Source organism: Methylosinus sp. R-45379 (assembly GCF_001644125.1).
GTDB lineage: Bacteria > Pseudomonadota > Alphaproteobacteria > Rhizobiales > Beijerinckiaceae > Methylosinus.
In genome coordinates this window covers 1-53,567 of sequence record NZ_LUUM01000224.1, presented here as the reverse complement: position 1 = coordinate 53,567, position 53,567 = coordinate 1, and the positions used below count along the sequence as shown (strand labels likewise).

The window sequence follows — 53,567 nt, the reverse complement described above, 5'->3', positions numbered from 1 at the left end:
GCGCCGTCCTTGCCGACGCGCACCACCTGTCCCAGCGCGCCGTCCGGCGGCGCGCCGATGCGCACGCATTCGCCGAGCTCGACGAAATCGGAGAGGCCGCTGACGCGGCAATGTGACGGCGTCACCTCGGTCACGAGGCCGAAGACGCGAATGTGATCGGCGCGGCGCTGGTCGCGCTCGACCGCGGCGCGCAGGCGCTGTAGCGAGGTCATGAGCCCCCGAGCGTGCGAATGGCCTCACGCTGCGAGCTGTCGAGCATGTCGTTCATCGAGCTCACGCTGTCGAAAGCGCGCGATGTGGCGATCAGCTTGGCCATCTCGTGAATCGGATTGACGTTGGAGCCCTCGATAAAACCCTGCTGCACGCCATTGCGGACGAAATCGAGCACCGCTGTCGCTGGCTTGGAGGGAATGAGGCTGGCGTTGGGGCCGCGGGTCAAATCCGCGGACTCGTCGAGGGTGAAGAGGCCGACGGCGCCCACCTGGCGACCGCTCTGCGTGATCATGCCGTCGCGCGAGATCATCGGCGGGCCGCCATTGGGATCGAGCACGACGGCGGAATTGCCCGCGTCGAGAATCGGAAAGCCAGAGACTGTCTGCAGATCGCCGGTCTCCGTCATGCGCATGCGGCCGTCGCGCGTGTAGGCGGTCCCGTTCGGCGTCCGTATGGCGAAATAGCCATTGCCCACTATGCCGATATCATAAGGATCGCCGGTCTTGGTGAGCTCGCCGACGGCGCGCGAGACGAAATCCTTGCCGGCCGACACATAGGCGGTCTTGCTCGTGTCCGTTTGGGAGACGACCTGCTGAAAGCTCACGCCATCGGCGCGATAGCCCGGCGTCGCTGCGTTGGCGATATTATTGGCGAGTGTCTCCAGCCGCTTGTCGACGGAGACTTGCGCCGAAAGCGACACGTAAAAGGCCGATTGCATGTTGTCGAGGTCCGTGCCTGCGCTGCGGCCGCATCGCGCCGCTCCGTCATGAAGCTGCCCGGTTTTGCTTGCGTGAAGCTGAAAGAAAATGTCAGCCTCGCGCAAGGGAGGGTGACTAATTCGTTAATACGAATTTCCATCGGGAGACTGGCGTCATGGGCTTTCTCGTCGGGCTGATCATCACGATGGGCTGCATGTTCGGAGGCTTCGCCGCGCTGGGCGGCCATTTGATCGTCCTATGGCAGCCATGGGAGTTCGTGATCATCATGGGCTCCTCGCTCGGCACTTTCGTCGTCGCCAATCCGACCAAGGTGATCATGGACACGGGCAAGGCGCTCGGCCAGGCGGTCATGGACAAAGGCCCCAAGCATCGCGACTTTCTCGACATACTCGGCCTGCTGCACGCTCTGATGCGCGAATTGCGCAGCAAGCCGCGCAACGAGGTCGAGGCGCATGTCGACAATCCGGCGGAATCGAAGATATTCACGGCGTTTCCGAAGGTGCTCGCCAATAAGGAAATGACCACCTTCATCTGCGATTACTGCCGTCTCTTCATCATTGGCAATGTCCGCACCTTCGAGATCGAGGCGCTGATGGACGAGGAGATCGCCGCCATTCGCTACGATCGGCTGAAGCCGTATCATGCGCTGACCTCGGTCGGCGACGGCCTGCCGGCGCTGGGTATCGTGGCGGCCGTGCTCGGCGTCATCAAGGCGATGGGCGCGCTGGATCAATCGCCGGAGCTGCTCGGCGGCCTCATCGGCGCCGCCATGGTCGGCACATTCGCCGGCATCTTCGTTTCCTACGGCATCGTCACGCCGCTCGCCTTCAAGGTGAAGGTCGCGCGCAGCAAGGAATGCCACCTCTATGTCATCGTCAAGCAGACGCTGCTCGCCTTCATGAATGGCGCGATGCCGCAGGTGGCGGTCGAGCACGGACGCAAATCCATTCCCGCCTATGAGCGTCCCTCGATCGACGAGGTCGAGAATGAGACGCTCTCCGGCGGCGCCGCCGCCGAGGCGGCGTGATCGATATGAGCATGGACGGCGTCGTCGAATTCGCCTCGCAGGGAGTGAGGGAGCGTCTGCTCTCGGGCGGTGGCCCCTCGCTCGATCGCATGCCGCTGTTGCGCGCGGTGTTCGACGCCATGGCGTCGCAGATGCAAGATTCGATGCGTGGTCTCGCCGAAGGCGCGATGCAATTCGTCATCGAGACAATGACGGTCGCGCGGTCCGGCGAGATAGCGCTCGAGACGGAGCGCGCCGCGCTCGCCGCATCCTATGTCGCGGGCGCCGATCCAGAAGCCAAGACGACCATCGCCGCCGACCGGCGCTTCGTGTTCACGCTGCTCGAGGGATTGTTCGGCTCCGACGGTTCAGAGCCGCCTTATGACGCGGAGCGCGAGCTCACGGCGATCGAGACGCGCGTCGGCATGCTGGCCTTCTCGCGCATCACCAATTCATTGCAGGCGGCTTTCGCCGCGCTCGTCGGAGCGCGCTTCACGCTCGAGCCGGCGGAGGCTCGGGCCGAACCCGCAGGAGCCGCGCGCAAGAGCAGCGGCTTCAGCGTCGTTTGCCGGTGCCGGCTGCGCGCCTTCGGAACCGAGGGCGCGCTGCTCATCGCCATTCCGCAGGCGACGCTCGATCCGATGCGCGACGCCTTGTCGCAAGAAGCGCCGACTTCGGCGCCGGCGACGGATCCGCAATGGGCGAAGCGGATGAAAGAGCGTGTGACCGAGACCGAGGTGACGCTGAGCGCAGTGATGGAGAAGGCCGATCTCACGCTCGCCGATGTCGCGCGCTTCGAGGTCGGCCAGGTCATCGAGCTGCCGGTGTCGCCGACAGGCCTCGTCGCGCTGATGTGCGAAGGCCAGTCGCTGTTCTGGTGTGAGATCGGCCAGAAAGACGGCTCCTACACGATACGCATCGACGATTTCGTCGATCAGCAGCAGGAATTCATCGACGACGTGCTGCGCGGATGAGCGCTGGCGCGATTGCGGCGTCGACAATGGAGAGATCGACATGGGTGAGTTCGATTTGGAGAGCTCCAAGAGCGAGGAGCTCGAGAGGCTGATCGGCGGCTCGCGCGCGATCGGCGAAGATCTGATGATGGAAGAGCGTGTGCGCGAGCCCGAGATCGACGCGCGCAAGTTCGAATCGATTCTGCGCATTCCGGTCGTCATGCAGGTGGTGATCGGCTCCGTGACCATGCCGGTCTCCAATCTGCTGAAGCTCGGGCGCGGCGCCATCGTGCCGCTGGACCAGAAGATCGGCGAGCCGGTCGATGTCGTCGTCAACGGGCGTCTCATCGCGCGCGGCGAGGTGGTCGTGGTCGAGGACGACAATACGCGCTTCGGGGTCTCGCTCACCGAGATCATCGAGCCCGGGAGCGGCGCGCGGCGCATGTGACGGAGGCGGGAGCCCGCGATGACCAATCTGATTGCGGCCGATGCAGGCCGCACGCTCAACGGCCCGGAAAAAGTCGCGGCGCTGCTGTTGTCGGTCGACAAGGATGTGGCGCAGCGCGTCCTCAAGCATTTCGATCGGAACGAGCTGCGGCAGATCACCAAATTCGCGGCCGGCCTCGGCGCGGTCCCGGCGAGCACGATCGAGCCGCTCATCGAAGATTTCATGTCGCAGCTCGAGAGCGGGGGCTCTGATCTGCGTGGCACGGCGGGCGAGGCGGAAAAGCTGCTGGCCGGCGTGATACCGCCCGATCAGATCGCCGAGATCATGTCAGATGTGCTCGGCAGCTCCAACAGCGCCGTGTGGGATCGTGTCGGCGCCGCGCCGGAGGCGACCTTCATCGAATATCTGGCCATGGAGCATCCGCAAACGGCTGCGTTGACGCTGTCGCGGATCGATCCGACGCGCGCCGCCAAGACGCTGTCCGTGCTGCCTCCCGATTTCCGCGACGATGTGATGCGCCGCATGCTGTCGTCCAAGCCCGTCACCGATGAGGCGCTCCGGCTGGTGGAGACGACATTGCAGGAAGATCTCCTGCAGAATTCGGCGGCCACCGCCTCGGCCGCGAAGAACGCCAAGCTCGCGGCGATCATCAACAAGATGGAGCGCGAGCATGCCGAAGGCGTGCTGCGCAGCCTCTCCGAACGCCGCCCGCGCGACGCCGAAGCGCTGAAGGGCATGCTGTTCAACTTCGAGGACATCACCAAGCTCAATGTCCGCGCCCGCATGATTCTGTTCGACGCCATTCCCGCCGATCGCGTCATTCTGGCGCTGCGCGGCGCAGAGGTGGACGTTCGCGACTTCGTGCTCGCGGCGCTCTCCGCGCGCACGCGGCGCATGGTGGAGGCCGAGCTCTCCAGCGGCGCGTCGCCGTCGCGTCGCGATATCATGGAGGCGCGCCGCGTCATCGCCGACACGGTTCTGCGGCTCGCAGAGCAGGGCAAGATCGATTTGTCCAACGCCGCTCCGGAGGAGGCCGCCGAATGACGGCCTCTGATCGATGAGCGATACGGAAGACGACGAATCACGAACAGAAGAGGCGTCAGAGAAGAAGATTCTCGACGCGCTCGAGCAAGGCAAGACTCCCGTATCGCGCGATCTGTCGGTCGCCACGCTCTTTCTCACCTTTCTGCTCTGTTCCGTCTTCGTCGTTCAGACGGTCGGCCCGCAGCTCGCCAGCGCGCTGGGGCTGATGCTCGGCAATGTCGGCCAATTCGCGGTCGCCAATGGCGCCGACGCGTATATGCAATCGCGGGTGGTGGTGCTGGAGACCGCGCGATTTCTGACGCCGATTCTCGGGATGTTCATCGTCTCGGCGCTTGTCGCAGCTTTCATTCAGGGCTCGCCGCGCCTCGTCTTCCAGCGTATCGAGCCCGATCTCTCGCGCATCTCGCCGCGTGAGGGGCTGAAGCGCATCTTCAGCGTCACGGGCCTCGTCGAGCTCGCCAAATCGGTGGCGAAAATCATCATCATCGCAGGCGCGGTCATCTTTTCGCTCAATGTCGACCGCGGGCTCATCACCGATGCGATGCGCGTCGAGCCCGGCCAGGTGCCCGGCCTGCTGCTCAAGCTCGTCATTCGCCTCACCAGTGTCGTTTGCATTCCGGTCGTCCTGCTGGCCATGGCGGATTTCGCCTGGAGCCGCATGAAGTGGCGTCGCGACATGCGCATGAGCCGCCAGGAGCTCAAGGAGGAGCATCGGCAATCGGAAGGCGATCCGATGATGAAGGCGCGCCTGCGTTCCATCGCGCTGGATCGCTCGCGCAAGCGCATGATGGCGGCGGTTCCGCGCGCGACCTTCGTCATCGCCAATCCGACCCATTACGCGATCGCTCTGCGCTATGTGCGCGAGGAGGGCGGCGCGCCGCTCGTCGTCGCCAAGGGAACCGATCTCGTCGCGCTCAAGATCAGAGAGATCGCCGAGGCGAACGGCGTTCCCGTGCTCGAGCGGCAGGCGCTCACGCGCGCGATGTACGATCATGTCGATGTCGATAAGATGATCCCGTCGGAATTCTATCGTCCGATCGCGGAGCTCATTCATTTTCTGCACAACAGTGGCCAGGCGTCGCGTCCTGCGTCTCGCTGATTGCTGGCGAAAGTCCAGCTTGACGCAAGACCGAACGGCTAATTTTCCGTTACCAAATCTGCGCGAGGCATCATGGTCGAGCCTGTTTATCTCTTCGATCTCGTCGAAAAGCAGCGGAGCTGGCTTTCTGCGCGTCAATCGGTGGTCGCTCAGAACATCGCCAACGCGAACACGCCCGGCTACAAGGCGGTCGATGTCGCGCCTTTCTCCAAAGTTCTGGATCATAGCGCATTGGAGCTCGCGGGCACCAATGGTCTGCATATTCAGACAGCGGCTTTCGATCCACGCGCGTCCTCGCCGAAGGAAGGCGCGAATTGGGAGACGAGCCTCTCCGGCAATTCGGTCAGCCTCGAGCAGGAAATGATGAAGGCGGGCCAGATTCGTGGCGCCTTCTCGCTCAGCACCAGCATCATGAAGTCGTTCCACGGAATGTGGATGGCGACGTTGAAGGGATAATGCGAGATGGATGCTCTCGAAGCCTCCATGAAAATCTCCGGCGCGGGTCTCGAGGCGCAATCCTCTCGCCTGCGCATCGTCGCGGAGAATATGGCCAATGCGCGCTCCACGGGCCAGACCGCGGGCGCTAATCCTTACGTGCGCAAGACTGTCACCTTCGCCAATGAGCTGGATCGCGCGAGCGGCGCCGAGCTTGTTCATGTCGGCGCGGTCGGCATCGATCGCACGCCGTTTCGCGTCGAGCATGATCCGGGCAATCCGGCTGCGGACAAGGACGGCAATGTGAAGTTTCCGAATGTGAACATTCTCACCGAAGTGGCCGATATGCGCGAGGCCAATCGCGCCTATGAGGCCAATCTCCAAGTCATGAAGCAGACGCGCGATCTGCTCTCCATGACGGTCGATCTGCTGAAGGGAAGCCAATGATCGGACTCGTCCCCGGAATCGTCGCCTCCGTCGCTTCCAACGCCGGCGTCTCGGCGCTGAGCGGCGCGACGAAGAGCGCAGCCGCTTCGTCTGTCGACGGAGCGTCCTTCTCGCAAGTGCTCGATCAGCTCACGACGGATGTCGTCGACAAGGTGAAGTCGAGCGAGGCGACCTCCATCGCCAGCGTGCAGGGCAAAGCCTCTGTGCAGCAGGTCGTGGATGAGATCATGTCCGCCGAGCGGGCCTTGCAGACGGCGATCGCGGTGCGCGACAAGGCGGTCGGCGCCTATCAGGAAATCAGCCGGATGACGATTTGAACAAGGATCGGTAGAACCATGCGAGCGCTCGCCATCGCGGCCACGGGCATGAACGCCCAGCAGCAGAATATCGAAGTTCTCTCCAACAATATCGCCAATATCAACACGACCGCGTTCAAGCGCTCCCGCGCGGAATTCACCGATCTGCTCTATCAGGCGGACCGGCTTCAAGGCGTGTCCAACCGCGGCCGTGACGCGACGATTCCGGAAGGCTCGCAGACCGGCCTCGGCGTGCGCCTCGCGGCGATCCGCAGCCTGCAGACGCAAGGCTCGCTGTCGCAGACGGGCAATCAGCTCGATCTCGCGCTGCAAGGCCGCGGCTGGTTCCAGATCGTCGGCGCCGACAGCGAGACTGTGTATACCCGCGCCGGCTCGTTCAGCACCAACGCCAATGGACAATTGGTGACGGGCGACGGCTATCTGGTGACGCCGACCATCGTCATTCCCAATAACGCCACCGCGATCACCGTCAATCAATCGGGCATTGTCTCGGCGACCATCGGCGGGCAGACGACTCCGCAGCAGCTCGGCCAATTGACGATCGCCAATTTCGCCAATGAATCGGGCCTCGAGGCGTTGGGCGGCAATCTCTTCCGCCAGACGGTCGCCTCCGGCGCGCCGGTCGTCGGCGTGCCGGGCGATCCTGGCTTCGGCACGATCAGCCAATATTATCTCGAGAGCTCGAATGTCGATCCGGTCAAGGAGCTCGTCAATCTCATCTCCGCGCAGCGCGCCTTCGAGCTCAGCTCCAAGGTGATCCAAGCGGTGGACGAGATGGAAGGTACTGTCTCGAAGGGAATCAGATGATGCGGCCGCCGCGGCTCGTCGTTCTCGTGCTGGCCGCGGTCGCCTGCGGCCTCTCGCCGCTCGGCGCGGAGGAGCGCATGCTCCCCGTGCCGCTGGGCGTCATCTATCCCGGCGACGTCATTCGTGAATCCATGCTCGGCGAGCGCGCCTTCGGCTTCGGCGGCGGCGCCGATGGCTCGGTCGCGGAGACCAAAGGCGCGCTCATCGGCAAGGTCGCGCGGCGCACGCTGCTGCCGGACCGTCCGGTTCCGACGATCGCCGTCGATGCGCCCAAGGTCGTCACAATAAATGCGTCGGTGAAGATCGTCTTCAATGAAGGCGGCATGGTCATCATCGCTTACGGCTCGGCTCTGCAGGCCGGCTCCGTCGGCGATCTCATCCGCGTGCGCAATCAGGACAGCGGGCTCGTCGTCACCGGCCGCGTGCAGGCGGATGGCTCCATCCGCGTGAGCGAGGGCTGATGCGCAGGCTCGTCGCGATCGCTCTGCTCGTGCTGATGAGCGCGCCGGCGCTCGCTTCGGTGCGGCTCAAGGACATCACCTTTCCGCGCGGCGTGCGGGAATATCAGCTGCTCGGCTATGGCCTCGTCGTCGGCCTGCAAGGCACGGGCGACACGCTGCGCAATGCGCCTTTCACCGAGCAATCCGTTTCCTCCATGCTGGATCGCCTCGGAGTCAATGTGCGCAACAGCTCGCTGCGCACGCGCAATCTCGCCGCGGTGATGGTGACGGCGGCGCTGCCGCCCTTCGTCGGCTGGGGCTCGACGATCGACATCACCGTTTCCGCAATGGGCGACGCGACGTCATTGATGGGCGGGACGCTGCTGCTCACCTCGCTCACCGGCATAGACGGCAATGTCTATGCGATCGCGCAAGGGCCGATCGCGGTCTCGGGCTTCGCCGTCGGCGGCCAGAACGAGACGTTGACGCATGGCGTCGCGACTGTGGGGCGCGTGCCCAATGGCGCGACGATCGAGCGTGAGGCGCCGCGTCCCTCCGGCGAGGATGGCGCGCTGATGCTGGAGCTGCGCAATCCGGATTTCCAGACGGCGGTGCAAATCGTCGATGCGATCAACCGCTACTCGCAGGCGAAATATCATCAGCGCATCGCGCGCGAGCGCGACAATCGCACCATCGCGCTGACGACGACGCGCGGCGGCGCGACGCGCCTGCTTGCCGAGATCGGCGAATTGCGCGTCGAGCCGAGCACGCCTGCGCGCGTCGTCATAGACGAGCGCACCGGCACTGTGGTGATCGGCCAGGATGTGAAGATCTCGCCCGTCGCATTGACGCATGGCGGCCTCACCGTGCGCATCAATGAGACGCCGGAGGTCTCGCAGCCGGCGCCTTTCTCCAATGGCAGGACGACTGTGACCACCCAGACGCGCATCACTGCGACCGAGGAGGTCGGCGGCGTCGCCACGCTGGAAGGGCCGACATTGCGCACGCTGGTGCGCGGGCTCAATCAGATCGGGCTGAAGCCGACAGGAATCATCTCGATCCTGCAGGCGATCAAGACGGCCGGCGCCTTGCAGGCGGACCTCATCATTCAATGAGACTCAGTGTGGGCGGCTCGCGCGCAAGGCGCTCTCCAACGCCATAATGACTGGGATGATGGCGCTCTTCTCACGTTGCGCCGCGGAATAGAGCTCGGCGCCATCTGTGTGCTCGATCTTCTGCAGAGCCTCTAGCTGACGCTCGAGGCTCTCGAGCAGCGTCGCTGCGTCGATGCGCTCGAGCGTGAGCGAAAGCTCGATCTGATCGCCCATATTCTCCTCCGCTATGCGATCGGCCGCCACGCCTCATTTGGGCGCGGAGCCCGTCCCGCGGTAGGGGCGTCAATGCGCATGATGATGGCCGGCTCGGAGGGCGTCAGCGGGAGGTCGCGCTCGCGCGTGTGACCGTTGTTGCGCTTTCCCGAGGCCATGGGCCTGAAATAGCCCGGCCGCGGCGGCGAGGCCGCAGCGAGCGAATGTCATGGGAGTTCCTGGTCGGGAATAGGCGAGAACGCGACAGTCGCGACGCAACGCGTTGAATCGTCGAGAGCGAATCTATCGATGCGTCGCCGCTTCGCCATTGGGGGATTTGCGCAGCGCTGCGCCTAGATAACATAATAGATTCAAGCGATTGTGCAATAATCATACGCTACCGACGTGGCGTCGCCGAGTGGCCGCCGCGTAGCTTTCGAAGGGCTCTGCGGCCGGATTGCGGATCGGCGAAACTTCAAAGATAATCGCCACGACGCTCGAGCGTGAGCGTTCGAAAGAACCGAGGGGCCTCGGATGCAGGCCCGACCGGCGAATCTGATTGAGGCCCGCAAAGGGAATTCGAGCGTTGTTTTCGCTCCCGCTCTCAGGCTCGCCCAAGCGAGTGAGAGAGCAAGAAAATGGCAAAGAATTCCCTGATCGCTCTGTTGCAGGAAAAGCTCGATTCGGCGCGCCGCGAATTGCGGGCGGCTTCGGTCGATTTCGAGGTTTCTGACGAGCAGCTGCTGGATCTGCGGGCGAGCGCGCGGCAGATCTTCCTCGAGCTCAAGGAGCAGGATCGCCAGGTCACGCAAAAAGGTCTGCTCGCCGCGTTGAAATTCTGGTGAGCGGCGAGGGGCGGCGGAAAATCCTACTGATGGGCTAGCAAGGCGCCCCCATTTGCATTTAAATGCAGGACACGATCATCGGCGGCCGCGATAAATCGATACGTTCAGTGACGATGCGCGCGCCGCCGGATCATGAGGAAACGACCATGAAGCTCAAAACCGCCGCTCTCACGCTCGCTTTCGGCGGCGCGCTTTTCGCCTCGACAATGGCCCGCGCCGATGACCGGCTCGACCGGGCGTCCACCCACGTCGAGGAAGCGATCACTCAGATCAAGCTGAAGGATACCGGGCTTCTCGCCTATCATGCCGATCTCGCGCTGGAGAAGGCCGAGTCGCTGCAGAAGTTCAAGCCCGACGCGCATCTCGCCGCTGCGATCGACCATCTGAAGGCCACCATCGACGAGGCCCGCCAGAACCATCTCGCTCAGGCCGCCGAGCATGTGAAGGCCGCCGATGCGGAGCTCAAGCAGGTCGCGAAGTAATTTCTCGCCCCTGGTCGGCGCGCCCCCTCCTCGGGGGCGCGCTGCTGATTTTTCATGCCTTTCCGCCCCGATAGAGCACCAGCTCCGGCCGTCCCGACGCGGCGGGACGCACCACGCGGCGACCGACCGGCTCCGACAGACGAAAATGCGCCTCGCTCGGCGCGATCACGCGAAAAGACGTCAGCCGCAGCGGATTGGCGGGCGCGACGCCGAGCCAGCGCGGACGGCGCGCGGGCGCGATGGCGCCGAGAACGCGGGAATGCGTCTTGCCGAAATGACGCAACGGCAGCAGCAGCAGCTCGAGCTCCAAGACGTCGCCCTCGTCGCCGGCGCGTCCCTCGACTCCAGCGACAACCGGAGCCACGCCGTCGATGACGGTCAGCATGACCGAGGCGAGCGTGCGGCGGTCCTCGGGAGACCACAGATCGAGAAAGGACTTCCCCTTCTGCTCGTCGAGCCAGAGCGCGTTCAGCCGTGTGCCGCAGAGGCGGATCGGAAAGCGGCCCGCTTCGTCGATCTCGATGATGAAGGAATCGGGCAGCGCCTCGCGAATTTCCGCCGGGTCGATCTCGGACCGCTCGGGCGCCGATCGCGCCCCTTTCAAGCGGCTCCAATAGGCGTAGAGTTGCTGGTTGACCTTGTGTCTCATTTTGTTTCCAAAACGGCGTATCGTGAAGGACTTTGCGTCGAATCGGCGCGCCCTGCCGCCCGCCCCCGAGCGGCGAGAGCTGAAGAGCAGGCGGCATGCCAGCGGCAAGAAATCGGTAACCACGCGCAATGGCTCCGGCGAGCCGAGGACGGGCTCTGAGATGAACGATCGTTTCGAGGCGAGGCCGCAGAGGGAGAAAATCCTCAATCTGCCCGGCGAGGTCACGGCGCTGCTCGCCGTGCTGGCGGCGATTCAGTTCGCGCTCGGCGCATTGCCGGGCGCGACGGTCTCCGAGATCTTCTCCGCGCTGGCTTTCGTTCCGGGACGAATCTCGATCGTTTTGGCGCCGGACGCTTTCATGCGCTCCATAGCGGGGCAGCTCGCTCCGGGCGTCGAGGCCGGCGATATCGCCGAGGCTCTGGGCGCGGAGCGCCTGCCCTGGTGGACCTTCGTCACCTATGCGCTGCTGCACGCCAATTGGACGCATCTCGCCGTCAATGGCGTGACGCTCGCGGCCTTCGGCTCGCCGCTGGCCCGCCGTTTCGGCGCGGCGCGCTTCCTCGCCTTTCTGGCGCTGACGGCGGCGGCGGGCGCGGCGGCGCATTTTGCGATCCATCCTTTCGATCTCGGCCCGGTCGTCGGCGCCTCGGCGGCCATATCGGGAACCATGGCGGCGAGCGCGCGTTTCGCTTTCGCCCAGGATTCGCGGATCGGGGCGCCCTATGCGTCGCGGCGCGCGTCGAGCCTCGCCGAGCTCTGGTCCAACCGGCGCGCGCTCGCCTTCGTCGGTCTCTGGTTCGCGGCCAATCTGATCTTCGGTCTATTTCCCGGCGCGGCGGGGTCGACGGAGCAGATCGCCTGGGAGGCGCATGTCGGAGGCTTTGTGGCGGGGCTTCTCCTGTTCGGCGCCTTCGACCGTCGGCGCGAGGGAGGCCGTGAGTAACCGCAACAACTAGCGGCAAGTCGAGAGCGACAAGTAAACTAGCGAGAGGGGAGGGATTTCATATGAATGTCGCCCGCATACTCGCCCGCAAGGGGGCCGAGGTCGTCACCATCGCGCCTGGACGGACATTGCTGCAAGTGGCGGAAGAGCTGACCCGCCGCGGCATTGGCGCGCTCGTCGTGGTCGACGCCGATGACGAGGTCGTCGGCCTCATCACCGAGCGCGACATCGTCGGCGCCATTGCGCGCGGCGGCGTCGAGGCGCTCCGCGACGAGGTCGCGCGCTTCATGACCGCCGATCCCATGTCGATCGCCGAGGATCATTCGCTGGAAGCGACGATGGAGGCGATGACGGTGGAGCGCCGCCGTCATCTGCCGGTTCTGCGCGACGGGCGTCTCGCCGGCCTCGTCTCGATCGGCGATGTCGTCAAATGCCGTATCGACGAGATCGAGTCCGAGCGCCAGGAGCTTCGCGCCTATATCGCGACGGCCTGAGAGCCGCCGCTCCGCGAGGGTGACGCCGGAGCCGCTTGTCTGCGGCTCACGGCGTCGCGCCGACCAGCGGTATGTGGGCGAATATATTGGGCAGCGAGCGCTTGGTCGCCTCATGGCCGAGCTCGATCAATTCCTCGGCGCGGTGGAAGTCGAACATGCCGACATCCTCATGGCGGGCGTGGATGGTCGCGTCGGGCGGATCGCCGGCCATGCGCGAGCGCAATATGCGATCCTGGATGATGTTGAAGGCGTCGATCATCGAGGCCGCGACATTGGGCGCGGCGCCGGGGCGGCGTTGGAAATAGCGCGGCAGCAGATGCGCCGCGAGGCCGGGCTCCGAGGCGTCGGCGAAGGGCGCGCTTTCTTTCGCGCGGCCGCCGCCGGCATGGGCGTGATGATCGTGGATCACATGGGAGCGATACATCGTATCGGCCGTGACGTTCACCGCTATCACGAAATCGGCGCCCAGCGCCCGGCAGACGGTGATCGGAATCGGATTGACGAGCGCGCCGTCGAAGAGCCAACGGTCGCCGATGCGCACGGGCTCGAAAATGCCGGGCAGAGCGTAGGAGGCGCGCACGGCCGGCGCCAGCGCTCCGCGCTTCAGCCAGACCTCGTGTCCCGTGCCGACTTCGGTGGCGACGGCGGCGAAGCGGACCGGCAGATCCTCGATCGTGAGGTCGGTCAGCTCTTTCTCGAGCGCCGCGCGCAGCCGCTCGCCGCCGATGAGGCTCATGCCGGAGAAGGACAGGTCCATGAAGGTGAAGACGCGCCTTTTGGTCATGGAGCGCGCGAAGGCTTCCACGGCGTCCAGCTTGCCGGCGGCGTAGCAGCTGCCGACCACGGCGCCGATGGAGGTGCCGGCGACCACATCGGGCACGATCCCATGCGCCGCCAATTCGCGCAGCACGCCGATATGCGACCAGCCGCGCGCGGCGCCGGCGCCCAGCGCCAAGCCGATCTTGGGCCGCGCTATAGGCGGAGCGGGCTCGCGCGCAATGGGCGGCGCATCGACCCCGCCGCCGCCATCCGGCGCCCATCTGTCGAAGGGATTGCGAAAAAAGGCCGTCATCGCGCCTCTCCTGCCTGCCGTCTCCGCCCGTCTTGATCTTTCTTATATTGGGCGGAAGGCTGCGCGCTGAAAGTAGCGGGGCGGTTAACGGCGCCGCCGCAGCGGTGAGGGGCCGGATCGCGGCTTCGGCTCAGGCCGGCTCGGTTCCGAAGATCGACCAGCCCATGCGCCGCGCGAGCTTCTCCAGCGCGATGCGGCCGAGATGGGAATTGCCATTGGCGTCGAGGCCCGGCGACCAGACCGCGATGGACGCCTTGCCGGGCGCGACGGCCAGAATGCCGCCGCCGACGCCGCTCTTGCCGGGCAGGCCGACGCGATAGGCGAATTCGCCGGAGCCGTCATAATGGCCGCAGGTCAGCATCAGCGCGTTGATGCGGCGGGCGCGCTCGGGCGAGACCACCGACGATCCGGTCGAGGGCGATCCGGTAGAGGGAACACGGCCCGAATGGGCGAGATAGCGCCCCGCCATCGCCAGCTGCCGGCAGGTCATGGCGATCGCGCAATGGTGGAAATAGACGCCGAGCGTGAAATCCACCGGATTGGCGATCACGCCGAAGGATTTCATATAATTGGCGAGCGCGATATTGCGAAAGCCGGTGCGTTTCTCCGATTCCGCCACCGCCCGGTCGACATAGATCGTATCGTCCTGGGCCAAAAACTGCAGAAAGCGCAAAATCTCGCCCAGAGCCTCGCGCGGCTGATGGCCGGACAAGATCACATCCGTCACCGCTATGGCGCCGGCGTTGATGAAGGGATTGCGCGGCACGCCGCGCTCGCGCTCCAGCTGCACGATCGAGTTGAACGGATTGCCGGAGGGCTCGCGGCCGACGCGCCGCCAGAGCAGATCGCCCACCATGCCGAGCGCCAGCGTCAGCGTGAAGACTTTCGATATGCTCTGAATCGAGAAGGGCAGGTCGGCGTCGCCGCCAGCGGCGACGCGGCCTTCGGCGTCGATCGCCACCATGCCGAAAGCGCCGGGATCGACCCCCGCCAGCTCGGGAATATAGCTCGCGACCTCGCCGCGATCCGGCCGCGCCGCCATTTCGGCGGCGATCTCCTGCACGGCTGTTTCGAGCTCGGTCACTTAGGCCTACCAGAGTGGGGCGTCGCGGCTTTAGCTCTCGAGAACGAGGCGGGGAGCGGCGCCGCTCTCGCCCAAATTCTCGACATGGCGATAGAAGCAGGATTTGCGGCCCGTATGGCAGGCCTTGCCGTCGCCGCCGGGCTCGACGGCGAGCAGCAGCGCGTCCTGGTCGCAATCGACCTTCAGCGACACCACTTTCTGCACCTGGCCGGAGGTGTCGCCCTTGCGCCACAGGCTCTGTCGCGAGCGCGACCAATAATGCGCCACGCCCGTCTCCAGCGTCTTCTCGAGCGCCAGAGCGTTCATATAGGCGACCATCAGCACCTCATTCGTCGCCGCCTCGACGGTGACGCAGACGATGAGCCCCTGGGCGTCATAGCGCGGCGCGAGGGCGAGCCCTTCCTCGAGCGCATGAGCCTCGGCCGGCGGCAGAGCGGACATTGGATTTCCCCTGGGAAGCGGTCAGCGGGCGCCGCGGAGCAGCGTGTAGAAATGCACCTGCTCGGCCGGATCGTCGCGGAACACGCCCGAGAACTGCACCGTCACCGTGGAGGAGCCCTGCTTCATCACGCCGCGCATGGACATGCACATATGCTCCGCCTCCACCAGCACGGCGACGCCGCGCGGCGTCAGATGCTGGTTGATCGCGGTGGCGATCTGCGCCGTCATCGCTTCCTGCGTCTGCAACCTGCGGGCGTAGACGTCGACGAGCCGCGCCAGCTTGGAGAGGCCGACGACGCCGCCGGTCGGATAATAGGCGATATGCGCTTTTCCGACAAAAGGAACGACGTGATGCTCGCAATGCGAGAAAAACGGTATGTCGCGGACCAGCACGAGGTCGTCATAGCCCTCGACCTCCTCGAAGACGCGGGCCAGCTCCTCGCCGGCGTCCTCCTGATAGCCGCGGAAGAATTCCTCATAGGCCTTCACGACGCGGCGGGGCGTCTCCTTGAGACCCTCCCTTTCGGGATTGTCGCCGGCCCAGCGCAGCAGCACGCGCACTGCCGCCTCCGCTTCCTCGCGGGTCGGGCGCTCGACGGGAGTCTCGGCCGTCTCGTTACGGTCGAGCAAGGACTTAACCACGGCATCCATGTGGCGCCTCCAGATAGACGATTGGCCCGACCACTTCGGGGAAGACGGCCGCTTTCAACGCGGCCTGCGGAATTATATACTCAGTGGAAGGAATCCACGTAACCCCCCTGCTAGCAACTTATCGGCCACAATGCTCGATCAAGTCTACAACCAGCGCATACTGGAGCTCGCCGCGCAGATACCGCGCGTCGGTCGTCTCAAAGCTCCAGATGCAAGCGCCACCGCCCATTCCAAGCTGTGCGGATCGACCGTCACGATCGATCTCACCCTATCGGATGGAAAAGTGGCGGATTTCGCACATGAGGTCAAAGCCTGCGCTCTCGGCCAGGCGGCCTCCTCGATCATGGCGCGCCATATTGTCGGCTCCACGCCGCAAGAATTGCGCGCCCTGCGCGAGACCGTCCGCAAAATGTTGAAGGAGAATGGCGCTCCCCCCGATGGAAAATGGGAGGAAATCGCCATTCTGGAGCCGGTGCGCGATTTCAAATCGCGTCACGCCTCGACGCTCCTGACCTTCGACGCCGTCGTGGACGCGATCGGGCAGATCGAGAAACGACAGGGCTGAGAGGGGCGCTTCGGCGCCCCTCTCATCCGGCGATGAGGCCCTGCATGGGCGCGACGCCGGCGGAGTCGGGAAAAGCCTTCTCCGCCAGCGCTTGCGCCGTGAGGCCGAATTGCTCGGTCAAAAGGCCCTTCAGCACGGCGCGCAAATCGTGTGTCGGAGCGAGATCTCGCTCCTGATAGAGACGGCTCGTCTTCAATCCGGGCCAGTCGGCGATGACGCGCGCGCCTTTCACCGCGCCGCCGGCCAGAAATGCGACGCTCGCCGTCCCATGATCGGTTCCGCCAGTGCCATTGACGCGCGCCGTGCGGCCGAATTCGGTGATGGCGACGACGGCGGTGTCCTTCCAGGCCTCGCCGAGGCCTTTCTCGAATTCCTCCAGCGCGCCGTCGAGGCCCGTAAGGCGCGTCGCCAGCAGGCCGTTCTCATTGGCGTGCGTGTCCCAGCCGTCGAAGGCGAGGGCGGCGACGCGCGGTCCGTCCGGCGTCGCCAGCAGCCGCGCCGCGCCCATGGCGGCCTGACGCATGCCATTGGGCTGGTCCATGCCGCCGCGCGACTTGGCCATATCGCCGGTGAGCCCGCCCGAGGTCGCGATTCTATCGGCGTCCAATCCGGCCCGCAGCGCGGCGGCGAGCGTCGGATCGCTATGCGTGTAGAGATCGAGCACGCGCTGAGCGAGGTCTTCGCCAGCCGGCGGCAGCACTTGCGGCGCCCAGCCGAGCGCCGGCGCCGGCCCGCGCATCACAAGCGGCGGCGCCGCGCCGACGCCGAGCCCGCGACGCCGCGCCGGCTCCGAGGATTGCAGCGCGAAGACGGCGCGATTGAGCCAGCCGGATTCCGTGTGCCCCGGGCCGGCGAAGCCGCTCTCCAGCACATCCTGCCCGTCGAAATGCGAGCGCTCGCGATAGCTCGTCGCCACCGCATGAACGACGCTCGCTTTTCCTTCCTTATAGAGACGCGCGAAGACCGGCATTGCGGGATTGAGCGCGAAAAATCCGTCGAGCGGCAGAGCGGGCTTGTCGCCGATCGGCGAGAGAGCGAGCGACCCGCGCAGCGCCGCGTAATCGGGATCGCCGATCGGCGCGACGGCCGAGAGTCCGTCCAGCGCGCCGCGCAGCACGATGACGACGAGGCGCGGGTCGCGCGCCGCCGCGGCGCTCGCCGCTTTCGGAAAATGCGCCAATGCGAGAGAGACGCCGCCGAGCGCGAGGAGGCGGCGGCGCGAGAGAGTGGAGGAAGAGGGAATGCGCATCGTCACCTCCGTTGAAATTCGGGGGACATGAAGAGAATTGCGAGCGCCTGCGGGCGCGATTCCGCGCGCGACGCCGCTTCCCGCGTCTCGCGCGAGGCGGCGAGGCCGGCGGCGGTGTCGAGCACGCTCAGCGGATGGCCGATGTCCTTCAGCCTCTGCGCCATCTGCCACGCGACGTCGAGGCGCAGCTTCATCGCCTCGGGCGAGGCCCAAGCGTCGAGACTGTCGGGATAGCCATTGGGGCCGGGCGGCTGCCACAAGGGCATGCCCATGGCGTTCAGCATGTTGAGATATTGGCCGGGATCATTGGGCAGGACGCCCGTCGCCCGCGCCACCGCCATGAGATATTCGTCCGGCGTGCGGATTTTCGCGAGAGGCTCGCTCCAGGCGAGATCGCTCGCGATCAGCGCCTCCGCCACGGCGGAGAGATCGCCCTCCGTGTCGCGGAAGGTTTTCGCCAGCGTCTCGACGATCGGCTTCGGCGGCGCGTCGGCGATGAAATGCCGCGCGAGCTTGGTCGCTATATGCGTCGCCGTCGCCGGATGGCGGGCGATGTCGGCGAGCGCCGCCGCGCCTTGCTCGCGTCCCGTTTGCGGATAGTCCTTGCCGAGCAGAGCGGGCGCGCCCGGCTCGTGCCAATTGGCCTTGAACACGAAGCCGCCCGGCTCGCCGATCTCGCTCTCGGCTTCCGCGAAGCTCCAACCGGTGATGATGCGCGCCAGCGCTGTCACATCGGCCTGCGAATAGCCGCCGCCGACGCCGAGCGTATGCAGCTCGAGGATCTCGCGCGCGAGATTTTCATTGAGGCCCTTGCCGGCGAAGCGCCCCGCCGCCGAGCCCGGCCCGATGGAGCGCTGATTGTCGAGATAGTAGAGCATGGCCGGATGGCTCTCGACCGCCGCCAGCAGATCGGCGAAGCGGCCGAGCGCATACGGCCGGATCGCCTCGCGCTCGAAGGGGCCGGCGGCGACGCGGAGGATTTGTCCCTTGGCGACCGAAACGGCGAAATGATTGGACCAGAAAGCGACGAGACGCTCGACGAAGCCGGCCTGTGCGCTCGCCTGTTTCTCGAAACGCGCCATCGCCTCGGCGCGAAACAATTTCTGCTCGACAGGCGGCTCTTGCGGCTTGGGCTTGCCGTCGGCGCCTTGCGGCGGCGCGGCGGGGCCGGGCGCGGCCATTGCCGCTCCGGGACCGGCCATGGAGACGCGCGTCGCCTCCGTGGCCATGGCGCGCTCGCGCTCCATGCGCTTTTCCTGCTGATCGGCGAACAGCGCCTGCAGGGCGACATTGGACGGGGCGAGCGAAGCATTTTCCAGCCGGCCGGCATTGGGCCGGCGCAGCTCTTCCAAAAGAAAACCGCGTGGATCGGCGGCCGCCGCGGCGAGATCGCCGGGCTTGGCTCCGAGGCCGAATCTACAGAGAGCGATCAGCGCGCCGCGAGGATCTGGACCGATGGCCATGTTCCCCCCTCGATCGTGAGCCGCAAAATAGCGGCGCTCGCTCTATGCCCCCGCGCAGATGACCAGGGGATGAACCGCGAGCGGAGCGACCTATAATTTTCGGGAGGCGGCGTCGCCATCTCTTACGGTGTAAGAGTCGGCGCGCGATTCTCGAGGAGGAGAAGCCGAGCGTGCCGACGACCTATCTCCCGCGCGTCACTGCGGCCGATCACGAGCTTTTGCGTCACAGCGTCGATAATTATCCGGCCGACACGCACGACAAATGGCTTCGCCTCCAAGCGAAGGAAATCGCCAATTGGCGCGCGAGCGGCTGGGATGTCGTCATGATCGACGTCAGCGCCGAGGATTTCGACCGCTATTGCCGCGAAACCCGAGCGAGCCCCAATTTCCACACTTTCCGCGGAATCGCCTCCGCCAAGGCGATCGGCAAATTCGCATGAGCGCCGCGCAATCCTCGAAGGACCCGCGATGATTATTTCCTCGGCCGCCGATTATCGCGAGGCCGCAAGGCGGCGCCTGCCGCGCTTTTTGTTCGACTATATAGACGGCGGCGCCGGCGCCGAGCGCACGCTCGCCGCCAATATGGCCGACCTTCAGAGCGTGACGCTGCGCCAGCGCGTGATGCAGGGCGTCGCCGGCGTCGATCTTTCCACGCAGTGGCTCGGCGTCGCGGCGGATTTGCCTGTGCTGATCGCGCCCATCGGCATGTCCGGCATGTTCGCGCGGCGGGGCGAGGTTCAGGGCGCGCGGGCGGCGGCGAAAAAGGGCGTGCCCTTCATTCTTTCCACCCTCTCCGTCTGCCCGCTGGAGGAGGTGGTCGCGGCGAGCGCGCGGCCGATCTGGCTGCAGCTCTATATGCTGAAAGATCGCGGCTTCATGGAGAATATGCTCGCGCGGGCGCGAGCGGCGGGGATAGAGCATCTCGTCTTCACCGTCGATCTGCCGGCGCTGGGGCTGCGCTATCGCGACGCGCATTCCGGCATGGCCGGGCCATTCGCGCCGCAGCGGCGCCTGTCGCAGGCGCTGGTGAGGCCCGCCTGGGCCTATGATGTCGGCCTCATGGGTCGGCCGCATGATCTCGGCAATGTCGCGGCCTATCTCGGCGGCGCGATGAAGCAGAAGAATTATCTGCGCGACATCGCCGCCAATGTCGATCCCACGCTCGATTGGTCCACGCTGGATTGGGTGCGCGCGCGCTGGCCGGGCCGCATCATTCTGAAAGGCGTGCTGGACGAGGCCGACGCGCGCGACGCTATGCGCTGCGGCGTGGAGGCGATCATCGTCTCCAATCACGGCGGCCGCCAGCTCGACGGCGCGCCCTCCGTCGCCCGCATGCTGCCGCGCATCGCCGATGCGGTGGGCGACGATCTTCTGCTCCTCGCCGATTCCGGCGCCCGCTCCGGTCTCGACGTCCTGCGCCTGCTGGCGCTGGGCGCGAAGGGCGTGGCTTTAGGCCGCGCCTACGCCTATGCGCTGGCCGCGGCGGGGCAGGCGGGCGTGGAGAACATGCTGGATATTTTCGCGGCGGAGCTGCGGGTGGGGATGATGTTGTGTGGGGTGGGGGAGGTGAGGGGTGTGAGTTTGCACGGCGATGTCAATTTGCGCGTATGAGTCTAGAATGAAAGTCCGCCCGTGCCGATAGCGAACTAATGGCCCTTATGATCGAAGTCAGCGGAATTAACCTAAACTCTCTCGACGAAACCAATCTGTTACTTCGAGCGTTATGGGCGCGTATGCGCGGTCGGTTCGGAGGAATGGGTTGGCTTTATATGCCTCATCGGGAGGGAAATCGACAGCTTATTCGGTTTGGATGGGCGACTTTAGGTTCTCATTCACCAAGGTTAGAGGTCTCTGTGCGTTATCGACAGCGTGGAGTGCTGGAATCCATTTTATTTGATCCCGACATGGAGCTTTATCGTTTCTATCCAGACTTGGACAAATTGTTAACAGAGTGTACAAGGGAAGCCGAGAACTCGATGAGAATGCTTTCACAATTCAGCATGAAAGCAAAATTTTCTGTATTTCCTCCTATCGAATTCGGGTCATTTGGATCAAATAATTGGTCGATCGTGCCTATCGGTAAAAAGTTCGTAGAGATTCGTTTGGTGCTTGATGCGTTCGATCAGGTGGATTGTGAGTATGTGTTCGCGTTGAGAAGTAAAATTCTAATGGATTCCCTCTCAGTCTGGACAAATTGTGCATTTTACCAGACCGGCATCGAGAGTGGTGTGCCGCATGTCGATGATCTGTGTCGTAATATTTTTTTTGATCAAATAGATTGGTTGGAAGACCACCCCATCATGAGTGGAAAACTTTGTCTATCTACCGACCAACTGAGTTATGGAAATAGCATTGTAGCGGGCTCAATTGGGCAGGGGGAAAGGCTAGCGCGCGCCGCGCAGCTGTTTCATGAGGCGCGGATAATGCTGCTATCCGCTCCGCACCTGCATAACGATACCGCTGCAGCCCTTCTGATCTCCGCTCTCGAAGTGGTGAGCTTAATCGACGAGCCGCCGAAAAATTGTGCAAGTTGCGGGCAGCCAATCTATAAGATTTCGAGACGTGTTGCAGACCTGGGAGTTCGTCACCTCGGCGCGGGAGCAAAATGGATTTTTGACCGCCACTACAAACGGCGGTCTAGTTATCTGCACCGGGGCGTGCCGCACGCGGCACAGCCATATACCGGTAGCGCGATTCCCCAGCTGGACCCGCAGGGGATCGAGGGCTGCGCGTTGCCAACCCCGGTCGGCGCTCCCATGAATTTAATGGAATTCACAAGCTGCATTATTAGGGCAGAAATGCGCTCCGAGGTCGCGGCCCGATCTTTGGCTGCCCCCTGAAGGGGAGGGTAAGCGTGTCCCTTTCGGCATTCGTCCGACCGCCTGCGACGGCCGCGGCGTCTCGCGATGTTGTCCACATTCGACAGCCCCTCGATGGGTCGCCTCGGCGTGAGGTCGCCCCTTGACGCATGCGGACTAAATTCCTATCTTCGTCCTGCCTCCGCCGGTGGGGCGTCGCCTTGAAGGGTAGGCGGCGTCGGCGGGGGTGCGGTTCGCAAGGGCGGGGGCAGGCCCTCTCTCGTCTCGAGCGACGCCACGCCGCCGGCACGGCTTCTCCTTCGTGCGGAGGCATGTGGGAACACATGCGAAAGCTGCGCCGAATTTCCGAGGCTCGCGCGGGGATAGACTACCCGAAAGGGGAAAACAACCCTGAGCCCGCAGGCGGCGAACAGAAAAGGCGGCCGTGGTCCGGGATGCTTCCGGCTTCGATGCGCAATCCCTTTTACGCGACGGCCAAACGGAGCCGCCGCGTCCCGGACCTCCCATCCTCCCCGCGCCGAATTTCGGCGGCGGGCGCGAAGCCGCGCGCTTTCGTCGCTCGCGGCGCGCCGCGTCCAAAAGCTTCGCCCTCCACCCTCCCCTTTAGGGGGAGGGTCGGACCGAGGAGCGGTCCGGGGTGGGGTCAGCGCCCGAGACTCGGGGAGCACCCCCTCCCGCTCGCCTTCGGCGATCGACCTCCCCCCTCGAGGGGGAGGTGGGCGCGCGCCCGGCGCGAGAGACGCCGCTACCCCTCGCCGCCCTTTCCCCCTAACCTCCCGCCATGACGGAAGAGACGATTCGCATTCTCGGCATAGACCCGGGCCTTCGCAACACGGGCTGGGGGCTCGTCGAGGCGTCGCGCGGCTCGCGGCTCTCCTTCGTCGCTTGCGGCTCGCTGCATTCGGACGGCGACGCCTCCATGGGCGAGCGGCTCGCGCAATTGCAGCGCGGCCTCGCGCGCATCATCGAGGATTATGCGCCGCATGAGGCGGCGATCGAGGAGACTTTCGTCAATCGCGATCCGCAATCGGCGCTGAAGCTCGGCCAGGCGCGCGGCGTCGCGCTGGCGGCGCCGGCGCTCGCCGGGCTCGAGGTGGAGGAATATGCCGCCAATGTCGTCAAAAAGACCGTGGTCGGCAATGGCCACGCCGATAAGGCGCAGATCGCCATGATGGTGCGCGTGCTGCTGCCGCTGAGCCGGGCCGACAGCCCCGACGCCGCCGATGCGCTGGCCGTCGCCATCTGCCACGCCCATCATCGCGCCGGCCGCGCCGCCGCGCGCAAGCTCGCTGCGGGGGCGCGATGAGCGTCTCGCGCGGGGCGATGTGCCAGCCTGAAGGCTCGTGGTCCGGGCGCGGCTCGGCCATGGACAATCCTCCTCGCCCTCATGCTGAGGAGGTCGCGAAGCGACCGTCTCGAAGCACGAGGGCGAGCTCCATTGGGCGCCGCGTGACGCTTCCCTCGTCCTTCGAGACGCGGCCTGCGGCCGCTCCTCAGGATGAGGGAAGCGTCATCCCATCGCTCGGGGGACGCATCGGATCGGCCTTCATCGCGGGGGCGAGATGATCGGCAAGCTCAAGGGAATCGTCGATTCCTATGGCGAGGATTACGTCATTCTCGACGTGCATGGCGTCGGCTATGTGGTGAATTGCTCGGCGCGCACGCTGCAGAAGCTCGCGCCTGTGGGCGAGGCGGCGGCGCTCTCCATAGAGACGCAGGTGCGCGAGGACGCCATACGTCTGTTCGGCTTCTCGTCGGAGGCCGAGCGCGATTGGTTCCGCCTGCTGCAGAGCGTGCAGGGCGTGGGCTCGAAAGTGGCGCTCGCCATTTTGTCCATTCTCTCGCCGGGCGAGCTGGCCTCGGCCATTGCGGGGCAGGACAAGGCGATGGTGGCGCGCGCCTCCGGCGTCGGCCCCAAGCTGGCGGCGCGCATCGTCGCCGAGCTGAAGGACAAGGCCCCGGCCTTCGCCGGAATCGATCCGGTGGTGGCGCGGCTTTCCGGCGAGGAGCCGGCGTCGGCGCCACAGGCGGCGCAGGACGCCATTTCGGCGCTGGTCAATCTCGGCTATGGGCGCCCGCAGGCGGCGGCGGCCGTCGCCAAGAGCCTCGAGGCGATGGGCGAGGGGGCCGACACCGGCGCGCTCATCCGCCGCGGGCTGAAGGAGCTGGCGAGCTGACGGCCGCGCCTCTCACCGCTGCGCCGGCGCGATCTGATTGCGCGGATCGTCCTTGGGATTGACGTAATCTATGCTCCACGGCCCCATGGCGTCGATCTGGAGCACTGTCTCCGCGTCGAAGAAAGCGTAATGCGCCACGCCCGCCGGCATGATGGAGAAGGCGCCCGCGGGCAGCTCCTCGACGCTCGCCCGATCCGCCGCCTGACCGAGGCCGAGCCGCATCCGCCCGGAAACGATCGTGACGACCTCCGCCTTGGGATGCGTATGCGGCGGAATGCGATAGCCCTTGGGCGCCTTCAGCCGCATCACGAACATGCCCTCCTTGGCGGGATCGCCATAGAGGATGGCTGCCTCCGCCCCGGCGGGCAGCGACGGCGGTCCGGCCGTAAAGGGAATGTCGCCCGGCAAGAGGACCTTATGCGTCCCCACCTGATCGGCGCCCGACGGCGCCGCCGAAAGGAGCGCGGCGACCCCGGCCGCCGCAATGACTGCAAAGGCTCGTCTCATCTCCGCCTCCTCTCCAGGTCAGAAACCTCAGGACGGGCGGCGCCCGCGGCCGCTGATATAGGGCGCGGCTCCGACTGGCCGAGTGGGATGATTGAAATTGCGGCGCTTTTTTGTTTCGGCGCGAGAAACGTCGAGCAGTAACACTCGAGCAACCTCCTTGCGCCATATTTCCGCTCGTCTCGCGAAAAAGCGATTGTGTTCGCATGTGTCGTAAGTAACTTGTGCCGGAGAGTAGTGTCATGAAGTCGCGAGATGCCTTGGTTCGGCTGAAACGTTTTCACGCCGAAGAGTGCCGGCGCCGCGTGGCGCAGCTTCAGACGATGATCGCCGAATTCACCCGCATGACGGGCGATCTCGATCGCGAGATCGCTCATGAGGAGCAGCGGGCCAATATCACCGATCCCAATCACTTCGCCTATCCGACCTATGCTCAGGCCGCGCGCACCCGTCGCGACAATCTCCTGCGCTCTGTCGCCGATCTCAAGGACCAGCTGGTCGAGGCGGAGACGCATATGAAGGACGCGGCCGAGGAGCTGGGCAAGGCGCAGGGCCAGGAAGCCCGCGACCGTGGCGGCGATCGCGTCATCGATCTCGTCGCCGAACGGCGCGTCTGAGGTCTTCTGGCTCAGGCCAGAAAATAGAAGAGGCGCGAGCCGAAAAGCCGCAGCCAGACGCCGACGCTGGGACGCCTCGCCGCGCCCGGCGCAGCGCCGCATGCGAGCTGCGCCGCGATCTCGGCGACCGGATAGCGGAAGAACCGCAGCGCAAAACAATTGTGGCGCGCGCCCGCCTCGACAAAGGCCAGCTCGAAGCGCGCGAGATCGCCGATCCATTGGGGCTCGGCGCGCGCGAGGCGCGCTGCGAGCGCGGCCGCATCGGCGCGATGGCGCCCCGGCCGCGGCGGGCCGGAGATAGCGGCGAAAAGCTCGCGATCGAAACGCGCGCCCAGCGCTGTATGGGTCAGCGGCAGCGTCTTGCGCGCGTCGAGCGTCCGCTTTCCCTTCAGACAATCGGCGAAACGCGCGACGGCGGCGGGATCGATGCGGGCGAAGCTCTCCGCCTCCGCCTCGCCGAGCCCGAATTGCCGCGCGCGCTCGAGCGGCGCGCGGAAGAAGGCCTCGCGGAACGTCTCGTCCGTATAGAGAAGCGCCAGCAGCGCCTGCGTCTCCTTCAGCGGCATAGGCGGCCGATCGCGCGCGCATGCGCGACCTCCTCGACAAGGTCGCCGAAGGGCGGCATATTTTCGTCCCGCTCCAGCACCATCGCCCGCGCATTCGTGGCGCGCGGCGCGATTTTCTCGAGCAGGCTCCAGATTTCCGGCGGCGCCGGGGCGTCATGGCTGTCCATCAGCAGGCCGCGCAGCCGCCGCCCGCCGGCGATGTGGAATTGGACCACGCGCTCGAAGGGCCAGCGGTCGAGCTCGGCCTCGAGATCGACGCCCTGATTGACGGCGTTGGTGTAGAGATTGGTGACGTCGCAGAGCCAGCCGCAGCCGGTCAGCTCCAGCACGCGGGTGAGGAGACCCGCCTCGTCCATCTCACAGCCGGGGACGAGCGCGATGACGGTCGGATTTTCGAGGATCAGCGGAGTGGGTATCGCCCGGCGCACGGTCTCGACATTGCGCGCGACCGCCTCCGCCGCCTCCTGCGTGTAGGGCAGGGCGGCGAGATGGCCGATGGAGATTCCGCCCGCCCTGGTGAAGGCGAGATGCTCGCTCCACCAGGGCGGGTCGAGCCGGGCGACGAGCGCCGCCAATTTCTTCAGATAAACGGGATCGACGCCCTCCGCCGAGCCGAGCGAGAGATCGAGTCCATGCGGCACGATGGGGAAATGATCGGCGAGGAGATCGAGCTCGGCGCGCTTTTCCCGCGAGGCGTCGAGATAATGGTCGGCGATGACCTCGACGATCTCGATCTTTTCGCGATTGGCGAAGAGATCGGCGCAGAACTGCGGCCGATAGCCGAGGCCGGCGCGCAGCTCTGCGGGCGTCGCCATGCGGTTCAGTCGCCGCCGCCGCCGCAGCCGCCGCAACCACCGCCGCCGTCTCCGCCGCCGCTGCAGGACGAGCCGCAGGAGCCGGAGGAATCGCTCGCCGACTTCTTGAACAGGCTCATGAATTCCGGCTCTAGGGCGCCCTTCAGCGCCTCATAGCCGAAGACCGAGACGAGGAAGAGCGAGCCGGCGTCGAAAGCCGCAGCCCCGGTGGGGCGCGATTTCGCCTGGCCGAGCTTTTCGGAGAGGCTGCGCCCATAGGCGCGCTTGATCGCCGCGAGATAGGCTGTCCCGCGCGCGCTGGCGATGCGCTTGCGGGCCTTGGAGGTCAGCATCCAGAGGAAGATTTCGGCGGCCGCCGCCATGCCGATGAGGAAGATCACATTGTGATGGCCGGCGAGGAGCGCCGCCGCCAGCTTGCTCGCCGCAAGGCCGAGGAGGACGATCGAGCCGAGGATAAAGGCCGTGCCGGCGGTCTGGCCGACGCCGGGCGGCGCGAGCAGGTCATTCTCGACGAGGCGCCGCCGCTCTGGCGCGCAGAGTCGTTCTATATCGGCCGCCAGCGCTGGATCGGCGAAGAGCTCGCCTGGCGTCGGCCGCGCCGAAAGCGCCATCAGCACGCGCGCCGAACGCGCGTCCAGCACGCGGCCGGACTGGGCGCCGGCGGCCCGCTCCAGCCGCCCGTCGGTTATGCCCACATAGCCTTGCTGGCGCAGATCGAACAAAAGCGTGCGGATGACATTATTGACGCCGCCCGAGAGATAGGCGAGCGCGATGGCGTCGGGCTCGCTCGGCACTTTCAGCCGGGCCATGTCGCGCGTCGGATCGGCCGCGCGGATGAAGAGAAAGGACAGGCCGAGCGTCAGCGCCGCCACGCCGGCGTAGAGGCCTAAAAACTCCGGCCCCGGAAGGCCGAGGATCGAAATGCCGGCCATAGGCGCCCCCGCGCTGGCTGAAAAGAAATTGTGGAGCGCAGATTAGCAGCCCCCGCGCTGCGGACAAGCCGACGCCGGAACGACGCCGGCATTCAGGCTTGCGGTCGCGGCGTGGCCATGCCAGTGAGAACGCGCGCTCCGCACCGGGAGCGCCGAACCCGCAGCGCCCCATGAAAAAAATTTTGGAATTTGTCTGGCCTCTCGTCGGGCTGGTGGCTGTCATCGCCTCTTTCTATCTTCTCTATGGCGAATTTCGCGGGGAGTCGGTCGGCGAGGAGGTCTGGGCCGATCTTCGGGCCATTCCCGTCTCCCATTGGGTCGCAGCCGGCTTCTGCTCTCTGCTCGCCTATGCCGCGCTCGCCTGGTACGATCGGATCGCGCTGCTGCACCTCGGCGTGAAGCACATCTCCATGGTGTTCATCTCGCTGTGCTCATTCACCACTTATGCGCTCTCGCATAATATCGGCGCGTCGGTGTTCTCCGGCGCCGTGGTGCGCTACCGGGCCTATTCCACCAAGGGCCTGACGGCCGGTCAGGTGGCGGTGCTGGTGGTGCTGTGCTCCTACACTTTCGGCCTGGGCACAGTGCTGCTCACCGGCATATTGCTCACCTATCAGCCGAGCCTGCTCGGCCGCCTCTCCGGCATGTTGCCGGAAATGCTCACAAACGAGCATACGGCGCTGATCATCGGCCTCTCCTGCCTCGGCGCCGTGGCGCTCTATGTCATCGGCTCGCTGATGCACTTCAAGCCGATCGATCTGGGCAAGATCCATGTGATGTATCCGCGGCCCGAGGTGATGATCCGGCAGATGTTCGCCGCGCCTCTGGAACTGATCGGCGCCGCCGGCATCATTTATTTCGCTCTGCCGGAGGGCAGCGGCACGCCCTATATCGTCGTCCTCGGCACTTTCCTCCTGTCCTTCTCGGCGGCGCTGGTTTCCCACGCGCCCGGCGGGCTCGGCGTGTTCGAGCTCATCTTCATCAAGGCCATGCCGGATGTGCCGCGGCTCAAGGTGCTGACAGCGCTCCTGGTGTTCCGCCTGCTCTATCTCATCGTCCCGCTGCTGTTCGCGCTCGTCGTCGTGCTGGTGTTCGAGCGCGGACGTCTCGCCGAGACATTGCGCGGCCGCGCCGATAGCGAGAGCTGATGGCCGAGAGCGTTTCCAGCCGAAGTGGACACCGGTTCGGCGTTGGAAACGCGGTCAAAACAAAGGCCGAGAGTCTTTCCGTGTTTCAATGAAACCCGGAAAGACTCGAGCGGGCGAAAAAGGCCCTGAAACGACGAAGAGCCGGCCGCCTCGAAGGCGCGCCGGCTCTGCGTTTTTAAAGAGGCGCCGCGATCGGGCGCCGAAATCACATGCGATATTGCTGAAGGCGGGTCGTCCGCAATCCGGCGAGACCATGCTGGTCGATCGACATCTGCCAGCTCAGAAACTCGTCCACCGTCAGCGTGTAGCGGGTGCAAGCCTCCTCGAGGGAGAGGAGCCCGCCGCGCACCGCCGCGACCACTTCGGCCTTGCGGCGTATCACCCAACGCTTGGTCGTGGGCGGCGGCAGATCCGCGACGGTCAATGGGCTGCCATCGGGACCGATGACATATTTGACACGCGGACGATGCGTCTCGGTCATTTTGTTACTCGCATACTCTCACGATCACTCGACCCTCCTTCTATAGGCGAGGCGATTTAACATTTGCCTAAGCCAAACTCCTGTGTTTGCGGCCAATTGAGAAATCGCCGTTTACCATAGCTCACGGTCGGCGAGAGGGACGGCGTCGCTCCAGACGATCGCGCGGCGAGCGATCGGAAATCCCGAGCGATAGCGCGTCTATAGCTCGGGATTTCCCGCCGGGAACGACGGCGTCTCTGCGTGGGGCCGAAGCTACTCGCCCGCGACCCGCTCCACCTTCACACGGGCGACGCCCGCCGAACGGAAACCGAGGCTCTCCGCCGCATGGGTGGAGACGTCGATCACCCGCCCATGCACGAAGGGACCGCGATCATTGATCGTGACGACCACAGAACGGCCATTGCCGAGATTGGTCACGCGCGCTCGCGAGCCGAAGGGAAGGCTGCGATGGGCCGCCGTCAGCGCCCCCACATGGCCCCCGCTCGCCGTCCGGCCATGATAGCCGTAGTAGGAGGCCTTCCCCACCCAGGATTGGCCCGCCGCCGTCGCTGTCGAACCTGCAAAAATCGCCGCTCCGATGATCCATTGTTTCAATGCGCTATCCCCCTTGCCGTTTCTCTCCCGACAGCCGACCGAGCTCGGTCGAGACTGTCGAGTAGACCCGCGGTAAGGGTGAGTTGTGATCAAATAGTGGCGAGAGCGCCAGCGCCGGATTTTGCCTAGTTCCGCGCCAGGGCGCCAAGTATGCCGCATCAATATTTCGATGTAATCTATACTAAAGTCTCAAATAAACGTTTATGTATTTTGCAATATATTTGTCACAGAATTACTTTTCTGTGACTGAAATGACACAGGTTGCGAGAATCTGTCGCCTAGCTGTCAAGCCACCTCATGAACGGATCGATCCAGGGCGAAGCGGCCGGGGCCGGCGAGCGCGAAAAGCGCAAAGACGACGCCATAGACGAGCGCCAGCTCGCCGCCATTGTGGATCGGCAGAGCGCCGCGGGCGGCGTGGCCGACGACATAAGCGACGACCATTTCCGCCGCGAGCACGATCGCCGTCGGCCGGGTGAAGAGGCCGAGCAGAAGCAGCAGGCCGCCGAGAATTTCGATCGCGCCGGCGAGGCCGAGCAGAGAGACGAGCTTCAGCCCATCGAACATGGCCACATGCGGAAAGCCGAGGAGCTTGGCTGTTCCATGCTGAAGGAACAGCAGAGCGACGAAAATGCGCGCGAGACCGAGCAGCGCTTGCGCTCGGCCCGGCGAAACCAGCGAAACCATGGGCGTTTCCTCATTTGTCGAGGATCGCGCCTCACAGGATCGAGGCGACCTCCTCGAAGGCGAAACGCGGACCCCGCGGATAGAGTTTCGCCGGATCGCCATAGCCGATGTTGATGAGGAAATTGGATTTCACCGTCCCGCCAGGGAAGAATTCGGCATCCACCTTCGCATTGTCGAAGCCGCTCATCGGCCCGGCGTCGAGCCCGACGGCGCGCAGCGCCAGCAGGAAATAGGCGCCCTGCAGCGTGCCGTTGCGAAAAGCGGTCGTCTCGATGAGCGGGGCGTTGCCGACGAACCAGGCGCGCGCGTCGGTCGCGGGATAGAGGCGCGGCAGATGCTCGTAGAATTGCGTGTCATGGGCGACGATCGCCGTCGCCGGCGCGGCGAGCGTCTTGTCGAGATTGCCGGGGGACAGCGCCGGCGCCAGCCGCGCCTTGGCCTCCGCCGAACGTATGAAGAGGAAGCGCGCCGGCAGGCAATTGGCGCTGGTCGGCCCAAAGAGCGCGAGCCGTAGCGCCTGCTGGAGCAGGGCGTCGGGAACCTCGCGATCCGCCCAGCCGTTGTGGGTGCGCGCCTCGGTGAAGAGCTGCGCGAGCGCCTCCGCGCTCAAAGCTTCCTGCGAAATCTCGTTTTGCGCCATATCATCGCTCCTCGGCTCGCTCGCGTCACGGCTCGGCAGGGGGAACGCGCGCGCCGCTCAGATGTCGCGGCCCTCGACTTCCAATCGCAGCCGCTCCTCCGCCTTGCGCCATTCCTCGCGGCGCGGATCGAGCGCGCGGGCGCGGCGATAGGCCTCGAGCGCGCGCGCCGCGGCGCCGGCCCGCTCACGCAGCGCGCCCAATGCGCCGAGCGCATCGAAACGGCGCGGCTCCAGCCGCAGGGCGGATTCGAGATCGCGCTCCGCCCCGTCGAGATCGCCGAGCGCGATGCGGATATTGGCGCGGCCGACCAGCGCCTCCGCCCATTCCGGCTCGAGAATGACGATGCGGTCGAAGAGATCGAGCGCCAGCGAATCCGCGCCAATGCCGACCGCGACCAGCGCGCGGCGCATCAAGAGATCGACGGTGGGGGAGGCGGAGCGCGCCCATAGCCGGCCGATCGCCTGGGCGAGGGCGCTCTCCTCCTCCTCGCTCTCGGCGAGGGAGAGGCGGCGGATGAGATCGTCGAGCGAGTCGCGCGCCGTCTGCGGCGCCCGCTCGGGCGCGAGCTCTGGCTCGACCGGGGCTGTGGGCCGACGCTGCGGCGAGAACACGCGCGCGCCCGGCGGCAGTGGGATCGGCACGCGGCCTATGCCGGGAATGTCGAGATATTGCTGCTCGGTGAGCGGACGCTCCGCCCCGGCGGCGAGCGCCCCGGGAGCGGCGAGCAACGCGGCCGCGAGCATGGCGGCGAGAATGCGGGACGAAGGCGCGAGGCGCATAGGCGCGACTGTAGCAAAGGCGCCGGCCTCGAGACAAGAACGCCTCGAGAGAAGAACCATGCAAAATGCAAAAGGGTCGCCGCGGAGCGACGACCCTCTCGTTCAAAGGTTCAGATCAATGGCTCAGAGCGCCTTGAGCTGGTCCGCGGAGGACTTGCCGGTGCGGCGGTCCTGAGCGATCTCGAAGCTCACCTTCTGGCCTTCGCGCAGATCGCGCAGGCCGGCGCGCTCCACCGCGCTGATGTGGACGAACACGTCCTTGTCGTCGCCATCCGGCTGAATGAAGCCATAGCCCTTCTGGGCGTTGAACCACTTAACCGTTCCAGTCGCCATTTGTCTCTCCAGACATAGAGGAGAAGGCCCGCCTGCGCGGGGCCGGGTCGATCGATGTAGGGAGAGGTCGTCAGCGGCTCCGTCTCCGAAGCGCGCCCAAGTCGCCGGCCGAAAATCGATGCAGGGGAACATAGAGGGCCGAACCGCGCCGGGCAATGGCGGATCACGCTATAGGCCATAAGTAATTCCCGAAAAAGAAAGGATTTCCTAACCTACACAATTGGAGGGGCCGCCCGGTTCACGCCACATTCATCCAAACGGCGCGATCTTAGCGTTGGGTTTACGATCATCGCGTCGAATTGTCGCCGAATGATCGTGATCTGCGACGGCGGGGGGCGGCCCCCGCGCGCAGCGAGAAGCGGAGAGTAAAAGTGATCGACCTCGTTCGGCAAGCGATCGACGAGAATGGACGCCTGCCCGTGCCGGCCCGCGACATTGCGGCCAACGCCGACCTCTATGAGCTCGGCCTCACCTCGTTTGCGGCAGTCAGGATCATGCTCGCGCTCGAGGACGCTTTCGGCGTCCAGTTCCCGGAGCATATGCTGCGCCGTCGCAATTTCGCCTCCATCGGCGCCATCGTCTCCTGCCTGCATGCGCTGGAGCGCAAGGCGGCCTGAGCCGAAGCTCTCACAGCCGCGCGCCCGAGGGACAATAGCGCGCCTTGCGATCGGCCCCGGCCGAGAGCGCCGCCGGAAAGGCGTCCTGCCGCGGGCCGAAGGCCAGCAGCGCCGGCGTCACCGGCCGAGTCGAGGCCGCCCAGCTCTGGAAGGCGGCGGAGCGTCCCTCGCGCGTCACGCGCGCGGCCAGCTTCTCCGTCCCCGGCTCCTGCGTCAGCCCCTCGAGCCCGCATTGGGCGAAGAGCGGAATGCGATAGGCCGGCGGCGGCGCGGCGCAGGCGCGCTCCATCAGCGCCACTATCGTGAAGAAGACCAGCGCCGAGAAGGCGACGAAAAGCGCGCCGATCTGACGCGCGCCCAAATCTGCTCGTGACATTTTGGACCCCCTTGGCCGCAAAACCGGCCGAAAGGGTCAAATGGAGCGCCGTCCTCGTCCCTCCAGCGCGAGCGTGGGACATGATTAGCAGGGAGTGACCGGCGGCTCACGCCGGCTGCTCGTACAGCGCCTTCTCCTTGCGGTCCGCCCCGCCGAGACGGCGATAGACGAAAGCCGGCGCCGGCAGCAGCGACTCGTTCTGCCCGAGCGCGGCGAATTCCTCGTGATGGGCCGAGCGATGGCAGGCCGGATCGGTCGCCGCCGCGTCGCCGGTGACGGCCAGCGCCTGGCAGCGGCAGCCGCCATAATCGACCCCGCGCTTGTCGCAGCTGCGGCAGGGCTCCTGCATCCACTCCTCGCCGCGGAAGGCGTTGAAGGCCGCGCCATTGCGCCAAATGTCGCCGAGCGGGCGCTGGCGCACATTGTCGAAGGAAAGGCCCGGCAGGGTCTGCGCGGCGTGGCAGGGCAGGGCCTTGCCGGAGGGCGTCACCACCATGATGCTGCGACCCCAGCCGCCCGTGCAGGCCTTGGGGCGCGAGGCGTAATGGTCGTGGATCACGAAATCGAAATTGAGCACGCCCTGCAGGCGCTTCTTCGCCTCTTCCACGATCCCGACCGTGGCGAGGAATTTCTCGCGCGTCGGGATCAGCGCGGCGCGGTTCACTTCCGCCCAGGCGTAATATTGAATATGCGCCACCTCGAGCCGCTGCGCGCCGACCTCGACCGCGAAATCGATGATCTGCGGCAGATGGTCGATGTTCTGGCGATGTATCGGCGCATTGATGGTGAGGCCGAGGCCCAATTCCCGCGCCCAGCGCGCGACGTCGCGCTTCTTGGCGACGCCGCCCTCATAGCCGGAAATATGGTCGGAGCTTTCCGGGACCACATCCTGCACCGAGACCTGCACATGATCGAGGCCGATCTCGGCGAGATGCGCCAAACGCTCGCGCGTCAGCAGCACGGCGGATGTCACGAGATTGGTATAGAGGCCGGCGTCGACGGCGTGAGCGAGAATCTCCTCGAGATCACGGCGAATGGTCGGCTCGCCGCCGGAGAGATGCAGTTGCAGCGCGCCGATGGAGGCGGCCTGTCGGAACACGTCGCCCCATTCGCCGGAGGTGAGCTCCGTATTGGCGCGCTCGAGATCGAGCGGATTGGAGCAATAGGGGCATTGCAGCGGACAGCGATGCGTCAGCTCGGCGAGCAGGCCCGCCGGGCCGCGCTCGAAAGGCGCATAGGATTTCGCTGTCTGCGAGAGGGGAGGGGGCGAAAATGCGTCCGGCCCGTCGCGCAGCAGGCGCTTGTCGGCGAGGCCTTGCAGCAGCTTGACCACATCCGTCTGGATCACATCGACGGGCGCCGAATAGGTCTGCGCGAGACGCTGCGAAATCTCGGCGACGCTGGCGACGCCATCCACATGGCCGAGCACGGCGAGGCCGATCGGGTCGAGCTCATAGGCGCGTTCGGGCGCGAGGATCACCTTGCGCTGCCGCACGACATCCTCGTGCAGGCGCGAATAGCGCGTGAAGGCCGGCTTCGACTCCGGCGTCACAATGAAACGCGCTTCGCTCATTCTCTCGTCCTTCACTTCTCTCCCGGCGTAAACGCGCCGGGCGGGATGAGGCCGGTCACATAGGCCTGATGCAGCGCGTCGAGCTGCGCCCAGAGCACGTCGCATTTGAAGCGCACGGCGCCGACGCAGGCTTCCTGCTCCGCCCGCGTATAGGCGTGCTGGAGAATATACGACAGAGCGAAATCGCTGTCGCGCGGCGCCTGGGCGAGGCGGCGCTTGAAATAGGCCATCACGGAATCGTCGACGAAATCGTAATTCTCGAGCATTCCGGCGATGCGCTCGCGATGGATCGCCGGCGCGAACAGCTCCGTCAGCGATGACGCCACCGCTATGACGAGCGGCTGCTCGACGACGAAGCGCACATAGGCTTCCACAGCGAATTTCGTCGCCGGCAGCGCGCCCTTGCGCGAGGTGACGTAGTCGCGCGAGAGGCCGAGTCCGTCGGTCAGCACGAGCCAGCGCTCTATGCCGCCGCCTTCCTCGCCCAATCCGTCGTGATCATGGATGCGGTGAATCCATTCGCGCCGCAATTCGCGGTCGTGGACGCGGCTCATGAAGGCGGCGTCCTTGCGCGGCACCGCCTCCTGATAGCAATAGCGGTTGAGCGCCCAGGCCTGCACCTGGCCTTTGTTCAGCTTTCCGCCATGCAGCATTTTGTGGAACGGATGCTTGTCGTGATAGCGCTCCTCGCCCACGGCGCGGATCGCGGCCTCGAAGGCCTCCTTCGACAAGGGCGGCGCGTCATGCCACTCGGCCGTCGAGAAGTCGTTCATAGCGTCACCTCCATGCCGTCCGCGCCGATCTCCCATCCGGCCGCATTCACGATCGCGCGTTCCTTCGACGATGCGTCGAGAGTCGGATTGGAGTTGTTGATGTGCACATAGATCTTGCGCGCGACGGACAGATCCTCGAAGGCTTTCATCGAGCCGTCCTCGCCGCTCATATTGACATGGCCCATGCGCGAGCCGGTCTTGCCGAGCAATCCTTGCTCGATCATCTCGTTCTCATGGAACAAAGTTCCATCGAAGAAGACGAGGCTGGCGCCGCGCAGACGCTCCTTCAGCGGCTCGTCGATGTTCGCGCAGCCGGGAATGTAGAAGCAGCTCTTGCCCGTCGCCGTCTCGATGATCTCGACGCCGAGCGTGTCGCCCACTTGCGTGCCGAAACCCGCGACGCTCTTGTCCTCGAGCCAGAGCGCGATCTTGCCATGCACGGGAAACGCCTTCACCGCGAGGCCGAGATCGACGCCGGCGCCATGCAGGGGGATCGCCTCGTCGAAGGGAAATTCGACGCGCGTCACCAATTCGGGGACCAGAATGTCGAAGATGCGATTGCCGGCGAGCACATTCAAAATGCGCTCTGAGGAATAGATGGAGAATGCCTGCGCCTCGCGCAGATTGAGCAGGCCGGCGACGTGGTCCACGTCGCCATTGGTCAGCACGACGGATTTGATCGGGCTCGCGCGCAGGCCGTCATGCGGGCCGGGCGAGAGTTGCGGCGCATGCGCGATCTGCTGGCGCAAATCAGGGGAGGCGTTGAGCAGCACGAAATCGACGCCATTGGCGCTGACCGCGAGCGAGGATTGCGTGCGCGCCGAGAAGCCGGGCTTGCCCTCGCGCACGGCTCGGCAATTGGCGCAATTGCAGTTCCATTGCGGGAAGCCGCCGCCGGCGCCCGATCCGAGTATTTTGATGAACATGACGCGAACCGCGACGGCGCCGTTTTTTAAAGGCGCAGTCTCTCCTCTCGAGCCGACGTTCTAGAGCGAAACCGCCTCTCTTCGAAGCGCTGTTTCGCTCCCCTCCCGATCTTTGTTTATTTTTCCCGACGCTCGCGCGTCGGAAGGCGGCTTTTTCGGCCGCGCGCCACTATGTCCAGGCGGCGGCGGGACGGCAAGCGCCAGATGGTCGCACGCCCTGCTCTAGCCAGCGGCCCGCATCGGTGGCGCGCTCGCCCGCAGCGCGCGCGCCAGGGAGTCGTAGATGCGCGGATCGTCCGATTGCGAGACGTTGAAGCGCAGATAGTCGCGGGCCGTCTGGCCGAGGCTGAAGGCGTTGCCGGGCGCGAGCACGATTCCCTCCGCGAGGCATAGCCGCGCGATCTGCGAGGCGTCGGCCTCGCCCGGCAGGCGCGCCCAGACGAACATGCCGGCCTTGGGCTCGACGAAGGGCGTGATCCCGAGCGCTTCGAGACGGCGGATCGTCGCCGTCATGGCCCCGGTGAGCCGCGCGCGCAGCGCCTCGAGATGGCGGCGATAGCCGCCGTCCTTCAGCAGCGTCAGCGCGATCTCGGCCGAGAGGCGCGGGCTGCCGAATTGCGTGGCGAGGCCGATATCGGCGATCTGCTCGATCCAATCGGGGCGGGCGGCGATATAGCCGCAACGCGCCGCGGCGGAGAGAGTCTTGGAGAAGCTGCCGATCTGAATGACGTTGCGAAGTCCGTCGAAAGCGGCGAGGCGAGGCGTCGGCGCGGTTTCGAAATCGGCGAAAATATCGTCCTCGACGATGATGAGGCCGGCGGGCTCGGCGAGCGCCATCAGCCGATGCGCCGTCGTCGAGGAGATGGCGGCGCCGGTCGGATTGTGGACGGCGGCATTGGTGAGATAGAGGCGCGGCCGCTTTTGCGCGAGGCTTTGCGCGAAAATCTCGAGATCGGGGCCGTTCGGCGTCATCGGCACGCCGACGATGTCGGCGCGATGCGCCTGTAGCAGAGCGCGGAAGTTGAAATAGCAGGGATCGTCGATCAGCACCGTGTCGCCGGGCTCGATCAGAAAACGGCAGACGAGGTCGATCGCCTGTGTCCCCGAGCCGGTCAGCAGAATCTGATCGGGCGCGGCGGCTATGTCCCGCTCGCCGAGGCGGCGGGCGATGAAGCCGCGCAGCGGAGCGAGGCCGAGCGGTTCGGAATAATCGGCGAGGGAGGCGGCGCTCCCCCGCGCCACGGCTTTCAGCGCCCGGCGCAGCGCCGCCTCGGGCATCCATTCGGCCGGCAGCCAGCCGCAGCCGGGGCGGAGCATTCCCTCGCCGGCCTCCAGCGATTGACGCGACATCCAGAGCGGATCGACCTCGCGATCGAGGCGCGGGCCGATCTTGCCCAGCGCCAGCGGCGCGAGTGGCGCTGAGACATAGAAGCCGGAGCCGGGGCGGGACCTTATGACGCCCTCGGCGGCGAGCCGCTCATAGGCCTCGACCACTGTGGAGACGGAAACGCCCATCGACCGCGCCGCCTGCCGCACCGAGGGGAGGCGCGCGCCGGGCGTCAGCTGGCGCGCCGCGATCCGCTCGCGGATCGTCGTCATCACCAGCTCGATCCGTCTGGGTTCGATCCGTTTCGGCGCCGAGGATGTTTCGGTCAAGCGTATTGCCTCCAAAGGCAGCACAGTTCACGGATATTGTCGAAACAGTTTATGAAAATTGTATCCGTCTGTCTCTGGCCGAGCAAGAGGCTCCGTCCGATCCTTCGCCGATGAGGAAAGGATGTTTCGATATGGATAGGACGACGGAAGGCTGGCTGAACGGCGCGATCGGGGTCTTGATCTTCAGCGGATCGCTGCCGGCGACGCGCGTCGCCGTCGGGGGCTTCGATCCCTTGTTTCTGACCGGCGCGCGCGCCTCCATCGCCGGGCTGATCGCGCTCTGCCTGTTGACGCTTTTCCGCGAGAGCAGGCCGAGCCGTAGCGAGCTTCTCTCGCTCGTCGGCGTGGCTTTGGGCGTGGTGGTCGGCTTTCCGCTGCTCAGTGCGCTGGCGCTGACGCGCATGACCTCCGCGCATTCGCTGGTCTTCGTCGGGCTGCTGCCCTTGGCGACGGCGGCTTTCGGCGTGCTGCGCGGCGGCGAGCGGCCGCGGCCGGGCTTTTGGCTCTGTGCGCTCGCCGGCGGCGCGCTCGTCGCCGGCTTCGCCTGGATGCGGAGCGACGGCGCGATTTCCTCGGGCGATCTTCTGATGCTCGGCGCGATCTTCGTCGCGGGCTTCGGCTATGCCGAAGGAGGGCTGCTGTCACGCCGGCTCGGCGGCTGGCGGGTGATTTGCTGGGCGCTGGCGCTCTCGCTGCCGGCGATGCTCGTCTGGACCGCCGTCAGCGCGCCGGAGGGGCTGCTCGCCACGCCGCCGCGCGCCTGGGTCGCGCTCGCCTATGTGGCGCTGTTCAGCATGTTGATCGGCTTCGTCTTCTGGTATCGCGGGCTGGCGCTGGGCGGCATCGCCGCCGTAGGGCAGTTGCAACTGCTCCAGCCTTTGCTCGGCCTCGGTCTCGCCGCTCTGTTTCTCGGCGAGACCGTGGAGCTCCCGCTCGTTTTCGTCACTGTCGGCGTTATCGCCGCAGTGGCGGGCGCGAAGGCCTTCGCGAAATAGCCCGCTCAGGCGCCGCGCGTCTTCTCCGCCTCCTGCCGCTCCAGCTCCTTATAGCGCTTCACGCCGAAGGGGATGGCGACGAGATAGGCGAGGCTCGCCAGCACCAAGGTCTCCATCGGATAGATGGCGAGCAGCAGCGCCGTCACGCCGACGCAGAACAGCACGAGAATGACATATTCACGCGGAATGCGGCCGATGCGCTTGCCGGAGAAATGCGGAATGCGGCTCGCCATCAGAAAGGCGATTCCCAGCACATAGACGATGAACAGCGGCACCAGCGCCTTGGAGCCGGGCAGGTCGACGACCGAGAGATTGAGATAGAGCGGCAGCAGAACCGCGACCGCGCCAGCCGGCGCCGGCATGCCGACGAAGAAGTCCGAATGCCAAGCCGGGCGTCCGGGATCGTCCACGGTGACGTTGAAGCGGGCGAGGCGCAGCGCGCAGGCGATGGCGAAGACGAGCGCCGCGAACCAGCCCAATCCTTTGATCTCGTGCAGCGACCAGAGATAGAGCAGAAGCGCCGGCGCGACGCCGAAATCGACGAAATCGGCGAGCGAGTCGAGCTCTGCGCCGAAACGCGACGTGCCCTTGAGCGCGCGCGCGATGCGCCCGTCGAGACCGTCCAGCACGGCGGCGGCGATGACGGCGGTGACGGCCGTGTCGAACTTGCCTTCCGTGGCGTAGCGTATGGCGGTGAGGCCCATGGCGAGCGCCAGCAGCGTGACCAGATTGGGCAGCACCACGCGGATCGGAATGTTGCGGAAGCGCAGGCGGCGCCGTTCCGAGGGCGACAATTGCGCGTCGCGGCCCTCGGGGCCGGCGTCGAAGGACGAAGGTTCGGTCATTGGGGAGGCCTTTGTCGCGGCGACGGCTCAGCCGGCCTTGAAGCTCAGAGGGGCGGCGGTGGAGTTCACATCCGCCAGAATGGTCTCGCCGGCGATGGCGCGCGAGCCCACGGCGATGCGGGGCTTGGCCCCGGTCGGCATATAGACGTCGACGCGCGAGCCGAAACGGATGAGGCCGAAACGGTCGCCGACGCCGATCGGCTCGCCATCCTGCACGAAGCAGACGATGCGCCGGGCCACGAGGCCGGCGATCTGCACCACGCCATAGCGGCCCGAAGGCGCGTCGATGACGATGCCATTGCGCTCATTGTCCTCGCTCGCCTTGTCGAGATCGGCGTTGAGGAAGATGCCGGGCTTATAGGCGACCTTGCTGATGCGGCCGGTGATGGGCGCGCGATTCACATGCACGTCGAAAACGCTCATGAAGATGGAGACGCGCTGCATCGGCTCCGCGCCGAGGCCGAGCTCGGCCGGCGGCAGGAAGAAGCCGATGGAGCAGACGACGCCATCCGCCGGCGACACCACGAGTCCCTCGCGCAAAGGCGTGAGGCGCTGCGGATCGCGGAAGAAATAGACGCACCAGGCGGTGGCGATGAAGCCGACCCAGCCGAGCGTCGAGGAAATCCAATGCAGCAGCAGGGCGGCGATGGCGAAGGCGGCGATGAAGATATAGCCTTCAGGATGGATCGGGACGAGCGATTTGCGGACCGATTCGAGGATCGACATGGATGAGAGGCTCCGAATGCGGCCCGTCGCCGCAGGCGGGGCGAGTTCTGCCATTTTGCGGCGCGAAAGTCACGCGGGCGAGCCGTCTGCGCCCTTGCCCCTGCCGCGGATTCACGACAGATAGGCGCGGTCGAAGCCCAAAGAGGCCGACACCCCTCGGGGAGGAAACATGAAAGACAATATTCGCAACGGAACGGCCCTGGCCATAGCGGCCGTCTCTCTCGCGCTCGCCGGCGCCGTGACGACCGCCATCGCGGCGACTCCCGGCAAGGTGCAATGCATCGGCGCCAACAGCTGCAAAGGCAAGAGCGACTGCCACAGCCCCAAGAACGCCTGCAAGGGCATGAACGCTTGCAAAGGCAAGGGCTGGGCCTTCGTCGAGTCCGAGGAGGCCTGCAAGGCCGCCGGCGGCAAGACGCTGAACTGACGATTCGCGGGACCGGCGGAGCGCGCCGGTCCCTTCTTCTCGCCGAAATAATGGGGCGCCTGTCTGCGCCGCGCCGGCCGCGCGGCGACGCGTGGCATGGGCGGAAATCGGAGGCCGCGCCGTGGCGACGGCCGAAATCGCCCCTTCTCGACAAATCGCCTCTTTGGCTTCATGAGGGGGCGCATGTTCCGCCCCTTCGTCGACGATTTCCTCGCCTGCCTGCGCTTCTACTCCCGCCTGCCGGTTCCTGCGCCGCGGGGGCATGAGATGCCGGACTTTCGCACCGCCGTGCGGGCGCTGCCGCTCGCCGGCGCGCTGATCGCCCTCGCGCCGGCCTGGACGCTGCTCGCGGCCCATGCGCTCGGCCTGCCGCCCTTCCTCGCCGCCACGCTGGCGCTGGCGGCGCTGGTCGTCGTCACCGGCGCATTGCATGAGGACGGGCTCGCCGATCTCGCCGATGGTTTCGGCGGCGGCGCGACGCGGGAGGAGAAGCTCGAGATCATGCGCGACAGCCGGCTGGGCTCCTACGGCGCCCTCGCGCTGATGCTCTCGCTGGCGCTGCGCCTCGGCGCCTTGACGACGATCGCGCAGCGCGGGGTCTTCGAGGCGGCCGCCATTCTCATTTTCGCAGCGTCGCTCTCGCGCACCGCCGGGCTGCTGCCGATCATGATCCTCGCGCCCGCGCGTGCGGACGGGGCCGGACACGCCGCCATGCGGCCGTTCAAGGAAGCGCTGCAGACGGCGGCGCTGCTGGCGAGCGCCTTCTCCATTCTGCCGATCGCGCTCGGAGTCTCGCCGGTCGCGGCTGTGCTCGCCGGCGCGCTGTCCATCGCCGCGGCCTATGCGACGGCCAAGCTCGCCGAGCGGCAGATCGGCGGCCTCACGGGCGATGTGCTCGGCGGCGCGCAGCAGGCGGCGGAGATCGCGGCGCTGCTCGTGTTCGCGAGCGGCGGCTGAGAGGCGTCAGGCGCTCGCCGCCTCCGCCATGCGCGCCGTCGCGCGCCGCACTTCATCGACGGCGGCGCGCAGCGTCTCGACGCCGGCGCCGGGCCTCACCGCCTCGCCCGCGAGGCGTCGGCGAAAGGCGCGTGCGCCGGGCCTGCCGGCGAAGAGGCCGAGCATATGCCGCGTCATGTTGGAGAGACGCTCGCCACACTGCAGCTGCGCCTCGATATAGGGAATGAAGGCTTCCACCGCGGCGAAGCCGTCCGCGAGCGGAGCCGCCTCGCCGAATAGCTCTGGATCGACGCGAAGCAGAAGCTCCGGCTCGTGATAGGCCGCGCGGCCGATCATCACGCCATCGACATGGGCGAGATGCAAACGCATATCCTCGAGCGTCGCAATGCCGCCGTTGATCGCGATCGGCAGGTTCGGATAGGCGCGCTTCAGCTCATAGACGAGGCCGTAGTCGAGCGGCGGAACGTCGCGATTCTCCTTGGGCGAGAGGCCCGAGAGCCAAGCCTTGCGGGCGTGGACGACGAGCGCGTCGCAGCCGGCGGCGACGGCGCGCTCGGCGAGGCCGAACAGCGCGGGTTTCGGCTCCTGATCATCGACGCCGATGCGGCATTTGACGGTGACGGGAAGCGCGACCGCATCCTTCATCGCCTTCACGCAATCGGCGACGAGATCGGGCCGCAGCATGAGGCAGGCGCCGAAAGCGCCGTTCTGCACGCGATCCGATGGGCAGCCGACATTGAGATTGATCTCGTCGAAACCATAGGGCTCGGCGATGCGCGCAGCCTTGGCCAGCTCGCCCGGATCGGACCCGCCGAGCTGCAGCGCGAGCGGGCGCTCGGCCGCGTCGAAGCCGAGCAGCCGATCGCGATCGCCGAAGATCACAGCGCCGGTGGTGAGCATCTCCGTAAAGAGCCGCGCGCGGCGCGACATCAGCCGAAGGAAGAACCGGCAGTGACGGTCCGTCCAGTCCATCATGGGCGCCACGGAGAATCTAATCTCTTGATTTATAGGCGATGTCATCCTGGTCTCTAGGCCATAGGTCGGATCGTGTGCACTCTCCCGGACGCCTCGATACGACACTTTTCGCTCCTTTTCGACTTCTCAGTGCACACAGGCCGCACACGAAATGCGACCTTCACGAGGCTCAAATCCGGCTCCTGGCGCGCATGAGTTCAACGCAAGGGGAAATAACGTCAACGAGACGTTTCTCCGCCGGCGCGACGCCGAGGAGTGGGCGCTCGACATAGAGCGCCGGATCGACCGCGGCGAGTCGCCGTCGAAGCGCGCGCGAAAGGGAGCTCGAACATTCGGCGATCTCGTCCGGCTCCATAGAGACGATCTCGCGGAGGTCGGAAAGCGGATCGGCCGGTCGAAAGCCGCGAGCCTCAAATCTCTCGAGCGTCGCCTCGGGCGATTGAAGATTTCGGAGCTCGATCGAGAGCGGCTCATTCAATTCGGTCGCGATAGAGCGAAGGAAGGAGCCGGTCCCGTCACGCTCGGCATCGACCTCGGCTACATCAAGACGATTTTGCCGCATGCGGCGGCGGTTCACGGCATTCAGCTTTCAACGGAGCCGACCGACCTCGCACGCATTGCGCTGAACCGTTTGGGATTGGTCGGGAAGGGAAACGAGCGTGATCGTCGGCCGACGCAGGACGAAATCGATCGCATCATCGCGCGATCCGATTTGACGCCGCAGCTGACAATTCCGTTGGGACGGATTGTACGCTTCGCGATCGCGACTGCGATGCGGCTCGATGAAATTTGCCGCGTCGCTTGGGAGGATTTCGATCCTCGATCCTGGAAGTTGGAACGGATCACCCGTGAAAGCGGATAGCCGTCCGGACCGGTTTTGGGCGACGGGCCGAGGTGGGACAAGCCGCGGCCAGTTTCCGCGGCGGCGACCGCGGGCGTCGTTCCGGCGCCGGAGCTGCATGACTCGGCAGGGTGGCGAGCGATGTCACACTCGACGCGACGTGCATTAGCTGGGCAACCCATGTCGCGCCACGGAAATCGGGCCGCGATGATCGAGCCACTGCGTCTCACGAGTGTAGGGCTTTGGAGATTCACGAGCCGTTCATCTGCGGAGCGCGATGCTGGCTCATGTCGTCGCCGGGTCGAGCAAGTCCGCATGATGGAGTAGCGGGAATCGCGTGACCGTAACACGGGAGAGAATGTTCATGGACAAGAAGACCGTCGGGCTGGTCGGCGTAATTTCGGCGTTGCCACTCACCGCGGCGCCCGCGGCCGACGCGAGAACGCTCGATCAAGTGATGTCACCCCGCTCCTATGCGGAGCTTCTGCAACCGATACCGAATGCGGCGGCGCTCCTGCGGGAGGCCGAGGCGCGGAAGGCCGTACAATCCGAGCCGCGCATCCAGACGGCGCAATATTATGGCAATCCTTACTACGACGGTTACGGCTACACCTACTATCCGTACCGACGGTGGCGCCACCACCATCACCACCATCACCACCATCATCATGGCTGGGGTTGGGGCGGCTGGGGCTACTACGGCCCGCCGCGCTATCACCACCACCACCACCATCATCATCATCACCACTGGAATGATGGGCGCTGGTGAGAACACAAGCCGCACCGTCATTCACGACGCGGCTTTTTCTGCTTCTCTTCGGCCGAATGTGCTGCGCCATGCATGCGGCGATAGGTGCCGTCGAAAACCGTGTCGCTCGTCGATAGCCATTGCGAGTCGACGCCGAGCGTTTCACGGCTCGCGTAGATGCGTCGCGCTTGCAATTCACGTTCGGCCGCCTCGTCGAAGCTCATCGGCTCGAGCTCGATATCACTTTCCGCCGGAATCATGGTGAACTGAGCCATCGGCGTGCCGGTCCGGAAGATATGCGTTTGTCCTTCCATCGGCGATTTGAAAACGAGGAAATAGATCATCGGCCACCATTCGCGGATGATCGCCGGCACTGCGATCGGCGCGGCGCCGGCGCTGTCGGTATAAAAGCTCGGATGAGTCTCGACCTTGATCGCATAGCCGGCTTCTGGCTTGAGATCGAGCAGGAGCTGGTAGGTGTAGAAGCTGCCCCCAAAATCACGAAAGGGCGGCCAGCTGCGGCCGGGACTCGGCGGGGCGCCGAAGTCGCCGTCGAGCATCAGTCGGCCGTCCTTCTTCGAGACGTGCAGCTCGTTCTCGTAGGGGTAGAAAATTTCGACGCCATATTTAGCGTATTCGGAAAACGGCACGCAGTGCCAAGCGTGTTCATGCGAGCCATCCGTGCGCTTCTCCGGCTGCCCTGCCCAGCCGGGGATTTCCATGCGCGTGCGGCGGGGCGCGAGATCGTCGCCGTTCATCCGGAACTTGATTTTTTTCATGAGGATTTCCTTTCGTTCGGAGGCCGCTCCGGCAGCGCGCTCTGCTCGAATTGCCGCGGCGTTCTAGACGGCGGCGTCGGAAGTCTAATGATTCCGGCGGAACGCGGGCGCATCCGAGCAGTCGACGATACACAATTACCTGGGCGTCATTACGGCGACGAAATCGTGGATCATGAGGGTCGCGACCATGCCCGGTCGCAGCAGCAGATCGGGATTGAACGCCTCTATGACGACACGATACGTCGAAGCGTGGTCGGCATCCGGGGTCGAACGTGAAACTTGCTCGACGATTCCCGAGAATGCGCGCCCTGGCAGAGAAAGCACTCTGAAAGCGACCTGACTGCCGATCCTCGGTTGCCTCAGCTCGCTCGAATGTATCGTGACGACGATCTCGACGACGCTAAGATCGGTCGCGACCTGGAATAGCCGGGCAGGCGCGTCGCGCTCCTCGATCGTAAGGCCCACTTTCACTTCGCGCGCGATCACCGTCCCGTCGACCGGCACGGCCACGGCGGTTTGCGCCAAATGCTCCGCGGCTTCGCTCACGCGATCTCGGCGCAGCGTGCGCAACGCCTCTTCCTGATCCGCCCGCGCTCGCGCGCGGGAAAGAGCGATCTCGGATTGGGCGAGCGTTTTTTTCGACAGAGCCCCGTGATCCGCCTCGGCTCGTTGGCGCTCGAGCCGCTTTTCCATCCGGGCGAGGGCCGCTCTGGCTGTTTCGAGGCGGGCGTCGGCGAGAGCGAGATCGGCTTTTGCTTGCTCGACGGCGGCGCGGTAAGGCTGCGGATCGATCTCGGCGCAAACTTGGCCTGCCGTCACCTTTGTCCCGACGTCACAATAAACCGCTCGGATGGTCCCCGATAGGCGTGTGGAGATCGGCGTGGCGCTCGCCGCCTCGATGACGCCCGTCGCCGTCACGCCGTCTCGCGGCGCATTGCGCTCCCATCGGAAATAGAGCCATCCGCATCCCAGAAGGACCGCGAGAGCCGCCAGCGTCGCGAAAGCCGTTCGTCGAAGGCGCTGTGCGCCAGACGCCGCGCTTATGGCGCGATCGAAAGCCGACGCCGCTTCGGATTTGCGCGTCTGCGGCTCTCGGAGCGATCCGCTTCCGCTGAATTCCGACGCGGCCTGCTCATAGACGTCCTCCTCCTGAGCATTATGGACTCGGACGAGCGTCTCGATCGCTTCGATGATCCGTTGCGCGTCCCGGATCAGATATTTGTCGGGCTCGTGCGAGCGTTGCCCCTCGGCGAGGCGCGCCAGCAGTCGCGCCTGATGGCGAATCTCTCGGTGCGCTCGGCTCATGGCGCCGAGTCCTTGCCCGCTCGGAAGATAATGCGAGATGCGCGGATAAATTTCGCTCTCGTCGTCGCGCTCGTGCGCCAATATGACGTCCGCGACCAGACGATCGGCTTCGTCTATATATTCGCACGCGCGTCGCGGAGACGCCGCGTCCAACGCATCGGCGATCTGCCGCAAGCGATCGAGGCTCTGCTCGATCTTCTCGTGGTCTTCGCGCAACGCCCGTGTCGCTGTCTCCGGCAGAGGGCGCCGAAGGAAGGTCGATCCGCCGCCGAGCGCCCGCAGAGCGTTCAGGATGACGGCGATGTCGATCGCCTCTTGTATCAGCGCGCCGCCCACCGGGCCGATCCAACCGAAGGCCGCCGCTCCCATCGTCGCGAAGGACAGAGTCATTCCGGCGATGATGCTCTGCAGGGCGATGAGGCGGGTCCGGCGCGCGATCGCCACCGCCTCCGAGACGCGGTCCAGCCGATCGACGAGAATGACGACATCCGCCGCCTCGGAGGAGGCGCTCGCGCCGCGCGCGCCCATGGCGACGCCGACATTCGCTGCGGCGAGGGCAGGGGCGTCATTGATTCCGTCGCCGACCATCAGCGTCGGATGCAGGCGTCGCTCGATGGCGACGGCGTCGACCTTGTCGGAAGGGATTCTGTCGGCGAGCACCGCATCGAGATCGAGCGCCGCGCCGATCGTTTCGGCGGCGTCGGCGCGATCGCCTGTGACCATGACGATTCGACCGACGCCCGCATCGCGTAGCGCCTGGATCGCGCGCGGCGTCTCGCGCCGGAGCTCGTCGGCGAGAAGGAGGACTGCGATGAGGCGCCCGTTCGACGAGATGAAGACCGTGAGCGCGGAGCGCCAGGAGGCGCGGCGAGCGGCGCGTGCGGCCCAATCCTCGAGGCCTTCATCGCCCTGCACGAATTGCAGCGCGCCGACGCGCATGTCGCGCCTGTCGACCTTTCCCTCGATCCCGGTTCCGAATGTCTCGCGGACATCGGTGGGAATGTGCAGAGAGAGGCCTCTCTCCGACGCCGCGGCGACGATGGCGGCGGCGACGACATGATGGGACGCTTGCTCGAGCGATGCGGCGAGCCGCAGGGCTTCGTTCGCGTCTCGATCCGGACCCGTCTCTATCGCGACGAGCCGCGCGCCGCCGACCGTGAGCGTGCCGGTCTTGTCGAACATCACCGTATGCGTCCGAGCGAGCGCCTCGAGCGGTCCGCCGCCTTTGATCAGGATGCCGCGTCGCGCCGCCCGCGACGCGCCCGCGACGAATGCGGCCGGCGCCGCGAGAATCAACGGGCAGGGCGTGGCGGCGACCAGCACCGCCAATCCGCGAATAGGATCCTGCGAAAGCGCCCAGGCGGCTCCTGCGGCCAGCAGGGCCACGGGCAAGAACAGCAGCGCATAGCGATCCGCCATTCTGATGAAAGGAGCTTTCGCTGTCTGCGCGGCGGTCGCGAGCTCGACGATTCCGGCGTAGGTGCTGTCGCCCGACGCGGCGCTCGCCCGCATTTCGAATGTCTCGCCGGCGTTGACTGTTCCGCTCGAGGCTGCTTCTCCCCTGCGTCTCGCGACAGGAAGCGGCTCGCCGGTCACCGCGGATTCATCGAGCAGCGCATTCGGTTCGACGATCAGGCCATCCGTCGGCACGACCTCGCCGGCCCGAACCAGCAATAGATCCCCGACCGCGACATCGTCGATCGGTATGTCCTCGATCCGATCGTCGATCCGTCGATGAGCGGTGCGCGGCGCGCGATCGATCAGCGCTTTCAGGTCGCGTTCGGCGCGACCGACCGCGATATCTTCGATGACGCTGCCGCCGGCGTACATCACTGAGACGATCACCGCCGCCAAAGCTTCGCCGAGCGCCAGCGCCGCCGACATGGAGAGAAGCGCGATCACGTCGACGCCGGCGCGCCCAGCGAGCAGATCGCGCGCGATCGAGACAGCGAGGCTCGCGGCGACCGGAACCGTTCCCGCCGCCCAAATCCATTTGGCTAGATCTTGGTGGCTGAAAAAAGCTGCGCAAAGCCCCGCCGCGAGAGCGGTGGAGGCGAGCAGAATCAGCGCTCGGCGCCAGATCCGCCCTTTTGCCGTCGGACTCATCCTCGTTCCGCTCTCGATGCCCTCGGCGCGGGAGGGGAGGTGCAGACGTTCGGTCTTCGATCAATGATCGTGTCGGTGATGCGTGTCGGGCATATGAGGATGCGCGTGCAGCAGCGGCTCATGCGCGTGCCAATGTGTGTGCGGCTGGCCGTTCTCATGATCGGAGTGGTCTCCGTGCCGATGATGCTCGTCGTGAACATGCGAATGCGAATGTTCGACGGCTTCGTGCGAATGCTCGTGCTCATGGCGTTCGGTCAGATGCAGCCAGACGCCCGCGGCCATCAGCGCCGCTCCGGCGACGAGCTGCAGGGTCAAAGGCTCGCGCAGCGCCACGACGGAGACGGCCGCGCCGAGGAAGGGCGCAGTGGAGAAATAGGCGCCGGTGCGCGCCGTGCCGAGATGGCGGAGAGCCAGCACGAACAGCGCCAGGCTGACGCCATAGCCGAGGAAGCCGACGACGCTCGCGGCGCCGATCAGCGGGATGGCTGGCATGAGAGCGCCGGCGAACAGTCCAATCCCGAGATTGACCGAGCCGGCGACCATTCCCTTGATCTCGACGATTTGCAGTGGATCGGAGAGCGACACTCTGCGTGTGAGGTTATTGTCGATCGCCCAGGCGAAACAGGCCGCGGCAATCGCGAGAGGCCCGAGCGCGCCAGAAAGGCTCGGCGCTCCCGACCAGGCGAGGCAGAGGGATCCTGCGACGATAAAAGCCATGCCGAGGGCGATGCGACGATCGAATGGCTCGCGAAACACGAACCATGCGATGGCCGCGGTGAAGACGCCCTCGAGCGTGAGCAGCAATGACGCCGTCGCGGCTTCCGCATGGGCGAGGCCGAACATCAGCAGCAACGGGCCGGCGACGCCGCCGGCCAGTGTCGCTGCTCCCATCCACGGCCAATCCGATTTAGTAAGCGTCGCCTCTTCCGCGCGGATGACGAAGCCGAGCCGATAGGGGAGACGACGAAGCAGGGCGACTCCGACGCCGGCGCCGCAATAGAGCAGGCCGGCGAGGATGCGCTGATCTATATCCGCGAGGAGCAGCTTGGCGGCCGGCGTCGAGACCCCGAACAGAGCCGCCGAGAGCAGCGCATAGGAGATGGCTTTTGCTTTCATGTTTGGCGCGTGCATTCAGTGAGTCACTGCGAGCGCGACGATCCGCGCGAGAACGAGGCCTCCCGCGAGCAGTAGATAGCAGCGTAGCACGCTCATCCATATGCGGCTCGTCATCGAGAGCTTCGCCGGCGGCAGCGCATGTAGCGGCGGCATGCGCCAGCTGTCGCGGGCGTGACGGCCGATCGCGCCCGGCGCCGTGCGCCGCCTCGTGCGGAGAGCGCCCGTCGCGACGGCGATGGCCGCAGTTGCAATCGAGCCGCCGCCGAGGATCGACAGAATGACGGTCTCGTTTGTCTGCTCCGGGAACAAGACGGAAGCGGTCAAAATGATCGATAACATCACTAGGACCGCGACGATCACGCCTGTGAATAGATTCATGCCCCAGCCATTGACCCAGGGGCCGAGAACCGCCTCGTCATTGCAGAGAAGCAGCAGAAACACGGTCGCGCTCGGCAGCAGGACGCCCGCGAGCGTCTGCACGGCGTTGGTCAGCAGGCCGAGCGGCGCGCCCGGCGTCAGCACGAGCCCCGCCGAAACGACGATGAGCGCGAAATAAACGCCGTAGAAGCCCTTGGCGTCGGACGGCTTGCGATGCAGCGAATGCTTCAGCGACAGCACGTCGCCGAGCGCATAGGCCGTGGACAGCGACACCGCCGCCGCGCCGATGACGCTCGCATCGATCAGCGCAAGAGCGAATAATATGCCCGGCAGGCGGCCGGCGTATCGGCCTAGGCCCTCCGCCACGGCGCCGGCGTCGGTGAAGTTTCCAGCTTCCGGGCGTCCGGCGAAGGCCGCCGCCGTGAAGGCCATCATCGCCGCCGCGCCGATGACGACGAGCGCTATGCCGAGCCAGAGGTCGATGCGCTCATAGCGAATGAAACGCGGCGTGATGCGCTTGTCGATCACATAGCTCTGCTGGAAGAAGAGCTGCCAGGGCGCGATGGTCGTGCCGACGATCGCTATGATGAGCAGCATGACATCGCTGAGTTTGCCATCCTTGGGCAGCTGCACGAGGAACATATCGCGTGCGACCTCCGCTATCGGCGGATGAATCATCACGAAGATCGGAATGAGAACGAGACTGCCTGCGCAGAGCGCCAGAGCGAAGCGCTCGAAGCGACGGAAGTCGCCCGTGCCGACAGCCGCCATGATGACGACGGCCGACAGCGCCACGCCGAGCTCCCGCGAGACGCCGAGATAGGAGAGCGCGAGAGATATTCCGATGAATTCGGTGACGATGGTCAGCGCGTTGAGCAGAAACAGATCGATGACGCTGAAGGCGCCCCAGAATTTGCCGAAACGCTCAACGATGAGCCGGGCGTGTCCGACGCCGGTGACGGCGCCGAGCCGCAACACCATCTCCTGATTGACGTAGAGCACGGGAACGAGCAGCAGCAGCGTCCACAGCAGGCTCGTGCCGTAGTTCTGGCCCGCCTGAGTGTAGGTCCCGAAGGCGCCCGCGTCATTGTCGCCCACCATGACGATGAGACCAGGACCGACAATCGCGAGAAGCGTCTGGAGGCGGCGCTTGAAGCCGATGCGCGGACCGTGATCGGCATGATGGATCGTGCCCAGCGCGCCACGAATATGGCCGATATGGGCCTCGTCGAGAACGGCGCTTTCGGTGGTTTCAGTCGGATTGAAATGCAGCGTCATGGCTCGCCTCTTCTCCGGCGGCAGGCGAGCCCTCGCGAGAGCTCACGCCCTCTGGAGCGCCCGCGCTCTCGCGCCCGGGCAAATTCGGATCGGGATGGATTTCGACGCGCCCGCCGGACGGAGCTCGCGCTCGCCGGCGGGCCTGGTTGGGCCGGGGTTCATTCGATCTCTCCGATCAGCCGGCGAGGCGCGAAGGGGGCGGCTCGCCATTGTCCTGCGTGAGGCGAGCGTCGGCCTCCGCCTCGTCGGTCCACACGCACAGAAGACGTCCCGAGGCGGCGTCGAGCGTCCAGACGCAAAGCGGCGCCCGCCGCGCGCGACGGCGAAACGCGACGATCTGCGCCTCGGCGCGGAACGAAGGCGCGCTCCGAGCGAACGGGCGCGCGAATGCGATTGCGGTGAGCTTGTTCATCGCTCATCTCCTTCTTGGCCGTTGTGATCCACGGCCCGGAGCATGAGCGGCAGGCAGGAGCCTCTAGGCCCTCGCGACGCCTCTCACGCGGTCCCCGAGACCGCGGATGGTTTCGATGTCGAGTGGCGTCGCGAGCGCAGACGAGGCTGCGGGCGCGGCGCCGAAGCGGCTACTGCCCATGTTTCTTTCTTGGGTTGTCGGAGTCGACGGCGGGGGCGAAGCCCAGCCATCCGACGGCGATATCGTTCCCGAAACTGTGGTTGTCAAGCACAAATCGCAGGATAGCGCGACCGCCATTACCAATCGGTGAAGCGAGTAGCCGAAGGAGCGCGCTCGGAGGATGTTCGAGGCTCGCGTCCGGTCGCGTCGACAAGCGCGGATCGATCGGCTAAGCCGAGACAGCGGGGCGTTCGCCGGACCGCGACATGTTTCGAACCGATGACGGAAGGTCGAATGAGGCGATCATACCTGAAAGCGAAGTTGCTCGATCTCATTTTTGCGAGCCCCGTGGTCGCATGGTTCTCCCTCGGAGTTTATGGCTCGTCTCAGATGATGGGCTCGTCCGAAGGACTTCTCGTGAATGTCTCTCTCGCGGCCAATATCGTGCTTCTCTGTCTCATAATGCTCGCGATTTTGCTGCGGCCTCCGTCTCTGCGGACCGCGAAAGGCGTTCTGCCGAAATTGGCTGGAGCCGCCGGCTTTCTCTTGCCGAGCTTTATCGTCGCTGTTCCGGCAGTCGATTTGTCGCCTTCGACGAAGGCGGTTTCCGTCGGCCTGGTCCTCCTCGGAACGCTCGTCTCCATCGCGGCTACAATTTGGCTCGGCCGCAGTTTCAGCATTCTTCCGCAAGCTCGCGCTCTGGTGACAGAAGGACCGTATAGGCTCGTGCGTCATCCGCTCTATGCTGGAGAATTATTGGCTCTGATCGGCATCATGTTTCGATATCAGCAGCCGTGGGCGCTGTGTTTGACGCTGCTTTCGATCGCTATTCAATTTCCGCGCATGAATTTCGAGGAGCGCGTGCTGGCAGAAGCATTCCCATCATACAAGGAATATGCGGGCCGCACCGCGAGGCTGATCCCCGGCGTTTACTGACCCTTCGCTCACGATTACGACGTGGGAAACAATCGCTGCCGCCATGCGGGTGGTTCCGACCGTCGCGTCACCCGCCCCGCTTTTCGGAGCTGCGATCAAAGACGCCCGCGCCGGACCGTCCGGTTTCCAACGCGCCTTTCCTTCTCGAGCCTTGCCGCAATAGCAGGCCCAATGCGACATTGTATGGGACGATGCTGGCGGCCGAACCAAGAGCGCCGGCTCTCGTTACCCGAATGCGCGAGCCAGACCGAAGGCCGCCGAGGCGGCAAGTCCCCCCACGGCCAGTGTCTGAATTGCAGCGCGCACTCGATCGACGCCGGTGAAATGCCCTTTCGCCGCGCCGAACGCCAGCAACGCCACACCTGTGGCGAGAACGGACCTTAGAGTCTGTCCGTTA

At 65.5% G+C, this 53,567-nt stretch carries 64 protein-coding genes and 1 pseudogene (1 of these 65 running past the window's edge); 30 read left to right on the top strand and 35 right to left on the bottom strand.

Annotated elements, in window-relative coordinates; all coding sequences use genetic code 11:
• Together fliI and flgF are read right to left on the bottom strand one after the other, a co-directional pair.
• Positions 1-212, bottom strand: partial view of a flagellar protein export ATPase FliI gene (gene fliI / locus A1351_RS10170; RefSeq protein WP_024879111.1) — the 5' portion only. It extends 1,123 nt beyond the left edge of the window; the window shows 212 of its 1,335 coding nt (coding positions 1-212); it begins with the start codon at positions 210-212; the stop codon falls past the left edge of the window.
• Positions 209-931 carry a flagellar basal-body rod protein FlgF gene (gene flgF, locus A1351_RS10165; protein WP_024879112.1) on the bottom strand — a complete coding sequence of 241 codons (723 nt, stop codon included), beginning with the start codon at positions 929-931 and terminating at the stop codon, positions 209-211. Before flgF ends, fliI begins: the two co-directional genes overlap by 4 nt.
• Before the next feature lie 155 nt (positions 932-1,086).
• On the opposite strand from flgF, the gene motA reads away from it, so the two are divergent.
• The 11 genes from motA (at position 1,087) to flgI (ending at position 9,043) form a co-directional block, all read left to right on the top strand.
• The gene (motA, locus tag A1351_RS10160) at positions 1,087-1,959 is read left to right on the top strand and encodes a flagellar motor stator protein MotA (protein WP_024879113.1); all 873 of its coding nucleotides are present in this window, start codon (positions 1,087-1,089) and stop codon (positions 1,957-1,959) included.
• A gap of 5 nt (positions 1,960-1,964) precedes the next feature.
• The gene (locus A1351_RS10155) at positions 1,965-2,912 is read left to right on the top strand and encodes a flagellar motor switch protein FliM (RefSeq protein ID WP_024879114.1); all 948 of its coding nucleotides are present in this window, start codon (positions 1,965-1,967) and stop codon (positions 2,910-2,912) included.
• 124 nt (positions 2,913-3,036) lie between these two features.
• A complete protein-coding gene (gene fliN / locus A1351_RS10150; protein WP_036309317.1) occupies positions 3,037-3,339 on the top strand; it encodes a flagellar motor switch protein FliN in 303 nt (100 codons plus the stop codon).
• 18 nt (positions 3,340-3,357) lie between these two features.
• A complete protein-coding gene (locus tag A1351_RS10145; protein WP_024879116.1) occupies positions 3,358-4,383 on the top strand; it encodes a flagellar motor switch protein FliG in 1,026 nt (341 codons plus the stop codon).
• 13 nt (positions 4,384-4,396) lie between these two features.
• Complete coding sequence (locus tag A1351_RS10140) at positions 4,397-5,482, top strand: EscU/YscU/HrcU family type III secretion system export apparatus switch protein (protein ID WP_026598018.1); 1,086 nt, start codon at positions 4,397-4,399, stop codon at positions 5,480-5,482.
• Between the two features lie 72 nt (positions 5,483-5,554).
• The gene (gene flgB / locus A1351_RS10135) at positions 5,555-5,938 is read left to right on the top strand and encodes a flagellar basal body rod protein FlgB (protein ID WP_024879118.1); all 384 of its coding nucleotides are present in this window, start codon (positions 5,555-5,557) and stop codon (positions 5,936-5,938) included.
• Between the two features lie 6 nt (positions 5,939-5,944).
• Entirely contained in the window at positions 5,945-6,364 is a 420-nt protein-coding gene (gene flgC, locus A1351_RS10130; RefSeq protein ID WP_024879119.1) for a flagellar basal body rod protein FlgC, read from the top strand.
• Entirely contained in the window at positions 6,361-6,681 is a 321-nt protein-coding gene (locus A1351_RS10125) for a flagellar hook-basal body complex protein FliE (protein WP_024879120.1), read from the top strand. The genes flgC and A1351_RS10125 overlap by 4 nt, the downstream gene beginning before the upstream one ends.
• Before the next feature lie 18 nt (positions 6,682-6,699).
• Positions 6,700-7,488, top strand: a complete 789-nt coding sequence (gene flgG / locus A1351_RS10120) for a flagellar basal-body rod protein FlgG (RefSeq protein ID WP_024879121.1) — start codon at positions 6,700-6,702, stop codon at positions 7,486-7,488.
• Positions 7,485-7,949 carry a flagellar basal body P-ring formation chaperone FlgA gene (gene flgA, locus A1351_RS10115; RefSeq protein WP_024879122.1) on the top strand — a complete coding sequence of 155 codons (465 nt, stop codon included), beginning with the start codon at positions 7,485-7,487 and terminating at the stop codon, positions 7,947-7,949. Before flgG ends, flgA begins: the two co-directional genes overlap by 4 nt.
• Entirely contained in the window at positions 7,949-9,043 is a 1,095-nt protein-coding gene (flgI, locus tag A1351_RS10110; protein WP_036290264.1) for a flagellar basal body P-ring protein FlgI, read from the top strand. The genes flgA and flgI overlap by 1 nt, the downstream gene beginning before the upstream one ends.
• Positions 9,044-9,046: 3 nt before the next feature.
• On the opposite strand, the gene A1351_RS10105 is transcribed toward flgI, so the two are convergent.
• Positions 9,047-9,286 carry a hypothetical protein gene (locus A1351_RS10105; RefSeq protein WP_024879124.1) on the bottom strand — a complete coding sequence of 80 codons (240 nt, stop codon included), beginning with the start codon at positions 9,284-9,286 and terminating at the stop codon, positions 9,047-9,049.
• A gap of 587 nt (positions 9,287-9,873) precedes the next feature.
• Here A1351_RS10105 and A1351_RS10100 point away from each other — a divergent pair.
• Together A1351_RS10100 and smbP are read left to right on the top strand one after the other, a co-directional pair.
• The gene (locus A1351_RS10100; RefSeq protein WP_024879125.1) at positions 9,874-10,080 is read left to right on the top strand and encodes a hypothetical protein; all 207 of its coding nucleotides are present in this window, start codon (positions 9,874-9,876) and stop codon (positions 10,078-10,080) included.
• 146 nt (positions 10,081-10,226) lie between these two features.
• Entirely contained in the window at positions 10,227-10,562 is a 336-nt protein-coding gene (gene smbP, locus A1351_RS10095; protein ID WP_024879126.1) for a small metal-binding protein SmbP, read from the top strand.
• A gap of 52 nt (positions 10,563-10,614) precedes the next feature.
• On the opposite strand, the gene A1351_RS10090 is transcribed toward smbP, so the two are convergent.
• Positions 10,615-11,211 carry a PAS domain-containing protein gene (locus A1351_RS10090; RefSeq protein ID WP_024879127.1) on the bottom strand — a complete coding sequence of 199 codons (597 nt, stop codon included), beginning with the start codon at positions 11,209-11,211 and terminating at the stop codon, positions 10,615-10,617.
• Positions 11,212-11,371: 160 nt separating this feature from the next.
• On the opposite strand from A1351_RS10090, the gene A1351_RS10085 reads away from it, so the two are divergent.
• Both A1351_RS10085 and A1351_RS10080 read left to right on the top strand, forming a co-directional pair.
• The gene (locus A1351_RS10085; protein ID WP_024879128.1) at positions 11,372-12,154 is read left to right on the top strand and encodes a rhomboid family intramembrane serine protease; all 783 of its coding nucleotides are present in this window, start codon (positions 11,372-11,374) and stop codon (positions 12,152-12,154) included.
• Between the two features lie 62 nt (positions 12,155-12,216).
• Positions 12,217-12,648, top strand: coding sequence for a CBS domain-containing protein (locus A1351_RS10080; protein WP_024879129.1), 432 nt, complete (start codon positions 12,217-12,219; stop codon positions 12,646-12,648).
• 46 nt (positions 12,649-12,694) lie between these two features.
• On the opposite strand, the gene A1351_RS10075 is transcribed toward A1351_RS10080, so the two are convergent.
• The 4 genes from A1351_RS10075 to folE form a co-directional block, all read right to left on the bottom strand.
• The gene (locus tag A1351_RS10075; RefSeq protein WP_064032914.1) at positions 12,695-13,720 is read right to left on the bottom strand and encodes a patatin-like phospholipase family protein; all 1,026 of its coding nucleotides are present in this window, start codon (positions 13,718-13,720) and stop codon (positions 12,695-12,697) included.
• Between the two features lie 130 nt (positions 13,721-13,850).
• A complete protein-coding gene (locus A1351_RS10070) occupies positions 13,851-14,804 on the bottom strand; it encodes a glutaminase (protein ID WP_024879131.1) in 954 nt (317 codons plus the stop codon).
• A gap of 30 nt (positions 14,805-14,834) precedes the next feature.
• Positions 14,835-15,245 (bottom strand): phosphoribosyl-AMP cyclohydrolase, encoded by a 411-nt coding sequence (hisI, locus tag A1351_RS10065; RefSeq protein ID WP_026598024.1) that lies wholly within the window; start codon positions 15,243-15,245, stop codon positions 14,835-14,837.
• 21 nt (positions 15,246-15,266) lie between these two features.
• Positions 15,267-15,896, bottom strand: coding sequence for a GTP cyclohydrolase I FolE (gene folE / locus A1351_RS10060; protein ID WP_018264614.1), 630 nt, complete (start codon positions 15,894-15,896; stop codon positions 15,267-15,269).
• Positions 15,897-16,026: 130 nt separating this feature from the next.
• On the opposite strand from folE, the gene A1351_RS10055 reads away from it, so the two are divergent.
• Positions 16,027-16,461, top strand: coding sequence for an iron-sulfur cluster assembly scaffold protein (locus A1351_RS10055; RefSeq protein WP_024879133.1), 435 nt, complete (start codon positions 16,027-16,029; stop codon positions 16,459-16,461).
• 22 nt (positions 16,462-16,483) lie between these two features.
• On the opposite strand, the gene A1351_RS10050 is transcribed toward A1351_RS10055, so the two are convergent.
• Positions 16,484-17,710, bottom strand: coding sequence for a DUF1501 domain-containing protein (locus tag A1351_RS10050; protein ID WP_064032932.1), 1,227 nt, complete (start codon positions 17,708-17,710; stop codon positions 16,484-16,486).
• A 2-nt stretch (positions 17,711-17,712) separates the two neighbouring features.
• On the bottom strand, positions 17,713-19,173 hold the full coding sequence (locus tag A1351_RS10045; RefSeq protein ID WP_064032913.1) for a DUF1800 family protein: 1,461 nt from the start codon (positions 19,171-19,173) through the stop codon (positions 17,713-17,715).
• A gap of 170 nt (positions 19,174-19,343) precedes the next feature.
• On the opposite strand from A1351_RS10045, the gene A1351_RS10040 reads away from it, so the two are divergent.
• From A1351_RS10040 to ruvA, 5 genes are all read left to right on the top strand, one after another.
• Positions 19,344-19,613 carry a hypothetical protein gene (locus tag A1351_RS10040; protein ID WP_024879136.1) on the top strand — a complete coding sequence of 90 codons (270 nt, stop codon included), beginning with the start codon at positions 19,344-19,346 and terminating at the stop codon, positions 19,611-19,613.
• 28 nt (positions 19,614-19,641) lie between these two features.
• The gene (locus A1351_RS10035; RefSeq protein ID WP_064032912.1) at positions 19,642-20,784 is read left to right on the top strand and encodes an L-lactate dehydrogenase; all 1,143 of its coding nucleotides are present in this window, start codon (positions 19,642-19,644) and stop codon (positions 20,782-20,784) included.
• A gap of 263 nt (positions 20,785-21,047) precedes the next feature.
• Positions 21,048-22,013, top strand: a complete 966-nt coding sequence (locus A1351_RS10030; protein WP_064032911.1) for a hypothetical protein — start codon at positions 21,048-21,050, stop codon at positions 22,011-22,013.
• Between the two features lie 760 nt (positions 22,014-22,773).
• On the top strand, positions 22,774-23,298 hold the full coding sequence (gene ruvC, locus A1351_RS10025; protein ID WP_064032910.1) for a crossover junction endodeoxyribonuclease RuvC: 525 nt from the start codon (positions 22,774-22,776) through the stop codon (positions 23,296-23,298).
• 256 nt (positions 23,299-23,554) lie between these two features.
• Positions 23,555-24,169: a Holliday junction branch migration protein RuvA gene (gene ruvA, locus A1351_RS10020; protein WP_064032909.1), complete on the top strand. Its 615-nt coding sequence runs from the start codon at positions 23,555-23,557 to the stop codon at positions 24,167-24,169.
• Between the two features lie 12 nt (positions 24,170-24,181).
• Here ruvA and A1351_RS10015 read toward each other — a convergent pair whose 3' ends face one another.
• Positions 24,182-24,676 (bottom strand): cupin domain-containing protein, encoded by a 495-nt coding sequence (locus A1351_RS10015; protein WP_064032908.1) that lies wholly within the window; start codon positions 24,674-24,676, stop codon positions 24,182-24,184.
• Positions 24,677-24,915: 239 nt separating this feature from the next.
• Between A1351_RS10015 and A1351_RS10010 the strand changes: the two genes are divergently transcribed.
• The gene (locus A1351_RS10010; protein WP_024879142.1) at positions 24,916-25,290 is read left to right on the top strand and encodes a flagellar export protein FliJ; all 375 of its coding nucleotides are present in this window, start codon (positions 24,916-24,918) and stop codon (positions 25,288-25,290) included.
• Positions 25,291-25,301: 11 nt separating this feature from the next.
• Here A1351_RS10010 and A1351_RS10005 read toward each other — a convergent pair whose 3' ends face one another.
• The 3 genes from A1351_RS10005 to A1351_RS09995 are packed head-to-tail and all read right to left on the bottom strand — an operon-like array spanning position 25,302 to position 27,603.
• Positions 25,302-25,856: a hypothetical protein gene (locus tag A1351_RS10005; RefSeq protein ID WP_064032907.1), complete on the bottom strand. Its 555-nt coding sequence runs from the start codon at positions 25,854-25,856 to the stop codon at positions 25,302-25,304.
• Positions 25,847-26,671: a DUF692 domain-containing protein gene (locus A1351_RS10000; RefSeq protein ID WP_064032906.1), complete on the bottom strand. Its 825-nt coding sequence runs from the start codon at positions 26,669-26,671 to the stop codon at positions 25,847-25,849. The genes A1351_RS10005 and A1351_RS10000 overlap by 10 nt, the downstream gene beginning before the upstream one ends.
• A gap of 5 nt (positions 26,672-26,676) precedes the next feature.
• The gene (locus tag A1351_RS09995; RefSeq protein ID WP_064032905.1) at positions 26,677-27,603 is read right to left on the bottom strand and encodes a TIGR04222 domain-containing membrane protein; all 927 of its coding nucleotides are present in this window, start codon (positions 27,601-27,603) and stop codon (positions 26,677-26,679) included.
• 170 nt (positions 27,604-27,773) lie between these two features.
• Between A1351_RS09995 and A1351_RS09990 the strand changes: the two genes are divergently transcribed.
• Complete coding sequence (locus tag A1351_RS09990) at positions 27,774-28,751, top strand: UPF0104 family protein (RefSeq protein WP_064032904.1); 978 nt, start codon at positions 27,774-27,776, stop codon at positions 28,749-28,751.
• A gap of 205 nt (positions 28,752-28,956) precedes the next feature.
• On the opposite strand, the gene A1351_RS09985 is transcribed toward A1351_RS09990, so the two are convergent.
• The 6 genes from A1351_RS09985 to A1351_RS09960 all read right to left on the bottom strand — a co-directional run bounded on the left by A1351_RS09985 (position 28,957) and on the right by A1351_RS09960 (position 32,266).
• The gene (locus A1351_RS09985) at positions 28,957-29,232 is read right to left on the bottom strand and encodes a DUF1153 domain-containing protein (RefSeq protein ID WP_018264629.1); all 276 of its coding nucleotides are present in this window, start codon (positions 29,230-29,232) and stop codon (positions 28,957-28,959) included.
• Positions 29,233-29,484: 252 nt separating this feature from the next.
• A complete protein-coding gene (locus A1351_RS09980) occupies positions 29,485-29,826 on the bottom strand; it encodes a septal ring lytic transglycosylase RlpA family protein (RefSeq protein ID WP_024879147.1) in 342 nt (113 codons plus the stop codon).
• A 285-nt stretch (positions 29,827-30,111) separates the two neighbouring features.
• Complete coding sequence (locus A1351_RS09975) at positions 30,112-30,513, bottom strand: DoxX family protein (protein WP_024879148.1); 402 nt, start codon at positions 30,511-30,513, stop codon at positions 30,112-30,114.
• A 31-nt stretch (positions 30,514-30,544) separates the two neighbouring features.
• Positions 30,545-31,153 (bottom strand): malonic semialdehyde reductase, encoded by a 609-nt coding sequence (locus tag A1351_RS09970; RefSeq protein ID WP_026598036.1) that lies wholly within the window; start codon positions 31,151-31,153, stop codon positions 30,545-30,547.
• A 57-nt stretch (positions 31,154-31,210) separates the two neighbouring features.
• On the bottom strand, positions 31,211-31,933 hold the full coding sequence (locus A1351_RS09965; protein ID WP_024879150.1) for a tetratricopeptide repeat protein: 723 nt from the start codon (positions 31,931-31,933) through the stop codon (positions 31,211-31,213).
• A 123-nt stretch (positions 31,934-32,056) separates the two neighbouring features.
• Complete coding sequence (locus tag A1351_RS09960) at positions 32,057-32,266, bottom strand: cold-shock protein (protein ID WP_018264633.1); 210 nt, start codon at positions 32,264-32,266, stop codon at positions 32,057-32,059.
• Positions 32,267-32,637: 371 nt separating this feature from the next.
• Here A1351_RS09960 and A1351_RS09955 point away from each other — a divergent pair, with 371 nt between their 5' ends.
• Entirely contained in the window at positions 32,638-32,883 is a 246-nt protein-coding gene (locus A1351_RS09955; RefSeq protein WP_024879151.1) for an acyl carrier protein, read from the top strand.
• A 10-nt stretch (positions 32,884-32,893) separates the two neighbouring features.
• On the opposite strand, the gene A1351_RS09950 is transcribed toward A1351_RS09955, so the two are convergent.
• From A1351_RS09950 to A1351_RS09930, 5 genes are all read right to left on the bottom strand, one after another.
• A complete protein-coding gene (locus A1351_RS09950; RefSeq protein ID WP_157096236.1) occupies positions 32,894-33,259 on the bottom strand; it encodes a hypothetical protein in 366 nt (121 codons plus the stop codon).
• 106 nt (positions 33,260-33,365) lie between these two features.
• Positions 33,366-34,832, bottom strand: a complete 1,467-nt coding sequence (pqqE, locus tag A1351_RS09945; protein ID WP_064032931.1) for a pyrroloquinoline quinone biosynthesis protein PqqE — start codon at positions 34,830-34,832, stop codon at positions 33,366-33,368.
• An 11-nt stretch (positions 34,833-34,843) separates the two neighbouring features.
• Positions 34,844-35,605 (bottom strand): pyrroloquinoline-quinone synthase PqqC, encoded by a 762-nt coding sequence (gene pqqC / locus A1351_RS09940; protein ID WP_024879154.1) that lies wholly within the window; start codon positions 35,603-35,605, stop codon positions 34,844-34,846.
• Entirely contained in the window at positions 35,602-36,531 is a 930-nt protein-coding gene (gene pqqB, locus A1351_RS09935) for a pyrroloquinoline quinone biosynthesis protein PqqB (protein WP_024879155.1), read from the bottom strand. The genes pqqC and pqqB overlap by 4 nt, the downstream gene beginning before the upstream one ends.
• A gap of 222 nt (positions 36,532-36,753) precedes the next feature.
• Positions 36,754-38,193, bottom strand: a complete 1,440-nt coding sequence (locus A1351_RS09930; RefSeq protein ID WP_026598039.1) for an aminotransferase class I/II-fold pyridoxal phosphate-dependent enzyme — start codon at positions 38,191-38,193, stop codon at positions 36,754-36,756.
• Between the two features lie 125 nt (positions 38,194-38,318).
• Here A1351_RS09930 and A1351_RS09925 point away from each other — a divergent pair, with 125 nt between their 5' ends.
• Positions 38,319-39,182: a DMT family transporter gene (locus tag A1351_RS09925; protein ID WP_024879157.1), complete on the top strand. Its 864-nt coding sequence runs from the start codon at positions 38,319-38,321 to the stop codon at positions 39,180-39,182.
• Positions 39,183-39,187: 5 nt separating this feature from the next.
• On the opposite strand, the gene pssA is transcribed toward A1351_RS09925, so the two are convergent.
• Entirely contained in the window at positions 39,188-40,027 is an 840-nt protein-coding gene (gene pssA / locus A1351_RS09920; RefSeq protein WP_051592358.1) for a CDP-diacylglycerol--serine O-phosphatidyltransferase, read from the bottom strand.
• Between the two features lie 27 nt (positions 40,028-40,054).
• Positions 40,055-40,753 (bottom strand): phosphatidylserine decarboxylase, encoded by a 699-nt coding sequence (locus A1351_RS09915; protein ID WP_026598042.1) that lies wholly within the window; start codon positions 40,751-40,753, stop codon positions 40,055-40,057.
• Between the two features lie 169 nt (positions 40,754-40,922).
• Between A1351_RS09915 and A1351_RS09910 the strand changes: the two genes are divergently transcribed.
• Positions 40,923-41,180: a hypothetical protein gene (locus A1351_RS09910; protein WP_024879160.1), complete on the top strand. Its 258-nt coding sequence runs from the start codon at positions 40,923-40,925 to the stop codon at positions 41,178-41,180.
• A 183-nt stretch (positions 41,181-41,363) separates the two neighbouring features.
• Entirely contained in the window at positions 41,364-42,137 is a 774-nt protein-coding gene (gene cobS / locus A1351_RS09905) for an adenosylcobinamide-GDP ribazoletransferase (RefSeq protein WP_064032902.1), read from the top strand.
• A gap of 6 nt (positions 42,138-42,143) precedes the next feature.
• Here the strand turns inward: cobS and dusA are convergent, their stop codons facing one another.
• A complete protein-coding gene (dusA, locus tag A1351_RS09900; RefSeq protein WP_083967262.1) occupies positions 42,144-43,157 on the bottom strand; it encodes a tRNA dihydrouridine(20/20a) synthase DusA in 1,014 nt (337 codons plus the stop codon).
• A 508-nt stretch (positions 43,158-43,665) separates the two neighbouring features.
• Here dusA and A1351_RS25310 point away from each other — a divergent pair.
• Both A1351_RS25310 and A1351_RS23910 read left to right on the top strand, forming a co-directional pair.
• A complete protein-coding gene (locus A1351_RS25310; protein WP_198022751.1) occupies positions 43,666-43,974 on the top strand; it encodes a hypothetical protein in 309 nt (102 codons plus the stop codon).
• A gap of 343 nt (positions 43,975-44,317) precedes the next feature.
• The gene (locus tag A1351_RS23910; protein ID WP_083967265.1) at positions 44,318-44,722 is read left to right on the top strand and encodes a hypothetical protein; all 405 of its coding nucleotides are present in this window, start codon (positions 44,318-44,320) and stop codon (positions 44,720-44,722) included.
• A gap of 17 nt (positions 44,723-44,739) precedes the next feature.
• On the opposite strand, the gene A1351_RS09885 is transcribed toward A1351_RS23910, so the two are convergent.
• The 6 genes and pseudogenes from A1351_RS09885 to A1351_RS09865 form a co-directional block, all read right to left on the bottom strand.
• Entirely contained in the window at positions 44,740-45,480 is a 741-nt protein-coding gene (locus A1351_RS09885; RefSeq protein ID WP_064032900.1) for a hypothetical protein, read from the bottom strand.
• Between the two features lie 135 nt (positions 45,481-45,615).
• A complete protein-coding gene (locus A1351_RS25825; protein ID WP_371441475.1) occupies positions 45,616-46,524 on the bottom strand; it encodes an efflux RND transporter periplasmic adaptor subunit in 909 nt (302 codons plus the stop codon).
• Positions 46,525-46,599: 75 nt separating this feature from the next.
• A pseudogene (locus A1351_RS09880) lies at positions 46,600-48,891 on the bottom strand (heavy metal translocating P-type ATPase); the annotation flags it as partial.
• A 60-nt stretch (positions 48,892-48,951) separates the two neighbouring features.
• Positions 48,952-50,007: a DMT family transporter gene (locus tag A1351_RS09875; RefSeq protein ID WP_064032930.1), complete on the bottom strand. Its 1,056-nt coding sequence runs from the start codon at positions 50,005-50,007 to the stop codon at positions 48,952-48,954.
• Between the two features lie 15 nt (positions 50,008-50,022).
• Complete coding sequence (locus A1351_RS09870) at positions 50,023-51,663, bottom strand: NRAMP family divalent metal transporter (RefSeq protein WP_064032898.1); 1,641 nt, start codon at positions 51,661-51,663, stop codon at positions 50,023-50,025.
• Positions 51,664-51,838: 175 nt separating this feature from the next.
• On the bottom strand, positions 51,839-52,075 hold the full coding sequence (locus tag A1351_RS09865; protein ID WP_024879262.1) for a hypothetical protein: 237 nt from the start codon (positions 52,073-52,075) through the stop codon (positions 51,839-51,841).
• Positions 52,076-52,528: 453 nt separating this feature from the next.
• Between A1351_RS09865 and A1351_RS09855 the strand changes: the two genes are divergently transcribed.
• On the top strand, positions 52,529-53,170 hold the full coding sequence (locus tag A1351_RS09855) for an isoprenylcysteine carboxylmethyltransferase family protein (protein ID WP_024879264.1): 642 nt from the start codon (positions 52,529-52,531) through the stop codon (positions 53,168-53,170).
• Between the two features lie 225 nt (positions 53,171-53,395).
• On the opposite strand, the gene A1351_RS09850 is transcribed toward A1351_RS09855, so the two are convergent.
• Positions 53,396-53,567, bottom strand: a 172-nt coding sequence (locus tag A1351_RS09850; RefSeq protein ID WP_198162325.1) for a VIT1/CCC1 transporter family protein, incomplete at its 5' end; no start/stop codon positions are given.

Excerpts from the sequence above, each read along its gene's own strand:
- A1351_RS10100 (WP_024879125.1), top strand. The coding sequence starts at position 9,874 with ATGGCAAAGAATTCCCTGATCGCTCTGTTGCAGGAAAAGCTCGATTCG.
- dusA (WP_083967262.1), bottom strand. The coding sequence starts at position 43,157 with ATGACATCGCCTATAAATCAAGAGATTAGATTCTCCGTGGCGCCCATG.
- A1351_RS10080 (WP_024879129.1), top strand. The coding sequence starts at position 12,217 with ATGAATGTCGCCCGCATACTCGCCCGCAAGGGGGCCGAGGTCGTCACC.
- A1351_RS10015 (WP_064032908.1), bottom strand. The coding sequence starts at position 24,676 with ATGAGACGAGCCTTTGCAGTCATTGCGGCGGCCGGGGTCGCCGCGCTC.
- motA (WP_024879113.1), top strand. The coding sequence starts at position 1,087 with ATGGGCTTTCTCGTCGGGCTGATCATCACGATGGGCTGCATGTTCGGA.
- A1351_RS10055 (WP_024879133.1), top strand. The coding sequence starts at position 16,027 with ATGCTCGATCAAGTCTACAACCAGCGCATACTGGAGCTCGCCGCGCAG.
- A1351_RS10005 (WP_064032907.1), bottom strand. The coding sequence starts at position 25,856 with ATGCCGCTGAAGGAGACGCAGGCGCTGCTGGCGCTTCTCTATACGGAC.
- folE (WP_018264614.1), bottom strand. The coding sequence starts at position 15,896 with ATGGATGCCGTGGTTAAGTCCTTGCTCGACCGTAACGAGACGGCCGAG.
- A1351_RS09960 (WP_018264633.1), bottom strand. The coding sequence starts at position 32,266 with ATGGCGACTGGAACGGTTAAGTGGTTCAACGCCCAGAAGGGCTATGGC.
- flgA (WP_024879122.1), top strand. The coding sequence starts at position 7,485 with ATGATGCGGCCGCCGCGGCTCGTCGTTCTCGTGCTGGCCGCGGTCGCC.
- A1351_RS09985 (WP_018264629.1), bottom strand. The coding sequence starts at position 29,232 with ATGACCGAGACGCATCGTCCGCGTGTCAAATATGTCATCGGTCCCGAT.
- A1351_RS10090 (WP_024879127.1), bottom strand. The coding sequence starts at position 11,211 with ATGAGACACAAGGTCAACCAGCAACTCTACGCCTATTGGAGCCGCTTG.
- pqqB (WP_024879155.1), bottom strand. The coding sequence starts at position 36,531 with ATGTTCATCAAAATACTCGGATCGGGCGCCGGCGGCGGCTTCCCGCAA.
- smbP (WP_024879126.1), top strand. The coding sequence starts at position 10,227 with ATGAAGCTCAAAACCGCCGCTCTCACGCTCGCTTTCGGCGGCGCGCTT.
- A1351_RS09865 (WP_024879262.1), bottom strand. The coding sequence starts at position 52,075 with ATGAACAAGCTCACCGCAATCGCATTCGCGCGCCCGTTCGCTCGGAGC.
- hisI (WP_026598024.1), bottom strand. The coding sequence starts at position 15,245 with ATGTCCGCTCTGCCGCCGGCCGAGGCTCATGCGCTCGAGGAAGGGCTC.
- ruvC (WP_064032910.1), top strand. The coding sequence starts at position 22,774 with ATGACGGAAGAGACGATTCGCATTCTCGGCATAGACCCGGGCCTTCGC.
- flgF (WP_024879112.1), bottom strand. The coding sequence starts at position 931 with ATGCAATCGGCCTTTTACGTGTCGCTTTCGGCGCAAGTCTCCGTCGAC.
- A1351_RS09885 (WP_064032900.1), bottom strand. The coding sequence starts at position 45,480 with ATGAAAAAAATCAAGTTCCGGATGAACGGCGACGATCTCGCGCCCCGC.
- A1351_RS09990 (WP_064032904.1), top strand. The coding sequence starts at position 27,774 with ATGAAAAAAATTTTGGAATTTGTCTGGCCTCTCGTCGGGCTGGTGGCT.
- ruvA (WP_064032909.1), top strand. The coding sequence starts at position 23,555 with ATGATCGGCAAGCTCAAGGGAATCGTCGATTCCTATGGCGAGGATTAC.
- A1351_RS10000 (WP_064032906.1), bottom strand. The coding sequence starts at position 26,671 with ATGGCGACGCCCGCAGAGCTGCGCGCCGGCCTCGGCTATCGGCCGCAG.
- A1351_RS10075 (WP_064032914.1), bottom strand. The coding sequence starts at position 13,720 with ATGACGGCCTTTTTTCGCAATCCCTTCGACAGATGGGCGCCGGATGGC.
- flgC (WP_024879119.1), top strand. The coding sequence starts at position 5,945 with ATGGATGCTCTCGAAGCCTCCATGAAAATCTCCGGCGCGGGTCTCGAG.
- A1351_RS09995 (WP_064032905.1), bottom strand. The coding sequence starts at position 27,603 with ATGGCCGGCATTTCGATCCTCGGCCTTCCGGGGCCGGAGTTTTTAGGC.
- A1351_RS09870 (WP_064032898.1), bottom strand. The coding sequence starts at position 51,663 with ATGACGCTGCATTTCAATCCGACTGAAACCACCGAAAGCGCCGTTCTC.
- A1351_RS09925 (WP_024879157.1), top strand. The coding sequence starts at position 38,319 with ATGGATAGGACGACGGAAGGCTGGCTGAACGGCGCGATCGGGGTCTTG.
- A1351_RS09950 (WP_157096236.1), bottom strand. The coding sequence starts at position 33,259 with ATGTCACGAGCAGATTTGGGCGCGCGTCAGATCGGCGCGCTTTTCGTC.
- flgB (WP_024879118.1), top strand. The coding sequence starts at position 5,555 with ATGGTCGAGCCTGTTTATCTCTTCGATCTCGTCGAAAAGCAGCGGAGC.
- pqqE (WP_064032931.1), bottom strand. The coding sequence starts at position 34,832 with ATGAGCGAAGCGCGTTTCATTGTGACGCCGGAGTCGAAGCCGGCCTTC.
- A1351_RS23910 (WP_083967265.1), top strand. The coding sequence starts at position 44,318 with ATGGACAAGAAGACCGTCGGGCTGGTCGGCGTAATTTCGGCGTTGCCA.
- A1351_RS10145 (WP_024879116.1), top strand. The coding sequence starts at position 3,358 with ATGACCAATCTGATTGCGGCCGATGCAGGCCGCACGCTCAACGGCCCG.
- A1351_RS10155 (WP_024879114.1), top strand. The coding sequence starts at position 1,965 with ATGAGCATGGACGGCGTCGTCGAATTCGCCTCGCAGGGAGTGAGGGAG.
- A1351_RS10045 (WP_064032913.1), bottom strand. The coding sequence starts at position 19,173 with ATGGCCATCGGTCCAGATCCTCGCGGCGCGCTGATCGCTCTCTGTAGA.
- A1351_RS09910 (WP_024879160.1), top strand. The coding sequence starts at position 40,923 with ATGAAAGACAATATTCGCAACGGAACGGCCCTGGCCATAGCGGCCGTC.
- A1351_RS10010 (WP_024879142.1), top strand. The coding sequence starts at position 24,916 with ATGAAGTCGCGAGATGCCTTGGTTCGGCTGAAACGTTTTCACGCCGAA.
- A1351_RS09915 (WP_026598042.1), bottom strand. The coding sequence starts at position 40,753 with ATGTCGATCCTCGAATCGGTCCGCAAATCGCTCGTCCCGATCCATCCT.
- A1351_RS09855 (WP_024879264.1), top strand. The coding sequence starts at position 52,529 with ATGAGGCGATCATACCTGAAAGCGAAGTTGCTCGATCTCATTTTTGCG.
- A1351_RS09875 (WP_064032930.1), bottom strand. The coding sequence starts at position 50,007 with ATGAAAGCAAAAGCCATCTCCTATGCGCTGCTCTCGGCGGCTCTGTTC.
- A1351_RS09970 (WP_026598036.1), bottom strand. The coding sequence starts at position 31,153 with ATGGCGCAAAACGAGATTTCGCAGGAAGCTTTGAGCGCGGAGGCGCTC.
- A1351_RS10125 (WP_024879120.1), top strand. The coding sequence starts at position 6,361 with ATGATCGGACTCGTCCCCGGAATCGTCGCCTCCGTCGCTTCCAACGCC.
- A1351_RS10140 (WP_026598018.1), top strand. The coding sequence starts at position 4,397 with ATGAGCGATACGGAAGACGACGAATCACGAACAGAAGAGGCGTCAGAG.
- A1351_RS10035 (WP_064032912.1), top strand. The coding sequence starts at position 19,642 with ATGATTATTTCCTCGGCCGCCGATTATCGCGAGGCCGCAAGGCGGCGC.
- fliN (WP_036309317.1), top strand. The coding sequence starts at position 3,037 with ATGATGGAAGAGCGTGTGCGCGAGCCCGAGATCGACGCGCGCAAGTTC.
- A1351_RS10050 (WP_064032932.1), bottom strand. The coding sequence starts at position 17,710 with ATGCGCATTCCCTCTTCCTCCACTCTCTCGCGCCGCCGCCTCCTCGCG.
- flgG (WP_024879121.1), top strand. The coding sequence starts at position 6,700 with ATGCGAGCGCTCGCCATCGCGGCCACGGGCATGAACGCCCAGCAGCAG.
- cobS (WP_064032902.1), top strand. The coding sequence starts at position 41,364 with ATGTTCCGCCCCTTCGTCGACGATTTCCTCGCCTGCCTGCGCTTCTAC.
- pqqC (WP_024879154.1), bottom strand. The coding sequence starts at position 35,605 with ATGAACGACTTCTCGACGGCCGAGTGGCATGACGCGCCGCCCTTGTCG.
- A1351_RS09965 (WP_024879150.1), bottom strand. The coding sequence starts at position 31,933 with ATGCGCCTCGCGCCTTCGTCCCGCATTCTCGCCGCCATGCTCGCGGCC.
- flgI (WP_036290264.1), top strand. The coding sequence starts at position 7,949 with ATGCGCAGGCTCGTCGCGATCGCTCTGCTCGTGCTGATGAGCGCGCCG.
- A1351_RS09975 (WP_024879148.1), bottom strand. The coding sequence starts at position 30,513 with ATGGTTTCGCTGGTTTCGCCGGGCCGAGCGCAAGCGCTGCTCGGTCTC.
- pssA (WP_051592358.1), bottom strand. The coding sequence starts at position 40,027 with ATGACCGAACCTTCGTCCTTCGACGCCGGCCCCGAGGGCCGCGACGCG.
- A1351_RS10085 (WP_024879128.1), top strand. The coding sequence starts at position 11,372 with ATGAACGATCGTTTCGAGGCGAGGCCGCAGAGGGAGAAAATCCTCAAT.